Origin of the sequence: Bradyrhizobium barranii subsp. barranii, from assembly GCF_017565645.3 — a bacterium.
Classification (GTDB): domain Bacteria; phylum Pseudomonadota; class Alphaproteobacteria; order Rhizobiales; family Xanthobacteraceae; genus Bradyrhizobium; species Bradyrhizobium barranii.
The window spans coordinates 5,982,978-6,039,620 of sequence record NZ_CP086136.1; the positions used below are offsets into that span (position 1 = coordinate 5,982,978).

Below are 56,643 nucleotides of genomic sequence, written 5' to 3' on the forward strand. Positions count from 1 at the left end.
GGCTGACGGATTTCTCCGCCAATGCCATCGTCCGCTTCGATCCCACGACCGAGCGGTTCAACGTTTTCGCCAGCGACAAGGCCAATGCCAATGTGCGCCAGCTCGACGGCCGCCCGGGCGAGCTGTGGGGCTGCGAGTCCGGCAACGACCGGATCGTCATGATCCAGACGATCGCGGCCGGTTGACGGCGGCGACATTTGCGTCCATCCCGGCATCCTCTGGAGCGCGATCTTATCGCGCTCCGGTTTTTTAGTTGAGCATGACCTTTCGGAAAACCGGTGCCCACTTTTCCGGATCATGCTCGAACAGGATGTGACGACGATGGCGAAGAAATCCCTCCAGCTCGGCCGTGCGGTCGAATGGCCGCACACACCGGAAGAAGCCCAGCTCGACCGCGTACCCAATCCGCAAAAGGGCACGGACTATCTGGTGCGCTTCACCGTGCCGGAATTCACCTCGCTGTGCCCGGTCACGGGACAACCGGATTTCGCGCATCTGATGATCGACTACGCGCCCGGCCCGTGGCTGCTGGAGTCGAAGTCGCTCAAGCTCTACATCGCGAGCTTCCGCAATCACGGCGCATTCCACGAGGATTGCACCGTCATGATCGGCAAGCGCATCGCGAGCGAGATCAAGCCGAAGTTCTTGCGCATCGGCGGCTACTGGTATCCGCGCGGCGGCATCCCGATCGACGTGTTCTGGCAGACCGGCCGCGTGCCGAAGGGATTGTGGGTGCCGGAGCAAGGCGTCGCGCCGTATCGCGGACGGGGTTAGTTGGAGACGAATGACGATGACATCGATATCAGCAACATTCCGCAACATTGCCTTCGGCGTTCTAACCGTCCTGTGGCTGACCGGCGCGGCCGAAGCTGCCGAGGTCCATGTGATGATCTCGGGCGGATTGACGGCTGCCTACAAGGCGCTCGTGCCGGAATTCGAGAAGGCCACCGGCAACAAAGTGCTGACGGAATATGGGCCGTCGATGGGGACGACCACCAATGCGATCCCGGTCAGGCTGGAGCGCGGCGACCCCGCCGATGTCCTGATCATGGTGGGCTATGCCCTCACCGACCTCGCCGGCAAGGGCAAGGTCGTGGCCGGCAGCCAGGTCGACCTCACCAGATCGCCGATCGGCGTTGCCGTGAAATCGGGTGCGCCGAAGCCGGACATCGGCTCGGTGGAGGCGGTCAAGCTCGCGCTGCTGGCGGCGAAAACGATCGCCTATTCCGATAGCGCCAGCGGCGTCTACGTCTCGACCGAGATGTTCGACAAGCTCGGCATCGCCGGCGTCATGAAGGACAAGGCACGAAAGATTCCGGCAACGCCCGTCGGCGAGATCGTCGCGCACGGCGAGGCCGAGCTCGGCTTCCAGCAGATCAGCGAGCTGAAGCCCGTGAAGGGTATCGATATCGTGGGACCGCTGCCGAACGAATTGCAGAAGATCACGATCTTCTCGGCCGGGATCGCGGCCGGCTCGAAGGAGCCCGAAGCCGGCCGTGCCCTCATAAAATTCCTCGCCTCCCCCGCCGCGCGCGAAGCGATCATCGCAAGCGGGATGGAGCCGATCCCGGCGGGGGGCGCGAATTGAGGCAGGCCTACTCCACGCGCTGCTCCTGACACGCCCTCAACAGATTGGCTTCGCCACTCTTAGTCAATCGGAGGCTGCTGAGGTCTTCTTGACCGGACCGAGATCGCGCGCCGGATAGTTGGCGCCGGATTCGACGATGTGTCGTCGCACTGCTGCAACGAGCGCGGCGAGATCGCGAGACTCGATCGCATCGACGATCTCGACATGGTGTGCAGCACTTCTCTGCAGCTCGGCGTTCGAGGGCCACAAAGCAATCGGCCCTGGTCTGGCGCGATTTCTGATTTCCACGATGAGGCTGGCGAGCGATTGGTTCGCTGCATGGCGATAGATCTCGTCGTGAAAGGCTGCGTTGGTATTTGCCTGATCCGCCTTGCTGCCGCGCGCCACAGCATCTTCGAAGATTTGCTGAGCCTGCTTGATCTTCTTGAGTTCGTCGGGGCCGATATTCGGTAGCGCCTGCCTTGCCGCTTCAACTTCGAGCAGCGTGCGGATCGCCAATATCTCGCGAACGACGTTCAAGTCGGGTTGCGCAACCCGGTATCCGCGATTTTCGACATGCGTCACCATCCCGCTTGCGGCAAGCTGGGTCAGCGCACTCCGGACGTCAAACCGTTTGGCAGCGAAGGCTTCTTCCAGGTCGATCTGGCGCAACCATTCGCCTGGCCGGTAGTCGCCTTGCAGGATGGCGGCACCGATTTCAGCCGCCAACAGCCTCTTCTGCTCCTTCCGTACTTTCATGGCTGCTTCCCTTTTTGGAGCGCTTGACTCACCACAACTATTGCGCACAAATTGGCGCCAATAAATGTGCATAACAAATCGCGACGACGGGAGGAACAGTAGATGTCCGGCATCGATCGTAGAAGCTTAATGGTGATGTCGGTTCTCGGCGCCACGATGGGGCTCCGGGGCACGGCCCAGGCGGCGCCGAACGGGTATCCCGAGAATTATCAGAAGATCATCGACGACGCCCATAACGAGGGCAGCCTCCTCATTTACTCGATTATGTCTCCGGAAAACTGGCGTCCCGTGATCGAGGGCTTCAACAAGCTCTACCCGAAGATCAAGGTCGAGACCCTGGATCTCCCCGCCTCCCGCGAGAGCTTCGAGCGATATCTGGCCGAGCGGAGCACCAACAGCCGCACCTGCGACCTCATCGCGACAGCCGATCCGGGCGGATGGATCGATTTCCAGGAGCGCGGTGAAGTCCTCGACTACGTATCGCCTGAAGCGAAGGCCTGGCCGGATTGGTCAAAGCCCTTTCCCGGCGTCTACACCGTCTCCTCCGACCCCATGGCGTTGATCTGGAACAACACGCTGGTGGCCGACGGCAAGCGTCCCAAGACACTTGCCGAGTTCGTCGAGCTTGCGGTCGCAAACGAGAAGACCTGGCGCAACCGCATCACCAGCTACGGCGTGCATCAAACAACATTCGGCTACGGCATCAGCTACGCGTTCGTGAAGAAGCACGGCGAAAAGGCCTGGGACTGGTTCGCCCAAATTGCGAAGCTTTCGCCCCGATTCGAGCGCTCCGGCGGCCCAATGACCGAGAAGGTCACCTCCGGCGAATACACCATGGGCTTCTTCGTTTCGGCCATCACCTTCTGGCCGCGCCTGAACGATCCGGCGCGGGCAAAGATCCTCGGCTGGAGCTTCATCGGAGACGGTCAGCCGGTCGTGCTGCGTGGCATCGCGATTCCGAAGGGATCGAAGAACGTCAACGCAGCAAAATTGATGCTCGACTACGTCGTCTCGGAGGACGGTCAGCGCGCATTCGGACGGGGCGGCCTGACGCCGGCACGCCCCGGTGTGAAGCCGGGCGACGGAATCCGCCACACCTACTCGTCGATCGTGGAAGCCGTCGGCGAGCAGAACATCTGCTACATCGGCTACGATCGGGACGCGGTGCGGGACTACGACAGCTTCCTCGCGCGCTGGAAAAAGACCTTCAATGTCGCTTGACGCAAGCAGCGCGCTGGGGTCGTCGGCCGCGGACGCTTTGCCGAAGCCGCTGCCCGGCCGCGATACCGTCATCCAGTACGGCATGGCGCTGCTGACCATTGTCCTGATCGCAGCGCCTCTCCTGCCCGTTCTCTATCAATCTTTCCTGGATCGTGCGCTCTACGATTCCGGCCAGCAACTGACGCTGGGCAATTTCGGGCGCCTGCTTCGCACCGACGGCTTCGCGCTCGTCATCTGGAACACGTTCGTGTTCGCCACCCTCACCACCGTGATTTCGCAGGCGCTGGGCACGCTGGCGGCGGTGCTGTTCGGCCGCACCGACATGCCGTTTGCGCGGTTGTTTGGCGAGCTCTTCCTGTGGCCGATCTATCTCTCGGCGCTGGTACTGTCGTTCGGCTGGTACACGATCTACGGACCGGCCGGCTACCTCACGCTTCTGGTTCAGTCGATCTTCGACGGCGCGCCCTGGAATCTCTACTCGCTGCCGGGCATGGCGATGATCGCGGGCGTCTCGCAAGCACCGGTCGCCTACATCTACTGCATGTCGTCGGCCTCGATCACCGATCCGACTTTGGAGGAAGCCGCGCGCGTGACCGGCGCCGGCACCTTGAGGACCTTGTGGCGGATCACGCTGCCGCTCCTCATGCCGGCGATCGCCTATAGTGCCGTGCTGAACTTCACTGTGGGACTGGAGCTCCTCGCGATTCCGCTGGTGTTCGGAGATCCCGCCGGCATCACTGTGCTGACCACGTTCCTCTACAACAACGGCGTGGCGTCGGCCCGCCCCGATCACGGGCTGGTGGCAACGGCTGCCGTGCTGATGCTTGCCGTCGTCTGCATGTTGGTGTGGCTACAAGGACGCCTGCTCGGCAATACAAGGCGCTTCGTCACGCTCGGCGGCAAGGCCACGCGACCGCGCCCTTTCCGCCTGAACAACCTGCGCTGGCCGCTTTGCATCGTCTCGGCGATCTACATCACCGCAACTGTCGTGATGCCGATCGGCGCGCTGCTGCTGCGCGCCTTCACGAGCCTGCTGTCGCCGATGGTGCCGATCAGCGAGGTGCTGACGCTCGGCAACTTCGCCAACATGCTCGAATACCCGGTCTACCCGCGTTCGATCTGGAACTCGCTGATCGTCAGTTCGGTCGGTGGCGTCGTCGCCACTGCGATGGTCGCCCTGATCGCCATCATCGTGCTGCGGTCCGACTTCCGCTGGCGTGGCGCGCTACACTACGTCGCGCTGTTTCCCCGTGCCGTGCCCGGCGTCGTCGCCGGCATCGGTTTCTTCTACGCGTTTGCGCTCGTGCCCGGCCTGGGCGGCCTCCGAAACACGATCTGGATTCTGGTTGCCGCCTTCACGATGCACTTCATTCCTGTGGGGCTCGGTGCGGTTGCTCCGATGTTGTTGCAGATGAGCACGGATTTCGATCGCGCCGCCCGTACGCAGGGCGCGGACTGGTGGACAACGAGTCGGCGCATCGTTTTGCCTTTATTGCGGCCGGCACTCGTTGCCTGCTTCATCATCCTCTTCATCACGTTCTTCAAGGAATACACGACAGCGATCTTCCTGTTTGCACCCGGCAGCGAAGTGATCGGGACCACGCTGCTCCAGGCATGGACACAGGGCGAGGTCGGCCTGGTGTCCGCGCTGGCGACCGTCCAGATCCTGGTGATCGGCGTCTGTGTCACGGCGGCGCGCGCTTTTCTCGGAGTGAAGCTTTATGGCTGAGTTGCTGATCGAGAACCTGCACAAGCGGTACGGACCGGTCAAAGCGATCGACGACGTCAACATCCACGTTGCCGATGGCGAGTTCGTCACGCTGCTGGGGCCGTCAGGGTGCGGCAAGTCCACAACGCTCGGCGCCATTGCCGGACTGGATCAACCGACGAGCGGACGCATCCGCGTCGGCGACAAGACCTATTTCGACGGCGAAAAGGGAATCTTCCTGCCGCCGGAAGCGCGCCATTGCGGGCTCGTGTTCCAGAGCTACGCTTTGTGGCCGCACATGACGGTCTATGACAACGTCGTGTTTCCGCTCAAGCTGCGCAAGGTATCGACCGCCGACTGCAAGCGCCGCGTCGAGGAGAGTCTCGCTCTCGTCGAGATGGAGCGCTTTCAGGACCGCTATCGGCATCAGCTCTCGGGCGGCCAGCAGCAGCGTGTCGCGCTCGCGCGAACGTTGGTCTACCAGCCCGAAATCCTCCTGCTCGACGAGCCCCTGTCGAATCTCGATGCAAAGCTGCGCGATCGCGCCCGGACCTGGCTTGCCGAACTGCGCACGCGCCTCGGCCTGACGACGATCTACGTGACGCACGACCAGGTCGAAGCGCTGGCTCTGTCCGACCGCATCGTGGTCATGAATGGCGGCCGCATCAGCCAGATCGGCTCGCCCCAAGAGATCTACACGCGGCCGGCAGACAGTTTCGTCGCCGACTTCATCGGAACGACCAATTTCCTGAACGGCGACGTGGTCGGGGCGCCCGACGGCGATGGACAGACACTGGTCAGTCTCGCCGATGGTCAGCGCGTTCTGATCAAGTCCGACAAACGTCCATCCCTGGGCGACAAGGTCACGTTTGCCTATCGCCCCGAGCAGATGCGCCTGGCGGCGGCCAACGATCAGGCGATCGGAGGTTCGATCGTCGAAGCCGACGTGGTCAGCCATTCCTATGTTGGCGGCCGATGGCAAATCGGATTGAGCGTCGGCGGAAATCAGATCCGCATCGAAACCCAGGAGGCAACGACTGACCGCCAGTTGCGCCTGTGGCTGCCTGTCACCGGCGGCATCCTGTTTACAGAACGGAACCATGGCAAATCCCACTGACGCCACCTCTCCCGAAAGCGGACTGCATCAGGCCGACTACACCCCAGGTGTCCGCGGCCCGCTGACAGGGCTCCGCGTCATCGACCTCTCGAGGCTGGTCGCAGGCAATCTGCTCACCCAGCATCTCGCCGACTTCGGCGCCGACGTCATCAAGGTCGAGCCGCGCGAAGGCGATACGCTGCGCGGCTGGCGCACCAAGGGTGTCGAAACCAACTGGAAGATCCATTCGCGCAACAAGCGCAGCATCTGCCTGGAATTCCGTCACGACGAAGCGGTGCCGCTGATCCGCAAGTTGGTTCCCGGCGCCGCGATGCTGGTCGAGAGTTTCCGTCCCGGCACGCTCGAGCAGATGGGGCTCTCGCCGGAGGAACTGCTGCGGCTAGAGCCCAAGCTCGTGATCGTTCGCATATCGGGATGGGGGCAGACCGGCCCCTACCATCGCCGGCCCGGCTTTGGGACGCTGGTGGAGGGCTTCTCCGGCTTCGCCGAGATGAACGGCTTCCCCGATCGTGAGCCGGTATTGCCGCCGATGTATCTGGCCGATGCCCTGTCCGGTCTCACCGGAGCGTTCGCCGCGATGGCGGCCCTTCGGGAGGTCGAGATCAACGGCGGAAAGGGACAGGTGATCGACCTGCCGCTGCTCGACCCGATCGTGAACTCGCTCGGGCCTCAGGCGGCAAATTACCGTTTGACCGGCGTGGTCAAACCGCGCAGCGGGAGCCGCTCGAGCGGCTCGGTACCGCGCAATGTCTACCGCACGCTCGATGGCGGCTGGGTCTGTCTGTCGGCATCCACGCAAGGCATGGCGATGCGCGTGCTACGTTCGATCGGCCGCCCGGAGCTCTGCGAGGATCCAAAGTTCAAGACCAACGAGCAGAGGCTAGTCCATGTCGCCGAACTCGACAAGATTATCGGTGATTTCATCGCGACACGAACGGTGGACGACAACGTCGCCTTCTTCGAGGCGGCCGAGGTCACGATCGGTCCGGTCAACGACACCGTCCGCTTGATGAACGATCGCCACGTGCAGGCCCGGGGACTGCTGGCCGACTATCCCGACGAGGACATGGGAACGTTCCCGATGCACGCCGTCCCGGTACGCCTGTCCGAGACGCCCGGAAGCATCCGGACGCCTGCGCCACGCCTCGGTCAGCACAGCCGCACCATCCTGGCCGAAGCCGGCCTCAGCCCTGACGACATCGATGCCGCCCTCGCCTCGGGCGTTGTGAAGGAAACCAGCACATGACAGTTGAACGAAAATTCCCGGTCTGGCGCTCTGCGCTGTTCGTACCCGCGAACGTCGAGCGGTTCGTGGTCAAGGCCGTTGAGCGCGGCGCGGACGCGCTGATCATCGATCTCGAGGACAGCGTGCCGCTGGCTGAAAAGGCCAACGCTCGAAAGCTGATCCCGGGCATCGTGAAGCGCTTTCGCGACACCGGAAGTTCGGATGTCATGGTGCGGATCAACCAGCCGCTCGAATTGGCGGTGCCCGATCTGGAAGCGGCTGTCATCGCCGGCGTGGACGCGATCAAGATCACCAAGGTCGAAGGCGCCGAGCATCTGCGCCTGCTCGACGAGATGGTGACCAGACTGGAGATCGAGCGCGGATTGCCCATCGGCAAGATCTGGTTTGTCGGCCTGATCGAGGCGCCCGGTCCTCTCTCTAGGGCTCACGAGATCGCGCGATCGATCCCGCGGCTGGCCGGCATTTCACTGGGTGCGGAAGATTATGCCACCGCCATCGGCGCCAAGCCGACGGAGGAAACTTTGTTGATGCCGAAGCAACAGGTCGTGCAGGCAGCCCGCGCCGCCGGCATCATGCCGCTCGGCACCATCGGCTCAGTCGCCGATTTCTCCGATCTGGAAGGATACACAAGGATAGTCAGGCGCTCTGCGGACTTTGGCTTCGTGGGCTCTGCCTGCATCCATCCGTCGCTGGTGCCGATCCTCAACGAGGGTTTCAGCCCCTCCGCCAAGGAGGTGGCGGACGCCGAGCGCGTCGTTGCGCTCAACAAGCAAGCGGCAGCCGAGGGACGTGCATCCTTCGCCATCGACGGCAAGATGATTGATATTCCGATCGTGCAGCGAGCCGAAGCGCTGCTCGAGCGCGCGCAAGCAATCGCCGCCCGCGCGCATCGCCCTCGTTGATTGTGCTACCCCAGCGCGGCGCGAAGCGCCGTCTCTGGGGGCCAAGGACGATTCGATAGAGCGCGCGCCAGCCCTTACGCCACCGCCCTCACCTTGCTGATGAAGCCGTCGACCTCCGACGTCAGCGAGGTCGACTGGCTCGACAGGTTGGCGGCGGCCTTCAGCACGCCGGACGCGGCGCGGCCGGTCTCGTTCGCCGCTGACGATACGGTTGCGATGTTGCGGGTGACGGTCGAGGTCGCTTCCGCCCTGTGCTGCACGGTGTTTGCGATCTCGGCGGTGGCCTTGTTCTGCTCCTCGATGGCGGCGGCGATGACGCGGTTGATGCTCGAGACCTCCTCGATGGTCTTGACGATGCCGTCGATCGCCGAGACCGCCTTCTGCGTCGCCCCCTGTATCTCCGTGATCTGGGCGCTGATCTCTTCGGTCGCCTTCGCCGTCTGGGAGGCCAGGTTCTTCACCTCGCTCGCCACCACCGCAAAACCCCTGCCGGACTCGCCGGCACGCGCTGCCTCGATCGTCGCGTTCAGTGCCAGCAGGTTGGTCTGGCCGGCGATCGAGGTGATGAGGCCGATGACCTCGCCGATGCGATCGGCGCCGTCGGCAAGCGCGCGCATAGTGCTGTCGGTTTCCTTGACGGTGACGACCGCCTGCTCGGTGGCGCGTGTCGCCTGCTCGACCTGACGGTTGATCTCGCGGATCGAGGCGTTGAGCTCCTCCGCAGCAGCCGCCACGGTCTGCACGCCGCCGCCGACCTGGTCGGCCAAGGTCGAGGCCGAGCCGGCCTGGGTCTGGGCCTCGGCTGCCGTGCCCGACATCGAGCGCGCGGTCGTCTCCAGCTCGCCCGAGGCGCTCGACAACGTCTGTACCATCTGGCCGATGCGGCTCTCGAATTGCCGCACGAGGCCGGACAATTCGGATGCACGCTTCTCCTTGTCGGCGCGCTCGGCTGCCTGGTCGCCGGACAGGCGCTCGGCGTTGATCATGGCCTCCTTGAACACCTGGAGCGCCGCGGCCATGCGGCCGATCTCGTCGTTGCGGCCGAGACCCGGCACCTCGCCGGCGAAATCATGCGCCGCGAAACGGGTCATGACACCGGTGATCGCGGTCAGCGGCCGGGTGACGCGGTTGCGCATCAGCATCAGCCCGCCGATCGTCAGCGCCAGCGAGGCCGGCACCAGCAGGCCGAACAGGATCAGGCTGAAGCGGGCGCGCGAGGCGCCCTCCTCGGCCCGCGAGATCATGTTGGCGAGCGCGGTTTGGGTGACCATGACGACATTGTTGGCGCCGACGAGCTGACGATCGCGGTAGTCGATGCCTGCGACGCCGGCGGGCTCGCCGGCGAGCAGCTTAGTCGCAATGGCATTGCGTTCGTCGCTGAGCGCGCCGGAGATTTCCGGCTCGGCGTTACGGATCGCCTGCAACAGCTCGGGCGAGGCCACATTCGGGCTGAGATCGCGCACGACCACCCAGGACTGCTGGATGCGGCCGCGCAGATCGGCGAAGGTTACGCCATCGGCGGCGGTCCAGGTCTTGTTGGCGAGGATCGAGGAGAACTGGACGAGAATGGTCTGGCCGGCGTTGGCGCGGGCCTGCCAGGAGGCCTGCTTGGCGATCAGGAGGCGATCGACCACGGGATCGATCAGCGTCATCGCGTTGTCGACATGGGCGGTGACGTCGCCGATCGCGTCCATATAGGCGTCGCTGATCTTGGCCCAGCTCGGTTGCAGGTTCGCGTCACGCGCCGCCTTCTCCTGCTTCAGCGCAGTGACCGCGCGCGGCCGCAGCTCCTCGAGCTGCGCCCAGATGCCGCGGAGCTTGTCGAGCTTTTCGGCAAGACCGGGCGCTTCAGCGGAAGCGAGGCTCTGCAAGGCCTGCGCGTAATTCTTCTGCACCGTGGCTCGCTGCTCGGCGAGGCTGTTCATGACGGTGTCGGGCGCGGGGGCGGCCGACGCCAGATAGCTCAGCGTGTCACCGCGCTCCAGGCGAAAAATCACGAGCGTATTGGTCAGGTCGCGGCTGGCGACCGCGAGCGAGACGATGCGGTTGCTGTCCGAGTAGCGGGTGACCGCGAGCTTCAGCGCATAGGCACAGATGACGACGAGAACGAGACCAAGAGACCCAACCACCGCCCCGAGGATGCGGGCGACCGAACGCTGCTTTTGCATCGACTGATCCATATTGCCGCCAAGACGCGGTTCGCGGGCAATCTACGGAGCGAACGATGAGATTTGATTTAAGATTGAACGGCTTTGGCTACCAATCTCTTCCGGGAAAATACGGAAACCGGTAGTTCGATACTCCCCTCAGACCCGTGCGTCCGAGGGTGCCCGCTGCTTGAGCAGCCGGGCGCAGACGAGACCCAGCACCACCATGATCGCGGCGCTCGTGAGCAGGGTCGAGACCTTGCCACCGTGCTGGAGGCCAAGGCCATAGGCGATCGGGCCAACGGTCTGCCCCATGAAGAAGAAGAACGAATGCAGCGACATCGCCGTTGCCCGCGCCCCGATCGACAGCTCGCTGGCGAACACCTGCAGGCAGCCGTGGATCATGTAGAACCCCCAGCCCATCGCCAGCATGCTGGCGAATTGCAGCTTCCATCCGGGACCGAAGGCGAGCACGCCGAGCTGCAGTCCGACGAGGCCTGCGCCCGCAATCATCATGCCCCTGACGCCGAGCCACGGCAGGAAGCGTGAGACCGTGAAGGTGTAGAACAGTCCGCCGATCGCAAAGCCCGCGATCACGATGCCCGCGATCGACGGCGACTTCTCGCCGAGATCGAACAGCAGCGCGGCGATGAACGGAAACAGGCCGAATACGCAGCAGCCCTCGACGAAGACCGCCGAGTAGCAGTAGCGCGTGTTGGGGTTGGCGAAGATGGTCCGGTAGCCCTGCCGCAAGGCCTTCAGATCGGTCTTCGGCGGCGCTGTCAGCGCGGCGCCGCGAAAGCCCGCGGCCACCGCAACGGCCGCGATCAGGCCGAGCGCGCCGAGCATCATGAGCACACCGCGCCAGCCGATGAGTTCACCGATGATGCCGGAGGCGGTCGCACCGAGCAGATTGCCGGTCATCGAACCTGCAAGCGTGCGGCCGATCGCGACCTGCCGCTTGGCGGGCGCAACAAGGTCGGCGGTCAGGCCGAGAGCGACCGGAAACACGCCACCGGAGGCGATCCCGGCGAGGATGCGACTCGCGAACAGGCCCGAGAAGGTGGTCGCGACGGCGCCAAGAATGCAGGAAACGCCAAGCAGCGCCAGGCACAGCGTCATCAACCGCGCCTTGCCGAACAGATCGGCAGCCGCTCCGATCACCGGCTGAACCAGCGCGTAGATCAAGGCGTAGCCGGCCGCGATGCTGGCGGCCGTCGTGATACTGATCGAAAAATCTTCCGCGACATGCGGCAGGACGGGATCGAGCGCGCGCGTGGACAACGCCGCCGAGAAGCTCGCGAGCGCGATGATATTGATCGCGGGCGGAAACTTCTGGTCGGACGACGGCCCGGTCGCAGGCGGGGACATCAGCGCGTTGTGCTTTTCGTCACCGCGTCGAATGCCATCAGCGTGCGGATCAGCCCTTCGAACTCGCGCAGCGGCACCATGTTGGGCCCGTCCGAGGGCGCGCGGTCAGGGTCGGGATGGGTCTCGATGAAGACGCCGGCAACGCCGACCGCGACGGCTGCGCGCGCCAGCACCGGCACGAACTCACGCTCGCCGCCGGAGGACGTCCCCTTCCCGCCCGGCTGCTGCACCGAATGGGTGGCGTCGAAGATCACGGGCGCACCGGTGGTGCGCGCCAGGATCGGCAGCGCGCGCATGTCGGAGACCAGCGTGTTGTAGCCGAACGAGGCGCCGCGCTCGGTGACGAGCACGTTGGGATTGTTCGCGGTCGTGATCTTGGTCACGACATTGGCCATGTCCCAGGGCGCGAGGAATTGCCCCTTCTTGACGTTGACGACCTTGCCCGTCGAGGCGGCCGCCAGCAGCAGATCGGTCTGCCGGCACAGGAAGGCCGGGATCTGGAGGATGTCCACGGCTTGCGCCACCTCGGCGCACTGCGCGGCGTCATGCACGTCGGTCAGGACCGGCAAGCCGAGGGAGGCGCGGATCTCGGCGAAGATCGGCAGCGACTGTGCGAGCCCGAGACCGCGCGCTGCCGACGCGCTGGTGCGGTTGGCCTTGTCGAACGAGGTCTTGTAGACGAGACCGATCTTCAGCCGCGCGGCGATCTCCTTCAGCGCGGAGGCCACCTCCAGCGCATGCTGGCGGCTTTCGAGCTGGCACGGCCCGGCAATGATCGAGATCGGCAGATCATTGCCGAACCTGACCGTGCCAATGGTGACGACCGGCGCTGCTGAATTCGAAGAGCTCAAGGCAAATTCCCTCGTTTCGCCGCGACCATAGCGGCGATGAGGGGCGGATCAACCCCATTCAGACTGGGCTGTCAGAATATCAGGGTTGCGCCGGGGGTCCCGGCGCGCGCCGCGCGGGAGCCGCTACTTGACCGACGAGAAGGCGGTCGGCGTCAGGATCTGGCTGACGATGTTGCCGACGATCTGGCCGTCTTCCTCGGTTTTCGCCCGCGCGGAGATCCAGTCCGGATCGCTCTGAAACGCCGTCCACTTCTTTTCGCGGTCGGCGAGCGAGTCCCAGGCGAGGAAATAGGTCAGCTCCTGGTTAGAATCGCCGATCAGCGTGGTGAAGAAGCCGGCCTGCTTGATGCCGTGCTTCTCCCAGAGCTTCAGCGTGACCGTCTCGAAACGCTTCAGGAGCGCCGGCAGGCGGCCGGGCACGCAACGGTAGATGCGCATTTCATAGATCATTCTTGTTCCTCCCTGATGACGTCGGGGGTTATAACGGCTGGCCGTGACGGTGTCTTCGGCCCTGCCCGATACCGCCCGCGGCGTCTGGCGCATGGCTTGCCGGCCCCGATCGCCCCCGGTTCCCGTAATGCTGCCGCAATGATACTGCCGCTACAACGCCTCGGTTGAGGCTCAGGTGCGGATCATGCGGATTTTGCTCGTCGAGGATGAAGCGGAGATGGCCGGGGCGCTGGCCTCGGCGCTCAAGCGGTACGACATGATCGTCGATCACGTGCCAACGCTCGCCGAGGCCGAAGAGGCCATTTCCGCCGACGTGCACGCCGCCGTGCTGCTCGATCGCCAGCTGCCCGACGGCGACGGTCTTGCCCTGATTCCGAAACTGAGAGCGCGCGCCGACGGTGTGCCGATCATCGTGTTGACGGCACGCGGCGAGCTCGCCGATCGCGTCGCCGGGCTCGACAGCGGGGCGGATGACTATCTGGCAAAACCATTCGCGGTGGAGGAATTGCTGGCGCGCCTGCGCGCGGTGTTGCGCCGGCCCGCCGGGCTTCAGCCCGACATCATTCGCGCCGGCCGCCTTGCCTTCGACTTCGGCCATCGCGAGGCGAGCGTCGACGGGGCTCCGCTCGAACTGCCGCGGCGGGAGCTCCTTGTGCTCGAAGCCCTGGTCCGCCGCATGGGCCGGACCGTGCTGCGATCGGCGCTGGAGGAAGCGGTCTACAGTTTCGACGACGAGATCCAGTCGAACGCACTCGATACGCATGTCTCGCGGCTGCGCCGCAAGCTTGCCGAAGCCGACGCGCACGTGGAGATCCACGGCATCCGCGGCGTCGGCTATCTGCTGAAGAAACTGCCGTGAGCAGGCACGCCGACCCATATTGCCTGCGCTCTCGGCTGAGCTGGCGCCTGCTTTCGCTCCAGGCCGCGCTGTTCGTCGCTTTGGTCGTCGTCATCATCGGCGCGCTGTGCGCTACAGGATTCGTGCTGGTCCAACGGGACGAAGACCGCGTGATCGACGTCGTGCAGAGCGCGCTCGCGCGCGACGCAGCCGGCGGCCTGACGCTGCGGCCGACGGCTGAGCTGAAAGCGTTGCGCGAGGAGGCCCCCGACCTCTGGTTGCTGGTTCGCGACAGGCAGGGGCATTCGCTCAGTGAAGGCTCCGTACCGGCTGAATTCGCCGGGATCGGCGGCGCCCTCGACCAGATCAGCCAGGCGCGGCTCGGCTGGCAGCTCCTCGAGGACGATCCACGCAAGCCGGCGGCGCGGTTGAAACGCATCGACACGGCCGCCGGCAACGTGCAGGTCATCACGGCGACGCAGGGGAAGCTCAGCGGCGCCAAGGCGGTGTTCACGACGTCGCTCGTGTTGCTGGGCATCGCGCTCCCGGGCCTGCTGTTGATGGGGACCGCGACGTTCATCGCGACGCCGATGGTCGTGCAGCGCGCTTTCAGAGGATTGGACGCGACCGCAGACCAGGCCCGGCGGATCGATATCCATCAGCGCGGCGCGCGGCTGTCGGTGGAGCAGATTCCGCTTGAGGTCGTACCGCTCGTGGCCGCGGTCAATGACGCTCTCGCGCGGCTCGATCAGGGTTACGCCCGCCACAAGCGCTTCGTTGCCGACGCCGCGCACGAGCTGCGTACGCCGATCGCGATCCTGAACACGCGCCTGGAGTCATTGCCGTCGGGGCCGGACAAGACGCGCCTGATCGAGGATGCGGCGCGGCTCGCGACGCTTGCCGAACAATTGCTGGATATCCAGCGGCTCGACCGTTGCGGGCATCCATTCGTGCCGGTCGACCTGGTCTCCGTCGCGCAAGGCGTTGCCGCCGACCTCGCACCGCTGGCGATTGCGGCTGGCTATGAGCTGTCCTTCGACGCACCGGCGGCGCGGATCGACGTACTCGGCGACGCGGCCGCGCTCGAACGCGCGCTGACCAACCTCGTGCAGAATGCCATCCAGCACGGTCCTCGCCGCGGCACGATCGTCATTCGTGTCAGCCGTCCCGCCAGCATCGAGGTCACCGACGAGGGCGCGGGCATTCCGGCCGATCAGCGCGAGCTGATCTTCGAGCCGTTCTACCGGCTCACGCCGCTCGATCGCGGCGCCGGCCTCGGCCTCAACATGGTGCACGAGATCATGCTCCTGCATGGCGGTCACGTTTCGGTCCTCGACGGACCGCACGGCGGTGCGTGCTTCAGGATGACGCTGCCGCCCCTGCAACAGGGCTGATTCAATTCGTCTCTGCGTTCCAAGCGCAATGCTGTCGCAATGCGCTCAGGCGACTCTTCGACCGCCTCACCTCTGATTTGCGAGGCGCAATCGAAATGCCGGAGTGCGCATGCCCAACGATTTCCTCTCATTCTTCCTGTCCTGGATGTCGGCCCCGCGGCGGGTCGGCGCGATCGCGCCTTCGGGCGCTGCCCTTGCCGATCTCATCACCCGCGAGATCACCGCAACGACAGGCCCGATCCTCGAGCTCGGCCCCGGCACCGGCGCTTTCACATACAAGCTCCTGAAACGCGGCGTGCGCCAGCAGGACCTCACGCTGATCGAATACGGTTCGGACTTCACCAAGCTCCTGCAAATCCGTTTTCCCGGCGCGCGCGTGTTGTGGATGGATGCGGGACGGCTCACGACGGAGCGGCTCTATGACGGCGCGCCGGTCGGCGCCGTGGTCAGCGGCCTGCCGCTGCTCAATATGTCGACGCGCAAGGTCGTCTCCATCATCGGCGGTGCGTTCCGTTACGTCCGCCCGGGAGGCGCGTTCTATCAGTTCACCTACGGGATGAGCTGCCCCGTGCCGCGGCCGGTACTCGACCGGCTCGGCTTGCGGGCAAAGCTGGTGGATCGCGCCTTGCTGAACGTGCCGCCGGCCGCCGTCTACAAGCTGACGCGACGGCCGCAGATGAAGATCGTCACGGGAACAATTGCGCCTGATGCCTCAATGCCGGTCGCGCCAGCGCCGATGCACCTCGTGCGCGACTACACCGCCGCGCCCTGAGGCATCACACCAGCCGCGACTGCACCACCGCCGCCTGGATGAACGAGGCGAAGAGAGGATGAGGCTCAAAAGGCCGCGACTTCAGCTCGGGGTGGAACTGGACGCCGATGAACCAGGGATGATCCTCGTACTCGACGATCTCCGGCAGCACGCCATCGGGCGAAAGGCCGGAGAATTTCAGCCCATGCTGCTCGAGGCGGTCCTTGTAGGCGGTGTTGACCTCGTAGCGGTGGCGGTGGCGCTCGGAAATCTCGGTCGCGCCACCATAGACCTGCGAGACGCGGCTGCCGCGGTTGAGCGCCGCGGGATAGGCGCCCAGACGCATCGTGCCGCCGAGATCGCCGGCCTTGGAGCGCTTCTCGAGCTCGTTGCCGCGCAGCCATTCGGTCATCAGGCCGACCAGCGGCTCCTTGGTCGGGCCGAACTCGGTGGAGTTGGCGTCCTCGATGCCGACGAGGTTTCGTGCGGCTTCGATCACCGCCATCTGCATGCCGAAGCAGATGCCGAAATACGGCACGTCGCGCTCACGCGCGAACTGCGCCGCACGGATCTTGCCCTCGGCACCGCGCTGGCCGAAGCCGCCCGGCACCAGAATGCCGTTGACGTGTTCGAGGAACGGCGCGGGATCTTCCTTCTCGAAGATCTCGCTCTCGATCCAGTCGAGATTGACCTTCACCTTGTTGGCGATGCCGCCATGCGAGAGCGCCTCGATCAGCGACTTATACGCATCCTTCATGCCGGTATATTTGCCGACGATGGCGATGGTGACGTTGCCTTCGGGATTGCGAACGCGCTCGTTGATCTGCTGCCAGCTTCGCAGCTCCGGCGGAATCCGCGAGCCGATGCCGAAGGCGGCGAGCACTTCGTCGTCGAGGCCCGCGTTGTGATAGGCCTCGGGCACGGCGTAGATGTTGTCGACGTCGCGCGCCTCGATCACGGCGCTTTCGCGCACGTTGCAGAACAGCCCCAGCTTGCGCCGCTCTTCCTTCGGGATCTCGCGGTCGGTGCGGCAGAGCAGGATGTCCGGCTGGATGCCGATCGAGCGCAGCTCCTTCACCGAGTGCTGCGTCGGCTTGGTCTTCAGCTCGCCCGCGCTCGGGATGTAAGGCAGCAGCGTCAGATGGATATAGACGGCATGATCGCGCGGCAGCTCGTTCTTGAGCTGACGAATCGCCTCGAAGAAAGGCAGGCCCTCGATGTCGCCGACGGTGCCGCCGATCTCGACCAGCACGAAGTCGTAATCGTCATTGCCGGAGAGGACGAATTCCTTGATGGCGTTGGTGACATGCGGAACCACCTGGATGGTCGCGCCGAGATAATCGCCGCGGCGCTCCTTGGAGATGATGTCCTGGTAGATGCGCCCGGTGGTGATGTTGTCCTGCTTGGTCGCAGGCCGGCCGGTGAAGCGCTCGTAGTGACCGAGATCGAGATCGGTCTCCGCGCCGTCATCGGTCACGAACACTTCGCCGTGCTGATACGGCGACATCGTTCCGGGATCGAGGTTGAGATAGGGGTCGAGCTTGCGGAGGCGGACCTTGTAGCCCCGGGCTTGCAACAGGGCACCGAGTGCCGCTGAAGCCAGACCTTTGCCGAGCGAAGAGACCACGCCGCCGGTGATGAATATGTACCGCGCCATGGGACGTAACCTCTAATCCCTCGAATTCGATTCGCCAAAGCGATTCGTATTCCGCCCCAAATAATTTGCGGGCCTGTGGGTGAGCCAAAACTAAGAGTGGTGACAGAGCCTTGATGGGGATTTTTGATGCAGGACGGTAGAAGCCGCCCTGCATGGCCCCCCTGCTTTATTGCGAGCGCGGCACCTGCGGGCCGGCTGGCGCCTGGTTCTGCTGCTGTTCGTCGGCCTTCTTCAGCGAATCCAGGATGCCGCCCGAGGTCGGCGGCGCGATCGGGGCGCCTCCGGCCGGCTGGGTCTGGGACGCCGGCGTGCCGATGATCGACGAAGGCGCCCGGTTGTAGCCGGCATGCCAGGACAGGAACAGGCTGGTGAGGAAGAAGCCCCCAGCCAGGATCGCGGTGGTCCGCGTCAAAAGGTTCGCGGTGCCGCGGCTCGACATGAAGCCTGCGCCTCCGCCCATGCCGAGGCCGCCGCCTTCCGACTTCTGGAGCAGGACGGCGCCGATCATGACGGCGACGATCATGAGGTGAATGACGATGACAACAGTCTGCATAGTGTCCTTCCGTCACAAGCCGACAGCGCCGAGACGGCGGCCGATCGCGCTTCGCGGGTTTTCCTGAAGTTGCGCGGTGTTACACGATCGGAAGAGGCATTGCCACCCCCCGATCGGCCACGGCCGCGCATTGAGATTAGCTAGGGGCAGCCCTTCGCAATCGCAAGGAAATCGGCCGCCTTCAGGCTGGCGCCGCCGACCAGCGCGCCGTTGACGTTTTTCACGGACATCAGCTCGGCCGCGTTCGACGGCTTGACCGAGCCGCCATAGAGGATGCGCATCCTGGCCCCGTCCGCCCTGAACCGGGAGGTCAGGAGTTCCCGGATAAAGCCATGAATCTGCTCGACATCCTGGGCCGTCGGAGTCAGGCCGGTGCCGATCGCCCAGACCGGCTCATAGGCCACGACCAGGTTGGCGGCGGTCGAGCCGTCCGGCAGCGAGCCGTCGAGCTGGCCGCGCAGGATGTCCAGGGTCTGGCCGGCATCGCGCTGGCCCTGCGTCTCACCGATGCAGACGATCGCGGTGATGCCGGCGCGCCAGGCGGCCTCGGCCTTCTGCCGGATCAGGGCATCGCCCTCGCCGTGGTCGGCGCGACGCTCGGAATGGCCGACGATGATGGCGGTCGCACCGGCATCGGCCAGCATTTCGGCTGCGATATCGCCGGTATGGGCGCCGGAGGCCTTGGGGTGGCAATCCTGCGCCCCCATCGCGACCTTGCTGCCGCGCGCCTTGTCGGCGAAGGCCGCGATCAGGGTCGCGGGCGGGCAGACCAGCAGGTCGGCCTTGGCGGCCACCTCTGCCGCGCCTTTGAGCATGGCGTCGAATTCGGCAGCCGAGCCCTTGAGGCCGTTCATTTTCCAATTGCCGGCGATCAGCGGTCGGATGGCGTCGGTCATGTCAATTTCCAGCAAAATGAGGTTTGTGCATGCGCTAGCAGAGCTGTCGCGGCAGTTCCAGAGAGCTAAGGCTTTTAACCGCAGCGTCGAGGGACCGCGTGGCCTGAGGTTGCGGGGGGAAAGCCGCCACTTTATGATGATTGATCAATTTGGTGACGCGCTTTTGCGGAATCTGCATTAAGACGCGCTCCCGTTCCCCTCCTGCCAAACAAGTTGGACCAAATGCTTCGAGGAATGCGCAAGGCCTCATCAAACTGGCTCGGCAAGTCCATTATGGCCGTGGTGATGGGCGTGTTGATCATCAGTTTCGGCGTTTGGGGCATCGCCGACATCTTCAAGGGCTTCGGGCAGTCCACGGTGGCCAAGGTCGGCAGCACCGAGATTTCGTTGAACGAGTTCCGGCAGACCTATACCGACCGCTTGCAACAGATCAGCCGCCAGTTCGGCCGGCCGCTGACGCCTGACCAGGCGCGTGCCTTCGGCCTCGACCGCCAGGTGCTCCAGCAGACGATCGCGGAAGCCGCCCTCGACGAAGAAGCCCGCCGGCTCGGGCTCGGCCAGTCCGACGAGCAGATCCGCCAGGTCATCATGAACGACCCCAACTTCAAGGGCGTCGGCGGCAGCTTCGATCCGAACCGCTTCCAGGCCGTGATCCGCAATTTCGGCTATACCGAGCAGCGCTACGTCTCCGAGCAGCGCAAGGTGTCGCTGCGCCGGCAGATCACCGGCACGATCGGCGCCGGCCTCGAACCGCCGAAGGCCATGATCGACGTGCTGACGCGCTTCCAGAACGAGCAGCGCGCGATCGAATTCGTCAGGCTCGACGCCGCGCAGGCCGGCACCATCGACGCTCCCTCGCCCGAAGCCCTCGCCGCCTATTTCGAGGATCACAAGGTCCAGTTCCGCGCGCCCGAATATCGCAAGATTTCCTTCGTCGTGGTCTCTCCGGAAGAGATCGGCAAATGGAGTGAGGTCTCCGACGAGGACGCCAAGAAAGTGTTCGACCAGCGCAAGGACCGGCTCGGCACGCCGGAGAAGCGCCAGATCCATCAGATCGTATTCCCCAACGCCGCCGAGGCGCAGGCCGCACGCGAGCGCCTCGCCGGTGGGATGTCGTTCGAGGACCTCGGCAAGGAGCGCGGGCTGAGCACCTCCGATGTCGACCTCGGGCTCGTGACCAAATCGTCGCTCGACCCCGCGGTCGGCGATGCCGCCTTCGCGCTTCCCGCAGGCGAGATCAGCCAGCCGATCCAGGGTCGTCTCGGCACGTCCATCGTCAAGGTCGACAAGATCGAGCCGGGCAATGAGGCGAACTACGCCAGCCTTGCCGGCGACATCAAGCGCGAGATCGCCACCGAGCGCGCCCGCGTCAAAGTCAACGATCTCCGCGACAAGATGGAAGACGAGCGCGGCGGCGGCGCCAGCGTGATCGACGCGGCGCAGAAGCTCGGCCTCACGGCCGTGACCATCGACGCCGTCGATCGCTCCGGCCGTGCCCCGAACGGCCAGCCAGTCACCAGCATCCCGCAGGGCCTCGACGTGGTGTCGCAGGCCTTCAACACCGATGTCGGCGTCGACAACGACGCGATCTCGTTCAAGGGCGGCTATGTCTGGTACGACGTGCTCGCCATCACGCCCTCGCGCGACCGCAATCTCGACGAGGTGCGCGACCAGGTCGAGGCGCGCTGGCGCCAGGACCAGATCGCCGCCAAGCTGAAGACCAAGGCGACCGAGATGGTGCAGAAGCTCGAACAGGGCGGCAAGCTCGCTGACGAGGCCGCCGCGATCAACGCCAAGGTCGAGACCGCCTCCGGCTTCAAGCGCGACGACTCGCCCGCCGGCGTGCCCGCCAACGTTGTTGCAGCCGCCTTCCGCACCGCCAAGGACGGGGTCGGACAGACCGCCGTGAGCGGCGGCGGCGAGGTGATCGTCTTCCGCGTCACCGACATCGTCGAACCCGCGGTCGACGCCGCGTCCGACGCGGTGAAGAAGCTGAAGGACAGCCTCGACCGCGCGTTGACCGACGAGCAGGTCGCCTCCTACGTCAACAAGCTTGAAACCGACATCGGGACCACCATTAATCAGGCCGCCTTCGCGCAGGTGACCGGCGCGAACCAGTGAATTGAAAGCACGCGATGGACGACCTGAAATCGATCATTGGAAAAGTGGCGACCGGCGCCAGCCTGTCGCGTGACGAAGCGGCTTCCGCCTTCGACGCCATGATGTCCGGCGAGGCCACGCCCTCGCAGATGGGTGGCCTCCTGATGGCGCTGCGGGTGCGCGGCGAGACCGTGGACGAAATCACCGGCGCGGTCTCGGCGATGCGCTCCAAGATGCTCACAGTCGACGCGCCCGCGGACGCCGTCGACATCGTCGGCACTGGCGGTGACGGCTCCGGCTCGGTCAACGTCTCGACCTGCGCGTCCTTCATCGTCTCGGGCACCGGCCTGCCGGTGGCCAAGCACGGCAACCGTGCACTGTCGTCGCGCTCCGGCGCCGCCGACGTGCTGGCGTCGCTCGGCGTGAAGATCGACCTCAGGCCCGAGCAGGTCGGCCGCTGTGTGCGCGAATGCGGCATCGGCTTCATGTTCGCCCCTGCCCACCATCCGGCTATGAAGAACGTCGGCCCGACCCGGGTCGAGCTTGCGACACGCACGATCTTCAATCTGCTCGGCCCCTTGTCGAACCCGGCCGGCGTTAAGCGCCAGATGGTCGGCGTGTTCTCGCGGCAATGGGTGCAGCCGCTGGCACAGGTTCTGAAAAACCTCGGCTCGGAATCCGCCTGGGTGGTGCATGGCTCCGATGGGCTGGACGAGATCACCCTCACCGGCCCGACCTTCGTCTCCGCGCTCCATAATGGCGAGATCCGGAATTTCGAGGTGACGCCGGAAGAAGCCGGCCTCTCGCGCTGCGATCCCGGTGCGCTCAGGGGCGGTGACGCCGACGCCAATGCGATCGCCTTGCAGAGCGTGCTCGACGGCAAGCCGAGCCCCTATCGTGACGTCGCGCTGATCAACGCTGCCGCTGCGCTGCTCGTGGCCGGCCGCGCCAAGGACCTCAAGGAGGGCGTTGCGATCGGTGCGAAGTCGCTCGACAGCGGCGCCGCGAGCGCGCGGCTGAAGCATCTGATCGCGGTCTCGAACGGCTGAACCTGACATGTCTGACATCCTGACCAAGATCGAAGCCTACAAGCGCGAAGAGATCGCAGCCGCCAAGCGCGCGCAGCCGCTCTCGGAAGTCGAGGCCAAAGCCAAGGCGCAGGGAGCCCCACGCGGCTTCGTGCGCGCGATCAAGGCCAAGCACGCCAATGGCGACTACGCGCTGATTGCCGAGGTCAAGAAAGCCTCGCCGTCGAAGGGGCTGATCCGCGCCGATTTCGATCCGCCGCTGCTCGCCAAGGCCTACGAGGCCGGCGGTGCGGCCTGTCTGTCGGTCCTGACCGACACGCCCTCGTTCCAGGGCCATCTCGATTTCATGGTGGCGGCGCGCGCGGCAACGTCGCTCCCGGTGCTGCGCAAGGATTTCATGTTCGACAGCTATCAGGTGATTGAGGCGCGCGCGCATGGCGCCGACTGCATCCTGATCATCATGGCCGCGCTCGACGACGCCACCGCCAAGGACCTCGAGGACGCCGCCCTCGCCTACGGCATGGACGTGCTGATCGAAATCCATGATCGCGCCGAGCTCGACCGTGCGCTGAAGCTGCGTTCGCCGATGATCGGCGTCAACAACCGCAATTTGCGCACCTTTGAGACCACGCTCGCGACCAGCGAGACGCTGGCGCCGCTGATCCCAGCGGAACGGCTGATGGTGGGCGAGAGCGGCATCTTCACGCCCGCCGATCTCGCCCGGCTTGAGCGCGTCGGCATGTCGACCTTCCTGGTCGGCGAGAGCCTGATGCGCCAGGCCGACGTGACCGCCGCCACGCGCACGCTGCTCGCGCGCGAGAACGCGCCGCGCGCGACGGGTACGCGCTGACATGGCGCGCAAGCCCGCCAAGGCCAGGCAATCCAAAGCGAAAGCCGGCCCTGCCCTCACCCATATCGGCGCCTCCGGCGAGGCGCGGATGGTGGACGTGTCGGACAAGCCCGCGACCGAGCGGCTCGCGGTCGCCGCAGGCCACGTCATCATGACCAAGGCGACGCTTGATCTCATCGTCTCGGGCAACGCCAAGAAAGGCGACGTGCTCGGCACCGCGCGCATCGCCGGCATCATGGCCGCCAAACGCACCTCGGAGCTGATCCCGCTCTGTCATCCCCTCGCGCTGTCGAAAGTCACGGTCGACATCGAGCCCGACCCGAAGCTGCCAGGCTGCCTCGTCCGCGCCAGCGTGAAGGTGACGGGCCCGACCGGCGTCGAGATGGAGGCGCTCACGGCGGTGTCGGTCGCCTGCCTCACCATCTACGACATGATCAAGGCGGTCGAACGCGGCGTGCGCATCGAGGGAATCCACCTGGTCGAGAAGCTCGGCGGCAAGTCGGGCCACTACCGCGCCTGAGCGCCGCGTGATCTATTTCGCCTCGCGCTGCCGCTCGCGATAGGCGCGCGTCTTCATCCGGTTGCCGCACAGCGTCGACATGCACCACCGCCGCGTCGATGGTTTCGAGCGGTCGAAGAACACCCGGCGGCATTCCTCCGACGCACACATCTTCAGCCGGTCCAGCGTTCCCACAAGCGTTGCGTCATGGAGCTCGATCGCGATGGCCGAGAGGCCTGCGAGCGCATCCTCGCGCGCTGCCGACAGCATCGCGCCACGGCCTGCGCGCGCCTCCACCCGCAACGGAAACGGCGCGAGCGCCTCATTGAGAGTGCCGAGAACGCTCCTATTCCGGGGCCGCTCGGCGGGCTCACATTGCAGATAGGCGCGCAAGGCGCCGCGCAGTCTTAGCGCAGTCTCAAACATCGCGGGCGTGACACGCCCGCCCACGGCGCCAAGGCCGCGTTCCCGCATCCAGTCCGCAAGTTCCTTCGGCCCGCCAAGCTCATCGCTCTCCGGATGCTCCACTCCGAAATGCTTGAAGTGACGAACATCGAGCGTGTTGGCGAAATCGTAGACGTTCGCCAGCGTGTCGGGAACCTGGAATTTGCGCGACTCTTTCGACATCGGAACACCAAAGATTAGAACACCACTAAAACAGATTTACTGGTTGACAGCAAGCGACACCTGTATCCTAATTATACCGGTGTCGAATCCTTCGGGATCGAGCGCCCATTGCGATCACCAGAACGGAGACCCCGAGCCGATGGCCGATGCCCTGCACTATCTCGAACTCACCGCGCTCGCAGCACGCCTCAAGGCGCGCCACATCTCCGCGCTGGACGTGACGCGCGCGCAACTCGACCGTATCGACGCCATGGACCGGGATCTCGGCAGCTACGTTCACGTGATGGCGGAAACGGCCATCGCCGAGGCAAAAGCCGCGGACGCCGAAATCGCACAGGGCCGGTATCGGGGCCCGCTGCATGGCGTGCCGATTGCGCTCAAGGACCTGTTCTGGACCAAGGGCATTCCGACTGCGGCCGGCACCACGCTTCATCGCGACTTTCGTCCCAGCGAAGACGCAACCGTCGTGCGCCGGCTCAAGGACGCAGGCGCCGTGATACTCGGCAAGCTACAACTCACCGAGGGCGCCTATTCCGATCACCATCCATTGGTGACGCCGCCGAAGAATCCGTGGAATGCGAGTTACTGGCCGGGCATTTCGTCCAGTGGCTCGGCGGTCGCAACCGCTGCCGGGCTTTGCTTCGGCTCGCTCGGCTCCGACACCGGCGGCTCGGTCCGCTGGCCTTCCGCCGCCAACGGCCTGACCGGATTGAAGCCAAGCTGGGGTCGCGTCAGCCGCCACGGCGCGTTCGAGCTGGCCGCGACGCTCGACCATGTCGGACCGATCGGCCGCAGCGCGGCCGATGCGGGCGCGCTGCTCGGCGTCATTGCCGGACACGACCCCAACGACCCCACCTCGGTGTTCAATCCGGTGCCCGACTATCTGGCCGCGGCCGCACAGGACGTGCGAAGCTTGCGGATCGGCGTCGATGCCGCCTGGAACAGCGACGACGTGGACGTTAAGACACAACACGTGCTGGCGGACGCTATCGATGCGTTCCGTGCGCTCGGCGCCGGCATCGTCGATGTCAGATTTCCCGACGTCATGCAGGCGATTGCCGACTGGACACCGAATTGTGCGGTGGAGGCTGCGGTCGCGCACGAGGCGACCTATCCTGCCCGCAAGAACGAGTACGGCCCGATGCTCGCCTCGCTGATCGAGGCCGGTCGCGCGCTCTCCGCTCTCGATTATCAGAAGATCCTGCTGCGGCGGCTGGCGCTGCGCGGCCGCGTCACCGCGCTGTTCGAGACCATTGATCTACTGCTGATCCCGGTACACCCGTTCCCGCCGGTGACACTCGCTATGATCCAAACGCTCGGCGAGCAGCCGGATCTGATCGCGAAGCTGCAGCGCTACACCTGCCCGTTCGACATGACCGGTCATCCCACGATCACGCTACCGGGTGGTGCATCGGCAGACGGACTGCCGATCGCGTTCCAGCTCGTCGCCGCTCATCTCGGCGAGGCCATGCTCGTGCGCGCCGGCGCGGCGTTCCAGCGTGCCACGTCCTGGCACCGTCGCCATCCTTCCCTCACCTCGCGGAGGCAGCATTGACCATTCAATCCACGCTCACTCAGCGAGGCATTTTCCATGGCTGGTTCGTCGTCGCGGCGGCATTTGCCGTCATGTTTGTCGGCTTCGGCTCCGCCTACACGTTCAGCGCATTTCTGGAGCCACTCCAGCGCGATTTCGGCGCCTCGCGCGGTTCAATCTCGCTCGTGTTTTCGATTGCGGGCTTTCTGTACTTCGCGCTCGGACTCGTCAGCGGTCCGCTCGCCGACCGGCTCGGCTCGCGTCCGCTGGCCATAGCCGGCATGATCCTGATCGCGGTCGGACTTGCGGCGGCGAGCGCCGCACGTTCCCTTGTCGAGGTCTATCTCGCCTACGGGCTGGGCGTCGGCCTCGGCCTTGGCTGCGCCTATGTTCCCGCGATCGGCGCGGTGCAACGCTGGTTCATCAAGCGCCGCGGCCTTGCCTCCGGGCTCGCGGTGAGCGGCATCGGGCTCGGTACGCTGGCGATGCCGCCGCTCGCCTCATTGCTGATCGCATCGGTGGGCTGGCGCGGCGCCTATCTAGTGCTGGGCGCGATCGCGCTGGTGCTGGGCGGCGGAGCGTCGCTGCTGATCGAGAACGATCCGAAGCACCGCGGCCTCGGACCCGACGGCGATCCGCCTCGCGAGGCCGCGGGCGCAAGCAATGCCGGCGGCGCTTCGGTGCGCGAGGCCGTCCGGTCGACGCGGTTCGTCGCCCTCTACGTATCGTGTCTGGTCTGCTCGTTCGGCGCCTTCGTCCCGTTCGTCCATCTCGTGCCTTACGCGCGCGACCACGGGGTCGCAGCATCCTCCGCGGTGCTGCTGCTCGGCGTGATCGGGGCCGGCAGCACCGCAGGCCGATTCTTTCTCGGCGCGCTCGCCGACCGGATGGGCCGCGACCGCTCGCTCATCATGGTCCTGGTCGGAATGGCGTTCGCGATGGCGATCTGGGCCATCGCCGCCGATGTCTGGACCCTCGCCGCTTTCGCCTTCGTCTACGGCGTGTTCTACGGTGGCTGGGTCGCGGTGCTGCCCGCTGTGGTCATGGACTATTTTGGCGGACGCAACGTCAGCGGAATCATCGGTATTCTCTACACCAGCGTGGCGTTCGGCACGCTGGTTGGTCCGAGTGCGGCCGGCTTCGCCTATGACGTCAACCACAGCTATATGTTGCCGATCCTGATCAGCGCCGCCGCGAACCTCGTCGCGGCGCTGATCGTGGCGGCGATACTGGCGCGCAGCGGAGCCGACGCGATCAGCGCAGCGAGGAGCTGATCGCCCCGAATTTGGCGTTGAGCTTGGAGCCCATGCCGTTCACGACGGAAATGATGGCCAGCGCGATGCCGGCGGCAATCAGACCGTATTCGATCGCGGTCGCACCACGCTCGTCGGCGAGGAAGTTCTTCAAGGTGTTTGTCATCGTCGTGTCCTCTCTGTGTCGTTGGCAGGCATGTTCGCAAGTCACGTGCCAATGCCGACTCGAGGATCGCCAACATCTTAGATGGTTAAGCCTTGGTTGGCCGTGGCACGACCGGCAGGAATTGACCGGCATCGCGAGAGCGTCCGGCAATTCCTGCACGTCTTGCGTCGCGCGCATCGGTTGCTTTTGTACGCGCCCGTTCATGTCGCATTAACCGCGCTTCCTAACTTCGCCTCCATATCGTTTCCGTAAACCAATGGATGTTCTCGGGATCAAGAAGCGATCCTGACGTGTGCGCGGCAACGATCGACATGATGACGAAATATGGCAGTCGCCTCTTTGACCAGGTCTTCGTGCGCAGCGGACCGATCCGCTGGCTGGTGGTGGGCGGCACGTTGCTGATCGCGGCCATCGCCATTGGCTCGGTCCTGATGGCGCAGAATTTCCGAGAGCGCGCGCTGCGCAACAGCGGGCGCGAGCTGGAAAACACCGTCCTTCTGCTCGCTCATCATTTCGATCAGCAGTTGCAGGATTTCGCGGTCATCCAGAAGGATTTCGTCGACCACGTCCGCGCAACCGGCATCGCAAGCGCCGAGGACTATCGCAAACGCCTCTCCGGCCAGGACGTCCACCGGATGCTGCGCTCGAAGATCGAGGCGCTGCCCTACATGGGCGGCGTCAACATCATCGATGCCGAAGGCAATCTCATCAACTCGTCGACGGCGTGGCCGGCCCCCAAAGTGAACGTCGCCGATCGCGCCTATTTTCGCACTTTCAAATACGATCCTTATTCGCCGAACGTGCTGATCGAGCCGGTGCACAGCCGCGTCTCCGGCGCCTGGACCATCCTGATCGTGCGCAAGATCGTGGGACCGAACGGCGAGTTCATGGGCGTGGTCGGACGCGGCATCGAACCGGCCAATTTCGAGAAGTTCTTCGCCTCCGTCGTGCTCGGCGAAGGCGCCACGATCTCGATGCTGCATCGCGACGGCACGCTGCTCGCTCGCTATCCCCATTCCAGCGAGCAGATGGGCAGGAATTTCAAGACCGGCCCGTTCGAGCAGCAGAGGATCTTCGGGCTCGATCACTTCGCCGGCCGCATCATGAGCCCCGTCGACGGCGAAGACCGTCTGATCTCCTCGCGTGCCCTGCCCCACTTCCCGATCCTGATGATGGCAACCACGACGCGCGCGGCGGCGCTAACGGACTGGCGCGAGCAGATCGGCATCCTGATCTCGGTTGCGGGCGCCTCCGCGCTCGCCATCGCGGGCGTGCTGATCGCGATTGTGCGCAAGCTGCTGGAGCAGCACCGCGCCTCTCGCGAGCGGCTGACGCTGGAGAAGCAGCGCCTCGACCGCGCCGTCAACAACATGACGCAGGGCCTGCTGCTGTTCGATGCCGAGCGGCGGCTGGTGATCTGCAACCAGCGCTACATCGAGATGTACGGCCTGTCAGCCGAGGTGGTGAAGCCCGGCTCCAGCTTCCACGACATCATCGCCCACCGCAAGGCGACCGGCTCGTTCACTGGCGACATCGGCGACTATGTCGTCCGTGTGCTGCGCGACATCCATGTGCGCAACTCCATGGTGGTCGACACCTCCGACGGGCGCTCGATCCACATCCTTAACGAGCCGCTCGCGGACGGCGGCTGGGTGGCGACCCACGAAGACGTCACCGAGCGCCGGCGGACCGAGGAGCGCATCACCCACCTCGCCCATTACGACGCGCTGACCGACCTGCCCAACCGCACCATGTTCCACGAGCACCTACGCGCGGAGCTCGCCGCCATCGCCGATGGCGAAGAGATCGCGGTGCATTACATCGACATCGACGAGTTCAAGGGCGTCAACGACGCGCTCGGCCATCTCGTCGGCGACGAGCTGTTGAAATCGATCGCGACGAGCCTCAGCCGCTGCGCGGGTCTGCAGGACTTCGTGGCGCGGCTAGGCGGCGACGAATTCGCCATCGTACAGAGCGCGGTGACGTCGCTGGAGCAGGTCAACGAACTCGTCGCGCGGGTCTTCCAGGCCATCCGCGCGCCGTTCGACTGCATGGGCCATCATCTCACCACGGACGCCAGTATCGGCATCGCGCTGGCGCCACGACACGGCACCGCGCTGGACCAGATCCTGAAGAACGCGGACATGGCGATGTATGCCGCCAAGGCCGCCGGACGCCGCACCTATCGCTTCTTCGAGCCGGAGATGGACGCCAAGGTCCGCGAGCGGCGGCAGCTCGAGATCGATCTGCGCCACGCCATCGCCCAAGGTGGGCTCGAAGGAGGGCTCGAGGTCTACTACCAGCCCTGCCTCGCCCTGAAGGACGACCGCATCACCGGCTGCGAGGCGCTGGTGCGCTGGCGCCATCCCGAGCGCGGCATGGTCTCGCCCGCCGAGTTCATCCCGATCGCCGAAGACACCGGCCTGATCAACGAGATCGGCGAATGGGTGCTGGCCACGGCCTGCCGCGATGCCGCCAACTGGCCCGACGACATCCGCCTCGCCGTCAACGTCTCGCCGGTGCAGTTCAAGAGCGGCACGCTGGCGCTGAAGATCATGGCGGCCCTTGCCGCCTCCAATTTGCCGGCGAGCCGGCTCGAGCTCGAGATCACCGAGGCCGTGCTGATCCGCGACGACGACACCGCGCTTGCGATCCTGCATCAGCTCCGCACCATCGGCGTGCGCATCGCGCTCGACGATTTCGGCACCGGCTACTCCTCGCTGAGCTATCTGCACCGCTTCCCGTTCGACAAGATCAAGATCGACCGCTGCTTCGTCAGCGACATCGCCGGTCCCGACGGCTCCGCGAGCATCGTGCAGGCTGTCGTCAACCTGGCTGCCGCCCGCCGCATGACCACCACAGCCGAGGGCGTCGAGACCGAGGAGCAGCAGCGCCTGCTCCGTGCGCTCGGCTGCTCCGAGATGCAGGGCTATCTGTTCAGTGCCGCAAAACCGGCCGACAAGGTGCTGGAGCTGTTCGCGCTGCACCGCAGCCGCCTCGCCCAGCGCGGCGGCGAGGAAAGCCGGCACCGCGAGGCCAGCTAGGGCGGTCTTCCCAACAATTGGAAGCGTCACCGCACGAATTCGCCCGGGAGCGGTCATCCGCTCCCGGGCGATATCTGGACGTCGTAAGGTTTTAGTTCGGTACCGCCGCCTTCGGCGCGGGCTTGGCGGCGACCGCATTCGCGGTCACGCCGTGCAGGAAGTCGTAGGCCGCATGCAGGGCCTTGTCGTCCTTCTCTTCCGGCGGGACGTAGGACTGCGATCCGGTCTGCTCGGTGCCGTCGGCGGCCTGCAGATGGCCGCGCATCTGCGACTCCGCCATCGTATCCATCCGGCCCTTCAGCTCGGGTGGCACGTCCTGCAGGATCTCGATGTCGGGCGCGATGCCCTGGGCCTGGATCGAGCGGCCCGACGGCGTGTAATAGCGCGCCGTGGTCAGCGCCAGCGCGCCATTGCCGGCGCCGAGCGGAATGATGGTCTGCACCGAGCCCTTGCCGAACGAGCGCGTGCCGATGATCGTGGCACGCTTGTGGTCATGCAGCGCGCCGGCGACGATCTCCGAGGCCGAAGCCGAGCCGCCATTGACCAGAATCACCAGCGGCTTGCCCTTGGTGAGGTCGCCGCCATGGGCGGTGAAGCGCTGGGTCTCTTCGGGATTGCGGCCGCGGGTCGAGACGACCTCGCCGCGCTGAAGGAAGGCGCTCGACACCGAGACGGCCTGGTCGAGCAAGCCGCCCGGATTGTTGCGCAGGTCCATCACGTAGCCGACCAGCTTCTCCGGCGGAACGTCCTTGGAGATCGACGCGATCGCCTTCTTCAGGCCGTCGGTGGTCTGCTCGTTGAACGAGGTGACGCGGATATAGCCGATGTCGCCGTTCTCGACGTGGAAGCGCACCGGACGCACATGGATGATCTCGCGCTTGATCGCGACGTCGAGCGGAGCGTCGGCGCCCTTGCGCACGATGGTGAGCTTGGTCTGGGTATCGACCGGCCCTTTCATCTTGTTGACGGCCTGCTCGAGCGTCATGCCCTGCACGGCATCGCCGTCGATCTTGCTGATGAGGTCGCCGGACATGATCCCGGCCTTGGACGCCGGCGTGTCGTCGATCGGCGAGACGACCTTGACCAGGCCGTCCTCCATCGTGACCTCGATGCCGAGCCCGCCGAACTCGCCGGAGGTGGTCTCCTGCATCTCGGTCCAGGCCTTGTCGTTCATGTAGCGTGAATGTGGGTCGAGCGAGGTCACCATGCCGGTGATCGCACCCTCAATCAGCTTGGAATTGTCGGGCTTCTCGACATAGCTCGCCTTCACCCGCTCGAACACTTCGCCGAACAAGTTGAGCCGGGAATAGGCATCATCCGCGCTCGCTGCCGCCCGTGCCGCCCATACTCCACCGTGCGGGCTGGCGACCAGAAGGGTTAGACACGCTCCCGTGAGTGCGCCCAGGGGGAACAGCAGGTTTTTCCGCATGGATAGACTGGCCTTCTTGCTTGGAGCTTTGCTTTGGGCTTGTGAGGCGCCATGCAAATGGCGATCCAGCCCGCTGTTCACAATACCATTCTGGTTTCTTCAAGGCCGGGACGCCACGCTGGCGGGTACATCGTAAAAATCTCTTCGCCCGGGCCTAAACTTTTGGCAACGTTCCGAAACCGTTTCGCGCAACGCGGGAATCGGCCGGCCGGCCCACGCCTCTCAGCTATGCGATTTTAGGATGGTTTTGGAGGGCCGGACACGATAGGCGATGACAATAACGCTTCAAATTCTCGGGAGGACAACAATGAATGACGCGCCCCGCATCCGGCCGGAAAGGAACGTCGAACTCGGCGCCAGCGCCGAGCCATTCCAAAACCTGCACGAATTCATCCGCAAGGCGCGCGCCAACCTCAACCAGAACGCCTGGGACTATATCGTCGGCGCCGCCGAGACCGAGACCACGATGCGCCGCAACCGCATGGCGCTGGACGAGATCGCCTTCCGGCCGCGCGTGCTGCGCGACGTCCGCGAGGTCGACGGCTCGGTCGAGCTGTTCGGGCGCCGGATGCGGCTGCCGGTGGTGCTGGCCCCTGTCGGCGCACTGGAGATCTTCGATCCGGATGGCGCGGCGAGCGTCGCCCGCGCCTGCGGCACCTTCGGCGCGGCGCACATGCTGAGCTCGGTGTCCGAGCCCGGCCTGGAGAAGACCGCCGAGGCCGCCCCTGATGCGCTGCGGCTCTATCAACTCTATGTGCGCGGCGACGACGATTTCGTCGCCGATGTCGTCAGCCGGAGCGAGAAGAACGCCTACGCCGCCTTCTGCCTGACCGTTGATACCGCCCATTACAGCCGTCGCGAACGTGACATTGCCAAGCGCTATGTTCGCGAGAGCCGCCTGCGCGCCACCGGCGGCGATTACCAGAAGGGCCTGGAGTGGCGGACCGTGAAGATGATCAAGGACAAGTTCAAGATCCCGCTCATCCTGAAGGGCATCGCCACCGCCGAGGACGCCCGGATCGCGGTCGACCACGGCGTCGAGTGGATCTACGTCTCCAACCATGGCGGCCGCCAGCTCGATCACGGCCGCGGCGCCATGCATGTGCTGCCCGAGATCGTCGACGCCGTGAAGGGACGCGCCAAGATCATGGTCGACGGCGGCTTCTGCCGCGGCACCGACATCGTCAAGGCGATCGCGGCGGGCGCGGACATGGTCGGCATCGGCCGGCTGCAATGCTGGGCATTGGCCGCAGCCGGCGAGGCCGGCGTGAGGCGAATGCTGGAGTTGCTCGAGGACGAGGTGCTGCGCTGCCTAGGCCTCTTGGGCGCCACCTCGTTCGCCGAGGTCGACAAGTCCTGCCTGCACCAGGCGACCGCAACGAATGCGCCGAGCGTGTTCAGCGCGTTCCCGCTGTTCGACCATGACCCCTATCGATATTGAGTGAAAGGATGCAATGAGCTCGCTCTCTCCCGGCAGCGCGGACGCGCTCCTGTTCGATCTCGGCCGCGTCGTGCTCGACATCGATTTCTCCAAGGCGATCGCCTGCTGGGCGGGACATGCCGGCTGCAAGCCGGAAGCCATCGTCGCGCGCTATGTACGGGACAGCGAAGCCTATCGGCTGCACGAGGTCGGCAAGATCAGCGACGAGGCCTATTTTGACTCGCTGCGCGTCTCGCTCGGGATCGGCATCTCGGACGCGCAGTTCCTGGAGGGCTGGAACGCGATCTTCGCCGGCGAGATGCCCGATATCGCCGAGCTGCTGCCGCGTGCGGCCAAGCAGTTGCCGCTCTACGCCTTCTCCAACACCAACCGGCCGCATGTGGACCACTTCTCGAAGGAATATGCCGCCCTGCTCGGCCATTTCCGCGAGCTGTATCTGTCGTCCAGCATCGGCCTGCGCAAACCCGATGTGGAGGCCTTCGACCATGTCGTGGCGGCGATCGGCGTGCCCGCGAACCGTATCGTGTTCTTCGACGATCTTGCCGAGAACATCGAAGGAGCGCGGTCGCGCGGCCTGACCACGGTCCACGTGACCTCGCCCCGCGACGTCGGGAACGCCCTCAAGGCGCTCGGAATCTGATCTCTGGCCGGCAAGCCGACGGGCCGCGAATGGAACTATTTTGCCTGGGGGCGAGGAACCAAAACCCTTTGTGCATTTTTATACGGAGTTCCCGGAACGATTGCCCCTCTCAGGACTCATGAGTCCGTTGGGAATTCTACATCGGGCTTATCGTCGTGTTGGGCAAAACCTACCTCACCAAGCAGGCCTCTCTGCTGATGAAATTCGCCAGGACCACATCGGATTCTGAGCTTTCCGCCAAGCTGATCAGCAAGGCCGCCGACCTGAAATCCCAGGCCGACCCGCTGCCTGACAGGGATCAGGGCCCCGCAGCGCCGGACGTCAGTCCGTACAAGCAGCCGGGGAGCTGACCGATGCTGGCCGTGGCTCTCGTCTTTCTCGTCCTCGCCATGGCCATCCTCGTACCGGTCTGTCTCGCCTTCTGGATCATGCCGCGGCGGACTTGATGCTCACCCTTCATCGCAGAGCGGATGACGCAGGATAAATCATCCTGCGCGGCCACTGTTTTGCCTCTGCGCCTGCACTCGGCTAGAACTCTCGCCGCCGATTTGCCCGAACGGGCCCAGCAGGAGTTTTCACCCGTGGCCCTGATGCCGGTTTCCGACGCGCTCGCTGCGGTGCTGGCGGGCGCAGAGCCGCTGCCTGAAGAGATGATCGCGCTCGACGCAGCCTTCCACCGCGTGCTCGCGCGCGACGTCGCCGCGCGGCGCACGCAGCCGCCGCAGGCGATGTCGGCAATGGACGGCTATGCGGTGCGCGCGGTCGATGCGGCGAAGATCGAATCCCAGCTCACCCTGATCGGCGAGGTCGCGGCGGGCCGCCCGTTTGCGGGATCGATCGGCGCCGGCGAGGCCGTGCGTATCTTCACCGGCGGTGTCGTTCCCGATGGCGCTGATGCGGTCGTGATCCAGGAGGACACGATCGCGGACGGCAAGCGCATCACCATCAAGGAAGCCGCCGTAACGGGGCGGCACATCCGCCCCGCCGGCGTCGACTTCTCGGAAGGCGACGTGCTGCTGCGCAAGGGAGCCCGGCTCACCGAGCGCGACCTCGCGCTCGCCGCCGGCATGAATTACCCGCAATTGCCAGTCCGGCGACGCCCGAAGGTCGCGATCCTCGCGACCGGCGACGAGCTGGTGATGCCGGGTACGACGCCGGGCCACGGCCAGATCGTCTATTCCAACGGCTACGCCCTGCACGCGCTCGCCCGTAGCGAGGGCGCCGATACCATCGACCTCGGCGTTGCCGCCGATACGCTGGAGGCCACCACGGCCGGCATCGGCCGCGCGCGGGAGAGCGGCGCCGACATCCTGATCACGACCGGCGGCGCGTCGGTCGGGGACCACGATCTGGTCCAGCAGGCGCTGAGCGACGAAGGTATCTCGATGGCGTTCTGGAAGATCGCGATGCGGCCGGGCAAGCCGATGATGAACGGGCGGCTCGGCGCGATGCGCGTGATCGGCCTGCCCGGCAATCCCGTGTCATCCTACGTTTGCGGCTTCCTGTTCATGGTGCCGTTGATTCGCGCGCTTTCGGGCCGTTCGATGATTCATCACCGCCGCGAACGCGCGGTGCTCGGCCGCGATGTCGGCGCCAACGACCAGCGCGAGGATTACCTGCGCGCACGCCTCGAGCTGCGCGATGACGGCACGCTCGTCGCCCTTCCGGTCAATCACCAGGATTCCTCGCTGCTTGCGAATCTCGCTGCGGCACAGGCACTTCTCGTGCGCGCGCCATTCGCGTCGAAGGCCGAAGCCGGCACGCCTTGCGAGGTCTTGCGGCTGCCCGTCTGAGCGCTTCGTTCGCGTGCGTTCCGCGAACTTTGTCGCGTTCACGGTAAATTAAGCAGTTGCGGAACATGTATCGAACATATAGTGTCCGTTCATGATTTGTTTCGAGAATGTAGCGGCTTACTGCTGAATTCAGCGTCTCGGAATCGAACGACATCAACCGGGGGATTTTGGTCGAGATGTTAACGCGCAAACAATACGAGCTCCTGCGGTTCATCAGCGAACGGCTGAAGGAAAGCGGCGTGCCGCCCTCCTTCGATGAGATGAAGGACGCGCTCGACCTGCGCTCGAAATCGGGCATCCATCGCCTGATCACTGCGCTCGAGGAGCGCGGCTTCATCCGGCGCCTGCCCAACCGGGCCCGCGCCATCGAGGTGATCAAGCTGCCCGAGCTTCAGGCCGCTGCCGGCAGCCGCCGCGGCTTCACGCCGAGCGTCATCGAAGGCAATCTCGGCAAGGTCCGCACGACTTCGAGCCCGCCGGCGGACGAGGGCGAGCGCCCCGTCGCGGTCCCCGTGATGGGCCGCATCGCGGCCGGTACGCCGATCGAGGCCTTGCAGACCCGCAGCCACACCATCAGCGTACCGCCTGACATGCTCGGCTCGGGCGAACATTACGCGCTCGAAGTGCGTGGCGATTCCATGGTCGAGGCCGGCATTCTCGACGGCGACATGGCGCTGATCCAGCGCAACGAGAGCGCCGATACCGGCGATATCGTGGTGGCGCTGATCGACGACGAGGAAGCGACGCTGAAGCGCTTCCGCCGCCGCGGCGCCTCGATCGCGCTCGAGCCCGCCAATGCGGCCTATGAGGTCCGCATTCTGCCGCCCAACCGGGTGAAGATCCAGGGCAAGCTGATCGGGCTGTACCGGAAGTATTGATACCGGACGTGCCGGTATCGGTTATTTGGCGCCCCGCGCGCTTTCGATCGGCATCGCCGATCCGAGATTGGAGCGGACGATTGTCCGCTTCCGCTGGATAGTCTTTCTGGTTTCGCGCAGATTATCCGGCCCCTCCTCCAGCGGTAAATCCTCGGCACGCCGCACGAAGCAGCCCTGCTTCGCGGCCTTCAGGTTCGAGGAGAAGTCATGCGCCGGATCGTTCTGAGCACAATTGCTGTGGCGCTGATCGCAGCATCAGCGTCGCAAGCCTTGGACGTACAAGCCTTGGCCACGCAAGCCTTGGCCGCGCAATCGCGGCCCCATGTCCGCAAGGACACCGCCGTAAGCGAGCAAGTCCGCAAGGCCCTCGACGCCGTCGACCAACCGTCGCGGCCGGGCTGGCAATATTCCGGCTGGTCGGCGCCTGCGGGGCGCTGACACGCGCCTGCAGAATGCAAAGGGGCGGGCTTTGTTCCTGGCAGATTCGGGAAAGTTAATGTGATTGCGGCCTGCGGCGGCGAGCCGTAGATTTGCCTACAACCCGGCAGAACGTTTGGTATTTCCACTCTGATAGAGGCCTGCGCCTCGATTAAGAGACGTGGGTCGCTATCCCTGCATGAGGAGCACCCGATGTGTGACTACAGCCTGCATGCCGTCGCGTCGCGTCCCGCCGAAGTCGGCGAGACGATCGTCACGACAACCTTCCGCGGCACCTCGACGCGCGGCTTTGCCTCCGCGGCCGATCCGACCGTCGCGGTCTGCCTGCTCCCGGGGACGGAGCTCGCCTTCGCCGACAACGTCCGCTACGACAATCGCTGGATCTGGACGCGCACCGTCAATTCGCGCGTCGGCAAGTTCGGCAAGATCGATCCGCACATTCCCGATCGTCATCATGATGCGATCGAATTCCCCGACGGCAAATCCGTGCTGGTGACGCAGCTGGTCGAAGGCCAGCGTGCGACCGTGCTGCAGCTACCGGTGACCCAGCCGCTCGGCGAGCGCGAGCACAAGCCGCAGACCATCACCGACAGCCGGACAACCATCACCCGCCTGCCGATCGGCTGATGCAGCCATTCCCGGCCGGCAGGTCGGGCCAGGATTGAAATCGCCATCGCCGGCCGAGGCCGGCGAGATGGTGTCGTTTGTGTCCCGCGAAACTCCATCGGGCGGACCAAGCCGTGGCGTCTCCCACCGCACGAAGTTTGCGCTGTCCTGCCTGAATTTTGAACGTCCGTTCCGCAGCCAAATGGCCGATGCTTGGTGCGGCTTGAGACGGCGGGCACGTTCGATGAAGACCTTCATTCGCGTCGTTGAACTCTGGGTGCCTGACCGCACGCGCATGCGGCTGGAATTCGGCGGCGGCCTCTACGGCGAAGGGTTGTCCGCGTTTAGGGACGTGAGCGAGGATCTGCACTTCGGATATGACGAGGGGCTTCCCGGCAAGGCCTGGGCCAGCGGCCACCCCGTGATCCTCACCAGATTCACCGATTCCTATTTCAAGCGGACCGATCAGGCCATCGCCGCCGGGCTGACCTGCGGCGTGGCGGTGCCGGTGTTTTCAGGCGAATTCCTGCAAGCCGTCATGGTGCTGTTCTGCGGCGACGACGAGGCCCATGTCGGCGCGATCGAGCTCTGGCACAACGATGCCGAAACCTCCCACGAGATGGGGCTCGTCGACGGCTATTACGGCACCGCCGACATGTTCGAATTCAACTCCCGCCACACCAGATTTCCGCGTGGCTTCGGCCTGCCCGGCCGCATCTGGAAAGCCGGCCTGCCGCTGATCATCAAGGACCTGCACGATGCCAGGAGTTTTTTGCGCTGGGAGGACGCCGCCAAGGTCGGAATCAATCTCGGCGTCGGCGTTCCCTACCGGGCCGGCACCGATCAGACCTGGGTGCTGACATTTCTCTCCGCGCAGGCGACCCCGATTGCGCGACGCTTCGAGATCTGGGTCCCGGACGAGGCCCGTTCGGCGCTGGTCTTCCGCGCCGGCGATTGCAGCGCGCAGACCGACCTCGCCGCGCTCTATGCGACGAAATCCATCGCCAAAGGCGAAGGCAGCATCGGCGGGGCCTGGGCCACCGGCATGCCCGCGCTCAACGACGATCTCGCGCGTGACGGCTCGGTCGCGGCCTCGCAGGCCAGCGCCTCTGGACTGAGCCAGATGGTCGTCCTGCCGGTGATCGGCAATGCCAGGCTCGACGCCGTGCTGGCCTGGTATCTGTAACCCGTCCGCTCAATCCTCAGCCTGCAGGTCGGCTTCCGATGGCGTCGCGTCGCGGTTGCGGGGAGCCGCCGCCTGCGGCGCAAGGCTCGCGCTGAAATCCGCCTCGCCGGCAGCCGCCGGCGACCACGGACGGTCTGCCCCCCTTGCCTTCGCCGCCTGAACCGCAAAGCCGTCGCCGCTTCGCGTCAGCGCCAGCGCGCCCTGCCTTGCGAGACGCTGACGGTCGACAACCATGGCCGCGCAATCCGGCGGCGCCGGCCGCGCCGTCACCACCAGCGCGGCCCGGCTGCAATCGTCAGCCAATGAATCGATGCGCAAGGCCAGCGCGACCAGGCGCCCGTCGGCGAGCGGCGTCACGCAGCCGGCTTCGTCGCACGACACGCCGGCGGCCAGTGAGGCACTGCCGGCATCGCGCGGATCGGCGTCGGCGGCGAGCCATTCCTTCAGAAGAAAACTGTCCTTGCTCGACCTGATGAGATGCAGGTGCCCATCCCTGCCCCGCACCGCGACGCTCTGGCCGTCACCGGCGATCAGGACATCGGGCTGGCGCGCGCACAGTCCCCAGAGGATCGCGGCCAACAACACCACCGCGCCGGCCCAGCGCAACGGCGTGCGCAACAAGCCCATCACGATGATTCCCAAGCTTGCGGCGATCAGCGGTGCGATGCCGAAAGCCGAGATGCGGCCGACCGCGCCCGGCAAAGCGGCCACCCAGCGCGACACCGCAACCATCCAGTCGATGCCGATCCCCATCAGCCACCAGAACGGACCATCAAGTCCGAACGGCGCTGCAATCAAGCCCAACAGGCCCGCGGGCATCACCAGGGCCGAGACCACCGGCATCGCCCCGAGGTTGGCGAGCACGCCGAACGGGGTGACACGGTGAAAGTGGAAGGCGGCATAGGGCGTGGTCGCGAGCCCCGCGATCAGCGAGGCCAGGAAAAGCATCGCGATCTCGCGCCCGCCCCACATTGCAATCCGCGCGGTCGCGGAATGATCTGGCGACGCAAACAGGTTCGGCATGCCGATCTGCACCAGTGCCACCAGTCCGAGCGTCGCGGCGAAGGACATTTGAAAACTCGGATGCACAAGTGCCTCCGGTGCGACCGCGAGCACGATCAGCGCGGCCACCGCCAGCGTGCGGAAGGTGATGGCACGGCGATCGACCATGACCGCGATCAGCACCACCGCCGTCATGAAGAACGAGCGTTGCGTCGCGACCTCCGCGCCCGACAGCAGCAGATAGAACGCGGCTGCGACCAGCGCCGCGGCCGCCGACCATTTCTTGATGGCAAAGCCGGCCGCCATTCCAGGGATCAACGCCAGCAGCGCGCGCACCGCGAAGAAGACCACGCCGGCGACGACCGCCATGTGATAGCCGGAAATCGAGAGCACATGTCCGAGCCCCGAGATGAACATGGCGTCGTTGACGGGCGTGGTAATCGCATCGCGCCGGCCCGTGAGCAGCGCGGTCGCAATCGCCCGGTTGTCGCCCTCGAGCGTGGCGCGGATGCGCGCGTCGATCGCATCGCGCAGACCCTGCATGAAGGCGGCATAACGCAGCCGCAAGCCACCGGCGTCCGGCGGCACCGATGCCGCAATCGTGCCCATCACGAAGCCGGAGGCGCCGATGCCCTGGAAGAACATGTCGCGCGAAAAGTCATAGCTGCCGGGGCGCACCGGCGACAACGGCGGCAACAGCCGCGCCTTCAACTGCACGAAGCTGCCGACCTCGGGCGCAGTCCCCTTGCGCACGGAGAGGCGCACGCGCTCGAGCTTGACGTCGCTGCGCTGCGCCTCCATCGCGGTGACACGCAGCACGAAGCGGTCGGTGCGCTCGCGGATGTCGCGGGTCTCGACGAAGCCCGACAGCGAGACGGAATAGAGCGGCTTTGCCAGCACCGTGTGCGCGATCCGCGCCGTCTTCCAGGTCGCCGTGGCAAAGCCGGCCGCGACCGCCGCGATCATGATCGCCGGTGCAAACAACCGGCTCCGCCGCAACAGCACGGCGCCAAGCATGAGTGCGATGGCCGTCGCGGCAACGACCCACAGCACCGGTTCATGATCGGCGGCAAAATAGAGCGCGATGCCGCCACCGAACGCGACCGGCACCCACGGCAACAATCGCCCGGCGCCGGCCTCGGCGCGCGCCCATTCGCGCAGGGTCTCGGCCAGCGACGTCCAGAGGTCGAACCCTGCCGGCGCGAGGCCGCCCGCGGAGGCAGCTCGGCCGATGGGCCAAGTCCCCGCGATCCAAGTCCCCGCAATCCCCTGGGACCGAACTGGCCGGCCCGGCTCCGCCATTCCCTGCACCTTACGATACGCGATAGGCCAGGAGGCTACCGGAACGTGCAGCTGCGCGAATAGTGGTACGGATCAGGAACGGAGCGAAGGTCCCCCTACTTTTCCTCTTCCATCGTCACGGCGACGTCCGCCTTGGCCGAGAGCCGGACCTTGTTGCCCTCGACACCGGCGACGAGGCCCTTGTCGATGAAGTGATGGTGACCCTTGTGGCTGCCCTCGCCGCTATCCTTCTTGGTCAGCTTGATGCGATGGCCCTCGACCTTGTCGACCGTGCCGATGTGGACGCCATCGGCGCCGATGACTTCCATATGCTCTGCGATGTTCTGCATGGTGGGTTCCTTGTTAGACCCACCCCAACGCGCGGGGGCAGCGTTCGTTGCTATTGTCATTCCTGGGCGCGCCACTTGGCGCGAGCCCGGAATCCATAACCACAAGCCGGGGTTATGGATTCCGGGCCTGGCCCTTCGGGCCATCCCGGAATGACGAGAGAGGCGGAGTAGCGCGACGGCTAGATCAACGGCGCGCGCGACGAGGCATGGTGATTGACGATCTTCCAGTCGCCGTCCTCGCGGAGGATGACCCAGCTCATCTTGACCGAGAACTCCGCCCTCTCGCCGGCGAGGTCAAACGACACGATCGCGGCCATGTTGATCAGGTCCGGGCTGGCTTGCGCGGCGCGCACCTCGGAAAACACGGCGCTCGGCTGGCGCCAGCGCGGCAGGCCGTTGAAGTAGTCGGCGACGCCGTCCCTGCCCCGATAGAGTCTTGGATTCGAGCCGAAGAAGAACGCGTTCTTCGCATAGAGCGACGACAGCGCAGCCGCATCGAGTGTCGCGAAGCCGGCGCACCATTTCGCGATGATGGCGGAAACGATCGCGTCGGCTTCACTGCTCATAGGCGCAATCCCCTCAGCCCTTGGCGACTTCCTTCGCGAACGTATCGCGCAGGCCAATGGTGCGCGAAAACACCGGCTTGCCCGGCCTCGAGTCCTTGTCGCGCACGAAATAGCCCTGACGCTCGAACTGCATCGGCTCGGTCGAATTGCTCTCCGCAACCGATGCCTCGATCCGCGCATTGGAGAGAATCTCCAGCGACTGCGGATTGAGATCGGCCGCGAAGTTCGAGGCGTCCGGGCTCGGGTTGGAGAACAACTGGTTGTAGATGCGGATCTCCGCCGGCACCGACGTCGCCGCCGGCAGCCAGTGCATGGTCGCCTTGACCTTGCGGCCGTCGGGCGCGTTGCCGCCCTTGGTCGCGGGATCGTAGGTGCAGCGCAGCTCCACCACTTCGCCCGCGTCGTTCTTGATCACGCCGGTGCACTTGACGAAATAGGCGTAGCGCAGCCGCACCTCGTTGCCAGGCGACAGGCGGAAGAACTTCTTCGGCGGGTTCTCCATGAAGTCGTCCTGCTCGATATAGAGCTCGCGGCCGAACGTGATCTTGCGCGTGCCGGCCGAGGGATCGTCGGGATGGTTGATCGCCTCGAGCTCTTCGTTCTGCCCTTCCGGATAGTTCTCGATGACCACCTTGAGCGGCCGCAGCACGCCCATGCGCCGCTGCGACGTGCGGTTCAGCTCCTCGCGGATGCAGAATTCCAGCATGCCGACATCGACGACGCTGTTGGCCTTGGCGACGCCGATGCGCTTGACGAATTCGCGCAAGGCCGCCGGCGGCACGCCGCGGCGGCGCATCCCCGCTACAGTCGGCATGCGCGGATCGTCCCATCCGGCGACATGACCGTCGCGGACGAGCTGGGTCAGCACGCGCTTGGACAGCAGCGTGTAGGTCAGGTTGAGCCGCGCCATTTCGTACTGGTGCGGCTTGGACGGCACCGGCAGCTTTTCGATGAACCAGTCGTAGAGCGGCCGATGGTCCTCGAACTCCAGCGTGCAGATCGAGTGCGTGATGCCCTCGATCGCGTCCGACTGGCCGTGCGCATAATCGTAGCTCGGATAGATGCTCCACTTGGTGCCGGTGCGCGGATGATGCGCATTCAGGATGCGGTACAGCACGGGGTCGCGCAGGTTGATGTTGCCCGCGGACATGTCGATCTTGGCCCGCAGCACGCGCGCGCCGTTCGGGAATTCACCCGCCTTCATGCGGCGGAACAGGTCGAGATTCTCGTCCACGCTGCGGTCGCGGAACGGCGAGTTCTTGCCGGGCTCGGTCAGCGTGCCGCGCGCGAGGCGAATCTGCTCCTGGGTCTGGTCGTCGACATAGGCGAGCCCGTCGCGGATCAGCTTCTCCGCCCATTCGTACAGGCGGTCGAAATAGTCCGAGGCGAAGAACAGGTTCTTGCCCCAGTCGAAGCCGAGCCAGTGCACGTCGGCCTGGATGGAATCGATGTATTCCTGCTCTTCCTTGACCGGGTTGGTGTCGTCGAAACGCAGATGGCAGCGGCCCGGAAACTCCTGGGCGATGCCGAAATTGAGTGCGATCGACTTGGCGTGGCCGATATGCAGGTAGCCGTTCGGCTCCGGCGGGAACCGGGTCACGATCTCCTGGTATTTGCCCTGATCGAGGTCGGCCTGGATGATGTCACGAATGAAATCGCGCCCAACCTCAGTCGCCACCGGTTCTGTCATTACGAAAATCCTGTAGGGAAATCAGCGGCCCTTCTGCCAAATTCGCTTGGCTGAGCCAAGAGCTTAGCGGTCCGCTGCCGGGCTTTAGTTATGCTCCGGTCCTGTTATATACCACCGCCTCCAATGCATAGGCCCTGCCAAGAATGACCGATTCCGTCGTCACCCGCTTTGCTCCCTCCCCGACCGGCTTCCTCCATATCGGGGGCGCCCGCACGGCGCTGTTCAACTGGCTCTATGCGAAGAAGCACGGCGGCAAGATGCTGCTCCGGATCGAGGACACCGACCGGGAGCGCTCCACCGAGGCTGCGATCGGCGCCATCCTCGACGGCCTCAAATGGCTGGAGCTCGGCTGGGATGGCGACGTCATCTACCAGTTCAGCCGCGCCGCGCGTCACCGCGAGGTCGCCGAGCAGCTGCTCGCCGACGGCAAGGCCTATCGCTGCTACGCGACCGCAGAGGAGCTCACCGCCATGCGCGAGAAGGCGCGCAGCGAGGGCCGCACCCGCCTCTATGACGGCCTATGGCGCGACCGTGACCCGGCAACGGCGCCCTCCGACGTCAAGCCCACCATCCGGCTGCGCGCGCCGCAGACCGGCGAGACCGTGATCGAGGACCAGGTCCAGGGCCGTGTGGTCTGGCAGAACGAGAACCTCGACGACCTCGTCCTGCTGCGCGGCGATGGCAATCCGACCTACATGCTCGCAGTGGTCGTGGATGACCACGACATGGGCGTCACCCATGTCATCCGCGGCGACGACCATCTGATCAACGCCGCCCGCCAGAAGCAGATCTACGACGCGATGGGCTGGGCGCTGCCGAGCATGTCCCACATCCCCCTGATCCACGGCCCGGACGGCTCGAAACTGTCGAAGCGCCACGGCGCGCTCGGCGTCGATGCCTACCGCGCCATGGGGTACCTCCCGGCCGCGCTCCGCAATTACCTCGTCCGTCTCGGCTGGAGCCATGGCGATCAGGAGATTTTTTCGACCGAGGAGATGATCGCCGCGTTCGACCTCGCCAGCGTCGGCCGCGCCGCCGCCCGCTTCGATTTCGCCAAGCTCGAAAACCTCAACGGCCACTACATCCGCCACGCCGACGATCAATCACTCGTGAAGATGTTCGAGGACGTGCTCGACCACGTCGTGCCCAGCCGCAACGAGCTTAAGGCCAAGTTAAACGACACCACGCGGGCGCAACTTCTCAAGGCGATGCCGGCCCTGAAGGAGCGCGCCAAGACGCTGATCGAGCTGATCGACAGCGCCTATTTCATCTTCGCCGACCGGCCGCTGGAGCTCGATCCCAAGGCGGCAGCGCTGCTGACGCCCGAGAACCGCAAGCTGATCGGCCAGCTTCATTCCGCGCTGGAGAAAGTCGAGACGTGGAGTGCGGCGAATGCGGAGGCCGCGCTGCGCGCCTTTGCCGAGGAAAATAGTCTCAAGCTCGGCGCCGTCGCCCAGCCGCTGCGGGCGGCGCTGACGGGACGGTCGACATCGCCTGGTATATTTGAGGTTTTGGACGTGCTGGGACGCCAGGAAAGCCTGGGCCGGCTTAAGGACCAGGCCAAGGACTAGGCCAAGGACCAGGCTACGACGTAAGTCGACCATGCGTGCGGCGATCTTGCAGCGCACACAGCAATAATATACCCATCTCACCCGTACCTTCTGGAATATCCGGCCTGCCCCACCAAGTCATTGGGGCCTTCCGGGTCCGGCCCGTTTCACCACACATCGGGGACCTCTGATGGACGCAAAAGCAAGCAATAAGACCGCGACGCTGACGGTCGGAAACAAGAACTACGATCTCCCGATCCACAGCGGCAGCGTCGGGCCTGATGTCGTCGATATCGGCAAGCTCTACGCCCAGTCCGGGCTGTTCACCTACGATCCCGGCTTCACCTCGACCGCAAGCTGCGAGTCCAAGATCACCTATATCGACGGTGACGCCGGCGTGCTGGAATACCGCGGCTACCCGATCGAGCAGCTCGCCGAGAACGGCGACTTCCTCGAGACCTGCTATCTCCTGCTCTACGGGAACTTGCCGACCGCCGCGCAGAAGAAGGATTTCGACGACCGCGTGATCCATCACACGATGGTGCACGAGCAGATGGCCCGCTTCTTCCAGGGCTTCCGCCGCGACGCCCATCCGATGGCGGTGATGGTGGCCTCCGTCGGCGCGCTCGCCGCGTTCTACCACGACTCCACCGACATCAACGATCCGAAGCAGCGCATGATCGCGTCGATGCGCATGATCGCGAAGATCCCGACGCTGGCGGCCATGGCCTACAAATACACGATCGGCCAGCCCTTCGTGTATCCGAAGAACTCGCTGAAGTTCGCCGAGAACTTCCTGCACATGTGCTTCGCCGTGCCGTGCGAGGAGTACAAGATCAATCCGGTGCTCGCTGACGCGCTGGACAAGATCTTCATCCTGCACGCCGACCACGAGCAGAACGCCTCGACCTCGACGGTGCGCATCGCCGGCTCCTCCGGCGCCAACCCCTTCGCCTGCATCGCCGCCGGCATCGCCTGCCTCTGGGGCCCGGCGCATGGCGGCGCCAACGAAGCCGCGCTCGCGATGCTCGCCGAGATCGGCTCGGTCGACAAGATTCCGGAATTCATCGCCAAGGTGAAGGACAAGAACAGCGAAGTCCGCCTGATGGGCTTCGGCCACCGCGTCTACAAGAACTACGATCCGCGCGCCAAGATCATGCAGAAGATGTGTCATGCCGTTCTCAAGGAGACCGGCCATGGCGACGATCCGATGCTGAAGGTGGCGCTCGAGCTCGAGAAGATCGCGCTCAGCGACCAGTACTTCATCGACCGCAAGCTCTACCCGAACGTCGACTTCTATTCGGGCATCACGCTGAAGGCGATGGGCTTCCCGGTCTCGATGTTCACCGTGCTGTTCGCGGTCGCCCGCACCGTCGGCTGGATCAGCCAGTGGAGCGAGATGATCGAGGACCCGCAGCAGAAGATCGGCCGTCCGCGCCAGCTCTACACCGGCGTCACCCGCCGCGACTACGTCGCGATCAAGGATCGCAAGTAAGATCGGCCACTACGGCTTTTGGAAACGGCGCCATCCTGCGATGGCGCCGTTTTTGTTTGCGGGCGACATTTGTAGGGTGGGCAAAGCGCAGCGTGCCCACCACCTCTCCGAGACCCAGCCAGAAACGGTGGGCACGCTGCGCTTTGCCCACCCTACGGATACGGAGAACCTGATGCTGAGCGTAAGCTGCCTCTGCGGACGCGTTGCCTACGAGGTCGATGCGACCCCGGGCTCCATCATGCACTGCCATTGCCAGACCTGCCGGAAGACGCACGGATCGGCCTTCTCCACCGTCACGAACGTGCCGCGCGACCGCTTCCGCTGGACCAAGGGCGAAGACTTGCTGCGCGGCTTCGAATCCTCGCCCGGCAAAACCCGCTATTTCTGCTCGCAATGCGGATCACACATCGTCGCCTCGCGCGAGGGCAGGAACACGGTCCTGCTGCGGATGGGCTGCCTCGATACACCGATCACAGAACGGCCCGAGATGCACATCTGGCGATCGGATTCCGCCAACTGGTACGACCCGAAGGCCGAATTACCGGAGTGGGCCGAAGGCACCGCACCGAAAGCTTGATCGGTTCTTCGCCTCATCTTGCTGCCACGCACAACAACTAGTCGACTCATCGCGTCCGCAATCGCTTGACAGTCGAAACGCTCCGCGCGCAAATTCTTACACTAAGTAAGAATGACGACAGGGATGGAAATGCCGGAGCAGCCGAGAAGTCGGCGGCAGACGCGCGCTGCCATTTTGACTCACTTGCTCCAGTCCGGCGGCTCGTTCCGGCCGCCGCTGGCCAAGGCCGTGCGGCTGTCCGAGGCGAGCCTGTCGCGCATCCTGTTTGACCTGAAAGCCGAAGGCCTGATCGAGGAAGTCCGGCGCCCTGCCCCTTATGTCGGCGGTCCGACAGGCCTCGTGTCGCTCGATGGTTCCGTGGCGCTCGCGGCCCTCGAGCTGACCGGCCAGTGGCTGAGCGTGGGCGTTGGCGGCATGTCGGGCGAAATGCACTACACCGAGCGTGTTCCGTTGCTGAAGAAGCCGACCGTCGAGACCGTCGGCCGGGTGTTCCGCGAAGCCCTCACCTTGCTGCGCGACTGGACGCGCCGCCGCCGCATCAGTCTTGCGCAGATCGGCATCACCATTCCCGGCCTCGGCCGCCTGAGCGCCGCGGGCAATCCGATCATTCCGTGCGACGTCGAACGCATCGGCGACATGCTCGGCGGAATGTTTGCCGGCGTGCCGGTCGAGTTCACCAACTCGGTGGTCGCACACGCCACGTTTCACCGCTGCCGTACGCAGGACTATCCCTTCAGCGGCGCACATCTCTTCGTCTTCGTCGGCCAGGGCGTTGCCGGCGCCTGGATGGACGATCCGCTTGAGGCCGATGCCCCGCAGCCGGTTGAGCTCGGCCATATGGTGTTCAACGCCGACGGGCCGCGCTGCCGCTGCGGTCACCATGGCTGCGTCGAGGCCTACACGTCGCTTCCGGCCCTCGCCGAGCTCCTCGGCGCAACTGAGGCCGAACTGCTCCAGCTCGGCAGCGAGTGGGTGAGCACGATCCCGCGCTCGTCGCGAATGCGCCAGGAGTTGCGCCAGCGCCTGTTCCGGCTGGGCCTTTCGATCGGCAACACGCTCAACGTAAAGCCATGCAACGGCGTCGCGATCAGCGGCTGGCCGTCGCTTCTCTCTGAAGAGGATCGGAAAGCGGTGGTCGATGGGATCGACGCCTGCCTTCTCGGCGGGCGGAAACTGGCGCAGGTGTCGCTCGCCTTCGTGCCACCCTCGAACGGCAACGATCCGCAAGCAGCTCTCGCCTTCGCCGCCTTTTGTCTCGCCAGCCGCGGCGGGATGCCCGCGGCTTCGACGGAGGCCGCCTGACATGCCTGAGCCGCGTGGCTCAACGCGCCAAGAAAGTTCACACCGGGAGGAACTGCCATGCCGATCACGACAACAAGACGCCGTCTGCTCGCTGGATCCGCGGCCGCACTCGCACTACCGGCATTCGCCCGCGCGCAAGGCGCGGCCAAGCCGCGCCTGACCGCGATCTCGCAATGGTCCGCAGGCAGCGATGGGGCGGCGATCACCGCGCTCGGCAGGAAATTCGAGGAGAAAGGCGGCGTCTGGCAGCACTCGCCGGTCCCCGGCTTCACCACCGAGATGATGAACAAGTTGCGCGCCCAGATCATCGCCGGCGATCCGCCGGCCTGTTCGCAGCTCAAGGGCCCGGAGATTGCGGCCTGGTCGAAGATCGCTCCGACCGTCGACCTCGACGCCGTGGTCGCCGCCGCCGGCTACGAAAAGGTCGTCGCGCCGGACCTCGCAAAATTGCACAAGCCCGGCGGCAAGTGGATCGCGCTGCCGCTGCAGATCTACAGCACCAACATGCTGTTCCTCTCCAAGCGTGCGCTGGACAAGGCAAAGGCCGACAAGCCGCCTGTTACGTGGGCGGATTTCAATGCGCTCGCCGAGAAGATGAAGGCGGCCGGCGTGACCTATCCCTTCGCTAACGGCGGCACCCGGGCCGACGATGGTCAAAAATTCGAGGCGTCCCTCGCCGGCATCAGCCCGACGGCATACCGCGCCGCCTGCATGAATCTCGACAAGAAGGCCCTAGAGGGTCCCGAGATGAAAGCCGCCTTCGCACAGATGCGCAAGCTCACCGAGTGGATGGACCCCAATGTCGGCGCCCAACCTTATGCCGTCAATTTGAAACGCTTCATCGACGGCGACATGGGCATGCTCATCATGGGCGGATGGGCACAGGGCGTGTTGAAGAACGCCGGCTTCAAGCTCGACGACTTCATCATCGCGCCAGGCCCCAGCGATAATGGCAAGCCGGTGTTCCTGTTGAATGCCGATGCCTTCATCTTCTGGCAGCGCAAGGAGGCCGATCTGCAGGCCGGCCAGATGTTGATGGCCCAGCTCGTCATGGATCCGGCGATCCAGACCATGTACTCGCAGATCACGGGATCGATCCCCGTGCGCACCGACGTCGATCTGACCGGTGAAGGCTGGTCGGATGGTCAACGGACGACCGCGGCCGCATTGAAGAATGCCGTCGCCAACAATCAGGCCGTGCTGAGCCTCGCGCACAACATGGCGCAGGAAAACGGCCTGACGGCTGCGATGATCGACGTGTTCACGGAATACGCGAAGAACAAGACGATCAAGCCGGAGGAGGCCGTTACCCGCCTCGCCGAGGCCGTCGAGGGCGCGCGTTGACCGACGCCGTCTCGACAGCAACGCGACCGGGCCGGTCGGCGACAGCTGAAACGGTGCGCCGGCTGCCTGAATATCTGATGATCTGGGTGCCGCTGCTTCTATCCGCAGCGCATCTCATTACGTTTTCGATCTGGACGATCTGGATTTCGTTCACGCCATCCACCCTTATTCCGGTGTCGGGGTGGGTCGGCTTGCGCAACTACAATTCCGTCCTGGCGTCCCGGAACTGGCAGATCGCTTTCGACAATCTGCTGCTGTTCGGCAGTGCTTTCGTGCTGCTGAGCTTGATCACCGGCCTTATGCTTGCGATCCTGCTCGATCAGCGCATTCGCGGCGAGAATGTGCTGCGATCGATCTTCCTGTATCCGCTTGCGGTGTCGTTCGTCGTCACCGGCACGGTCTGGAGCTGGCTACTCAATCCCGGCATCGGGATCCAAAAGCTCGTCCATGACCTCGGCTGGACCTCCTTCCGGTTCGACTGGCTGATCGACCGCGACATGGCGATCTGGACGATCGTGATTGCCGCGATCTGGCAATCCTCCGGCTTCGCCATGGCGCTCTTCCTCGCCGGCCTTCGATCCGTCGATTCCGACATCATCAAGGCCGCCCAGATCGACGGCGCCGGACCGGTCCGAACCTATTGGCGGGTGATTCTGCCGACGCTCTGGCCGATCACCATCACCGTCGTCGTCGTCCAGTTGCAGTTCGCGATTTCAGCCTTCGACCTCGTCCGTGCGCTCACCAATGGCGGGCCCGGAATCGCGACCCAGCTGCCGGCCCTTGTCGTCTACGACCTCATGTTCCAGCGCAGCCAGCTCGGCCGGGGTGCCGCGGCGGCGGTGCTCATGCTGCTCATTCTACTCGCGGTGCTGCTACCCTATGCGGCGTGGCGTTATGTCCAGCGAAGGCAGGCCACCCATGCGTGACCGCAGCTTCGCACCGAGCCGAATTCTGATCTATCTCGTCGTGACATTGTTCGCTGCGGCCTATCTCGCGCCACTCGTTGTTGTCGTCCTGAACTCTCTCCGCACCAACGAGGAGATCGCGCAGGGTTCGATGATCGGCTGGCCGCAACATTTGGCCTGGAGCAACTACGCCAAGGCCTGGAGCGGTTTCTGCGTCGCCGAGACCTGCGCCGGCATCCGGCCGTACATGCTGAACTCCGCACTCGTCACCATCCCGGCGACGATTTTCTCGACCTTGCTCGGTGCTGTCGCCGGTTACGCCGTGTCGCTCTGGCGCTTTCGCGGCGATAGCTGGATCTACGGCATCGTGACCCTCGGCCTCTTCCTTCCCCAGCAGATGCGCCTGCTTCCCTGGACCATCGTGCTGCGGGACACCGGTCTCATCAACACGCTGACGGGCCTCGTGCTGATTCACACGATCCAGGGGCTCTCCTTCACCACGCTGTTCTGCCGAAACTACTATGTCGCCATCCCCCATGAATTGATCAGGGCCGCACGCATCGATGGCGCCGGGTTCTTTCGTATTTTCTGGCGCATCATCCTGCCGCTCTCGGCTCCCATTCTGATCGTCACCGTGATCTGGCAGTTCACGCATATCTGGAACGAGTTCCTCTATGGCGTGACATTCACCACCGGCCAGCAGCAGCCCGTCACGGCCGCGCTCATCGCGCTCTCTGCCGCAATTGCGGACATTCCGCAGCATGGCGTGCAGAGCGCCGCGGTGATCATAGCAGCGCTGCCCACTTTGCTGATCTATCTCCTCGGCGGACGGTACTTCGTGCGCGGCCTGACCGCCGGCGCAGTGAAATGATGGGGTCGTCATGGCAGCACTGAGCATTCGCACCCTGTCCAAGCGCTACGCCAATCTGGAGGTGCTGAAGGGCATCAACCTCGACATCGAGAGCGGCGAGTTCACCGTGCTGGTCGGGCCATCCGGCTGTGGCAAGTCCACCCTGCTCAACATCGTCGCCGGGCTCGATCGTCCGAGTGACGGAACGATCGAGATCGGCGGACGCGTCGTCAACGACGTCCCGCCCAAGGATCGCGACATCGCCATGGTGTTCCAATCCTACGCGCTCTATCCGTCGATGACGGTGCGCCAGAACATCACCTTCGGCATGGAATGCCGTCACGTTCCGAAGGCCGAGCAGGAGAAGGCCCTGGCGAATGTAGCTCGCCTCCTTCAGATCGAGCCCCTGCTCGGCCGCAAGCCGTCGCAATTGTCCGGCGGGCAACGCCAGCGCGTGGCGATGGGCCGGGCGCTGGTGCGCGATCCCCTGCTCTTCCTGTTCGACGAGCCGCTCTCCAATCTCGATGCGAAGCTGCGCGTCGAGATGCGGATGGAGATCAAGCGGCTGCACCAGCGCATCGGCGCCACCATCATCTATGTCACCCACGACCAGATCGAGGCGATGACGATGGCAACACGCATCGCCGTGATGCATCGGGGCGTGGTGCAGCAGTTCGCTGACCCGGACACCGTGTACCGCTATCCGGCCAATCTGTTCGTCGCCCGCTTCATGGGTTCGCCGCCGATGAACACCATGCCGGGGCGGCTCGAGGCCGATAGTAGCGGACTGATAGCCGTGATCGGCGCGGGGCGACCGGACGAGGTTCGTCTGCGCCTGCATGGACACGACGCGGCAGCATCTTATCTCGGCCGCGACGTGGTCGTCGGGATCAGGCCGGAATGCATCGCCGAGGCCAGCCGCGTCTTTTCCCGCGAGGCGCCCGTCCTCGTCGACGCGCCGGTCGAGATGATCGAGCCGACCGGCGCCGAGACAATCGTGCTGCTGCGTCTCGGCGGCGAGACTGCGCTGGCGCGCATCACGCCGGATATCCGTCCCGCGCCCGGCGCGACCGCCACCTTCGCGCTCGACACGCGGCGCATTTGCCTGTTCGACCCCGAGACGGAGCGGCTGATCGCATGACCCGGACCATCTATCCCAGCCTTGCCGGCCGCGTGGTGCTGATCACCGGTGGCGCCAGCGGCATCGGTGCCACCTTCGTGCGCGCCTTCGCGACCCAGGGCGCCCGCGTCGCCTTCCTCGACATCGATGCGAGCGCCGGCGAGGCGCTGGTGCGGGACGTCGCGGCCACATCCGGCTCCGCGCCCCTGTTTGTGCCCTGCGACCTTCTCGACATCGACGCCTTGCGCGCTGCCATGGCGCGGGTGCACGGATCGCTCGGCGATGCCGCAGTCCTCGTCAACAATGCCGCCAACGACCAGCGTCAGGTGCTGGCCGAGGTGACGCCGGCCGAATTCGACTGGACGATCGGCGTCAATCTCAAGCATGTCTTCTTTGCGGTCCAGGCGGTGGTGCCGCAGATGCAGGCGCGCGGCGGCGGCTCGATCATCAACATGTCGTCGGTGGCGTGGATCCGCGGTGCGCCGGCGCTGCCGGTCTATGCCGCCGCGAAGGCGGCGATCGTCGGCTTCACCAATTCGCTGGCCAGGTCAGTCGGCCCCGACCGTATTCGCGTCAACGCGATCGCGCCCGGCATGGTGATCACCGAGCGCCAGCGCCGGCTCTGGTTTCCGGACGAGCAGAAGATCTCCGAGCTGCGCACCCGCCAGGCGGTGCCCGATGCGGTGACGCCCGAGGACATCGCCAGCATGGCGCTGTTTCTCGCATCCGACGAGAGCCAGCGTATCACCAGCCAGTGTTTTCGGGTCGATGGCGGCCTCGCCTAGCTCCGCCGCCCTTGCGCATCGTCGCGAGCACGATGTCGGCGGCGAGCACGCTCGGCGACTTGTTGCCGGTGGACATGATGGTGTCGAGCCGTGCGAAGGCGTCGACCTGTCGTTTGCGCAGCGGCGTGTCCGTGAGCAGCTCCGACAGTGCCGGCGCCAGCTTCTCCGGTACGCAGTCCTCCTGCAAGAACTCCGGAATGACATCCTCGCCGATCACGAGATTGGCGAGGATCACCGACGAGACGCGGATCGCGCGGCGCAGGATGAAGGCTTCGATCGCGCCGACGCGATAGGCCGTCACCATTGGAATGCCGGACAGCGCAAGTTCCAGCGTCACGGTGCCGGATTTGGCCAGCGCCGCGCGCGCGGTTCGGAACGCGGCGCGCTTCTCGGTCTCGCCGACCACGATTTGCGGCTTGACCGGCCAGCTCGCGATGCCTTCGCGGATGGTGGCTTCGAGATGCGGCATGGTCGGCAGCTTCAGTTCGAAGGCGCGGCCTTCGGCCTGGAGCCGTCCGAGCGTCGCGCCAAACACGTCGAGATGGTGCCTGATCTCGCTGCGGCGGCTGCCGGGCAGCACCAGCAAAACCGGCGGCTCGGCATCACGGCGCCGCTGCTCCTCCGCGTTCGGGCGCAGCGACGGCAATTGCTCGATCAGGGGATGGCCGACATAGCTGCATGGCGGCCCGCCGAGCTTGCGGTATTCCTCCGGCTCGAACGGCAACAGGCCAAGCACATGATCGACGTAGCCGAGCATGGTCCGCGCCCGCCCGGGCCGCCAGGCCCAGAGCTGCGGCGAGACATAGTCGACGACCGGGATCCCGGGATTCTTCGCGCGCACGCGGCGGGCAACGCGATGGGTGAAATCGGGGCTGTCGATGATGACGAGCGCGTCGGGCGCGGCCTCCAGCACGGCGTCCACGGTCTGGCGGATCAGCCGCAATATCTTCGGCAATTGCTGCGCCACTGCGGCGAAGCCGACGATCGACAGCTCCTCGATCGGAAACAGCGTCTCGAGCCCCTCGCGCGCCATGGTCCGGCCGCCGACGCCCACGAATTGCACGCCGTCGCCGAGCCGCTGGCGCAACACCTTCATCAAGGCGCTGCCGAGCCGGTCGCCGGATTCCTCCGTCGCGATCAGGAAGATCTTTCGCTTGGGATCGCGGCTCTGCATCACGCCGTCAGGCCGATGACGAAGAGATATTTGGCGTCGGCGAGCGAGATCATCGCCTGCGGCTCGGCGGCGATGGTGTTGCCGGCGACGACGGCGATGCCGGCCAGTCCGGCGCGAGCGACGCCCTCCAGGGTACGCGGGCCGATCGTCGGCAGGTCGAAGCGCAAATCCTGCCCGCTCTTCGGTACCTTCACCAGCACCCCGCGTCCTGTCGCAGCGCGGATGCGACCTTCCTCGCGCAGGCGTGCCACGCGCGCGAGCAGCGCGTCGGTGCCCTCGATATCCTCGATCGCCACTACATGGCCGTCGATCACGACCGCGGCCTGGCCGATGTCGAACGGGCCGAGCGCGGTCAACACCGCGCGGCCGCGCTCGATGTCGGCCTTGCTGTTGTCGTTCGGCCAGGCGCGGCTGATGCAGCCCTCGGGCATCAGCAGATCCGGCGCAACATCCTTGATGCCGACCATGCGAAAGCCGCCCTGCTCGAGAATGCGCCCGACGCCGGACAACAGATGATCGTCGCCGCCGCGGAAGGCGCGGATGACGTTGCCGAGCAGGCGCAGTGTCGTGACGTCGAACCTTATTTCGGACAGCGCGGGCCGCACCAACGTGCCGATGAAGATCAGATCGCGGCAGCCCTCCTCGCGGAACAGCCGCATGGCGCGGCCGAGCTGGCCGACCGAGATCCAGCGATGGCGGAATTGCTCCACCCGCGTCGGATCGCAGGCGCCACGCAGCGGGAACAGCACCGGCGTGATGCCGCGCGCGGCAAGCGAGTCGGCGACCGCGAACGGCATGGCGCCGCCGCCGGCGACAACGCCGACCGGCGACGAAATCTCCGAAGCCGCCGATGTCATGCCCGCGGCCATCCCGAAATCACTTCTCGATGGCGGGAAGACAGATCGGGCGATGCTTGCGCTTGCCGATGAAGTCGAGGATCTCGGCAATCGCGGGGTCTTCGCTCGCGAGCGGCTGGGCCGCCGCGAGCCGCTCGGCGAACGTTCCGGGGCCGTGGAAGAGTTTTTGGTAGAACGATTGCACAGTCGCGCGCCGCTGCTTGGTGAACTGCCGCCGCTTCATGCCGATGAGATTGAGGCCTTCCAGCGCCGCATACTGGCCGTTGGCGAGGCCGAACGGAATGATGTCGTCGCGCACGCCCGAGAGGCCGCCGACCATCACCTGCGGGCCGATGCGCGTGAGCTGATGCACCGCCGACAGGCCGCCGATATAGACGAAATCGCCGATCTCGCAGTGGCCGCCGAGCGTCGCCGAGGTCGCGAAGATCACGTTGTTGCCGACCATGCAGTCATGGCCGACATGGCTGTTGTTCATGAAGTAGCCGCCGTTGCCGACGCGCGTCAGCCCGCCGCCCTTGATGGTGCCGACATTCATCGTCGCGCCTTCGCGGATGGTGCAGCCGGAACCGACCTCCAGCCTAGTCGGCTCGCCCTTGTAGCTGAGATCCTGGGGCGCGCCGCCTAGCACCGCGAATGGCGAGATCACGCAGCCGTCGCCGATCGAGGTGTGGCCGATGACCGTGACTTGTCCGATCAGCTTGCAGTTCGCGCCGATCACGGCATTCGGACCGATGATGCAGAAGGGTCCGATCTCGGTACCCTCGCCGATCACGGCGCCGTCCTCGACCCGTGCGGTGGGATCAATCTTACTCATCAAGCAATCTGACTCATCAAGAAGGTCTGATTATGTGTTGA

The 56,643-nt window shown here is 65.2% G+C and carries 52 protein-coding genes and 1 pseudogene (1 of these 53 cut by a window edge); 35 read left to right on the plus strand and 18 right to left on the minus strand.

Translation table 11 applies throughout. From position 1 onward, the window contains the following. The 3 genes and pseudogenes from J4G43_RS28915 to J4G43_RS28925 form a co-directional block, all read left to right on the plus strand. A pseudogene (locus J4G43_RS28915) lies at positions 1-185 on the plus strand (Vgb family protein); it begins 791 nt to the left of the window's first position. A gap of 112 nt (positions 186-297) precedes the next feature. Next, entirely contained in the window at positions 298-774 is a 477-nt protein-coding gene (gene queF, locus J4G43_RS28920) for a preQ(1) synthase (RefSeq protein WP_041960296.1), read from the plus strand. A 16-nt stretch (positions 775-790) separates the two neighbouring features. Then, entirely contained in the window at positions 791-1,588 is a 798-nt protein-coding gene (locus tag J4G43_RS28925; RefSeq protein WP_208087054.1) for a substrate-binding domain-containing protein, read from the plus strand. Positions 1,589-1,651: 63 nt separating this feature from the next. Here J4G43_RS28925 and J4G43_RS28930 read toward each other — a convergent pair whose 3' ends face one another. Then, complete coding sequence (locus J4G43_RS28930; RefSeq protein ID WP_208087055.1) at positions 1,652-2,296, minus strand: GntR family transcriptional regulator; 645 nt, start codon at positions 2,294-2,296, stop codon at positions 1,652-1,654. A gap of 132 nt (positions 2,297-2,428) precedes the next feature. On the opposite strand from J4G43_RS28930, the gene J4G43_RS28935 reads away from it, so the two are divergent. From J4G43_RS28935 to J4G43_RS28955, 5 genes are read left to right on the plus strand one after another with little or no spacing between them, the layout of a single operon-like run. Next, positions 2,429-3,547, plus strand: coding sequence for an ABC transporter substrate-binding protein (locus J4G43_RS28935; RefSeq protein WP_225005177.1), 1,119 nt, complete (start codon positions 2,429-2,431; stop codon positions 3,545-3,547). Then, complete coding sequence (locus J4G43_RS28940) at positions 3,537-5,276, plus strand: ABC transporter permease (RefSeq protein ID WP_208087056.1); 1,740 nt, start codon at positions 3,537-3,539, stop codon at positions 5,274-5,276. The genes J4G43_RS28935 and J4G43_RS28940 overlap by 11 nt, the downstream gene beginning before the upstream one ends. Continuing rightward, positions 5,269-6,372: an ABC transporter ATP-binding protein gene (locus J4G43_RS28945; protein ID WP_208087057.1), complete on the plus strand. Its 1,104-nt coding sequence runs from the start codon at positions 5,269-5,271 to the stop codon at positions 6,370-6,372. The genes J4G43_RS28940 and J4G43_RS28945 overlap by 8 nt, the downstream gene beginning before the upstream one ends. Then, positions 6,356-7,618, plus strand: coding sequence for a CaiB/BaiF CoA transferase family protein (locus tag J4G43_RS28950; protein ID WP_208087058.1), 1,263 nt, complete (start codon positions 6,356-6,358; stop codon positions 7,616-7,618). Before J4G43_RS28945 ends, J4G43_RS28950 begins: the two co-directional genes overlap by 17 nt. Then, positions 7,615-8,520, plus strand: coding sequence for an HpcH/HpaI aldolase/citrate lyase family protein (locus J4G43_RS28955; RefSeq protein WP_014494995.1), 906 nt, complete (start codon positions 7,615-7,617; stop codon positions 8,518-8,520). The genes J4G43_RS28950 and J4G43_RS28955 overlap by 4 nt, the downstream gene beginning before the upstream one ends. A 74-nt stretch (positions 8,521-8,594) precedes the next feature. Here the strand turns inward: J4G43_RS28955 and J4G43_RS28960 are convergent, their stop codons facing one another. The 4 genes from J4G43_RS28960 to J4G43_RS28975 form a co-directional block, all read right to left on the minus strand. Further along, on the minus strand, positions 8,595-10,688 hold the full coding sequence (locus J4G43_RS28960; protein WP_208087059.1) for a methyl-accepting chemotaxis protein: 2,094 nt from the start codon (positions 10,686-10,688) through the stop codon (positions 8,595-8,597). 138 nt (positions 10,689-10,826) lie between these two features. Further along, positions 10,827-12,038, minus strand: a complete 1,212-nt coding sequence (locus J4G43_RS28965; protein WP_208087060.1) for an MFS transporter — start codon at positions 12,036-12,038, stop codon at positions 10,827-10,829. After that, positions 12,038-12,889 (minus strand): 3-deoxy-8-phosphooctulonate synthase, encoded by an 852-nt coding sequence (gene kdsA / locus J4G43_RS28970; RefSeq protein WP_208087061.1) that lies wholly within the window; start codon positions 12,887-12,889, stop codon positions 12,038-12,040. Before kdsA ends, J4G43_RS28965 begins: the two co-directional genes overlap by 1 nt. Before the next feature lie 123 nt (positions 12,890-13,012). Beyond that, entirely contained in the window at positions 13,013-13,339 is a 327-nt protein-coding gene (locus tag J4G43_RS28975) for an NIPSNAP family protein (protein ID WP_208087062.1), read from the minus strand. Positions 13,340-13,523: 184 nt separating this feature from the next. Between J4G43_RS28975 and J4G43_RS28980 the strand changes: the two genes are divergently transcribed. The 3 genes from J4G43_RS28980 (at position 13,524) to J4G43_RS28990 (ending at position 16,343) form a co-directional block, all read left to right on the plus strand. After that, the gene (locus tag J4G43_RS28980) at positions 13,524-14,198 is read left to right on the plus strand and encodes a response regulator transcription factor (protein ID WP_028156062.1); all 675 of its coding nucleotides are present in this window, start codon (positions 13,524-13,526) and stop codon (positions 14,196-14,198) included. After that, a complete protein-coding gene (locus J4G43_RS28985; protein WP_208087063.1) occupies positions 14,195-15,571 on the plus strand; it encodes a sensor histidine kinase in 1,377 nt (458 codons plus the stop codon). Before J4G43_RS28980 ends, J4G43_RS28985 begins: the two co-directional genes overlap by 4 nt. Positions 15,572-15,680: 109 nt before the next feature. Continuing rightward, positions 15,681-16,343, plus strand: a complete 663-nt coding sequence (locus J4G43_RS28990; protein WP_085404599.1) for a class I SAM-dependent methyltransferase — start codon at positions 15,681-15,683, stop codon at positions 16,341-16,343. 4 nt (positions 16,344-16,347) lie between these two features. Here the strand turns inward: J4G43_RS28990 and J4G43_RS28995 are convergent, their stop codons facing one another. The 3 genes from J4G43_RS28995 to tpiA all read right to left on the minus strand — a co-directional run bounded on the left by J4G43_RS28995 (position 16,348) and on the right by tpiA (position 19,428). After that, entirely contained in the window at positions 16,348-17,979 is a 1,632-nt protein-coding gene (locus J4G43_RS28995) for a CTP synthase (RefSeq protein WP_208087064.1), read from the minus strand. A 166-nt stretch (positions 17,980-18,145) separates the two neighbouring features. Continuing rightward, positions 18,146-18,532 (minus strand): preprotein translocase subunit SecG, encoded by a 387-nt coding sequence (gene secG / locus J4G43_RS29000; protein ID WP_208087065.1) that lies wholly within the window; start codon positions 18,530-18,532, stop codon positions 18,146-18,148. 140 nt (positions 18,533-18,672) lie between these two features. Next, positions 18,673-19,428: a triose-phosphate isomerase gene (tpiA, locus tag J4G43_RS29005; RefSeq protein WP_208087066.1), complete on the minus strand. Its 756-nt coding sequence runs from the start codon at positions 19,426-19,428 to the stop codon at positions 18,673-18,675. A gap of 222 nt (positions 19,429-19,650) precedes the next feature. Here tpiA and J4G43_RS29010 point away from each other — a divergent pair, with 222 nt between their 5' ends. The 4 genes from J4G43_RS29010 to moaC are packed head-to-tail and all read left to right on the plus strand — an operon-like array spanning position 19,651 to position 23,926. Beyond that, entirely contained in the window at positions 19,651-21,549 is a 1,899-nt protein-coding gene (locus J4G43_RS29010; protein ID WP_208087067.1) for a peptidylprolyl isomerase, read from the plus strand. A 14-nt stretch (positions 21,550-21,563) separates the two neighbouring features. Next, positions 21,564-22,577, plus strand: a complete 1,014-nt coding sequence (trpD, locus tag J4G43_RS29015) for an anthranilate phosphoribosyltransferase (protein WP_208087068.1) — start codon at positions 21,564-21,566, stop codon at positions 22,575-22,577. Between the two features lie 7 nt (positions 22,578-22,584). After that, positions 22,585-23,406 carry an indole-3-glycerol phosphate synthase TrpC gene (trpC, locus tag J4G43_RS29020; protein WP_208087069.1) on the plus strand — a complete coding sequence of 274 codons (822 nt, stop codon included), beginning with the start codon at positions 22,585-22,587 and terminating at the stop codon, positions 23,404-23,406. 1 nt (position 23,407) lies between these two features. Further along, on the plus strand, positions 23,408-23,926 hold the full coding sequence (moaC, locus tag J4G43_RS29025) for a cyclic pyranopterin monophosphate synthase MoaC (RefSeq protein ID WP_208087070.1): 519 nt from the start codon (positions 23,408-23,410) through the stop codon (positions 23,924-23,926). 12 nt (positions 23,927-23,938) lie between these two features. Here moaC and J4G43_RS29030 read toward each other — a convergent pair whose 3' ends face one another. Continuing rightward, positions 23,939-24,532: a CGNR zinc finger domain-containing protein gene (locus tag J4G43_RS29030; RefSeq protein ID WP_208087071.1), complete on the minus strand. Its 594-nt coding sequence runs from the start codon at positions 24,530-24,532 to the stop codon at positions 23,939-23,941. A 139-nt stretch (positions 24,533-24,671) separates the two neighbouring features. Here J4G43_RS29030 and J4G43_RS29035 point away from each other — a divergent pair, with 139 nt between their 5' ends. Beyond that, positions 24,672-26,087: an amidase gene (locus tag J4G43_RS29035; RefSeq protein WP_208087072.1), complete on the plus strand. Its 1,416-nt coding sequence runs from the start codon at positions 24,672-24,674 to the stop codon at positions 26,085-26,087. Next, positions 26,084-27,340: an MFS transporter gene (locus J4G43_RS29040; RefSeq protein ID WP_208087073.1), complete on the plus strand. Its 1,257-nt coding sequence runs from the start codon at positions 26,084-26,086 to the stop codon at positions 27,338-27,340. Before J4G43_RS29035 ends, J4G43_RS29040 begins: the two co-directional genes overlap by 4 nt. Here the strand turns inward: J4G43_RS29040 and J4G43_RS29045 are convergent. Further along, positions 27,321-27,485, minus strand: coding sequence for a Flp family type IVb pilin (locus J4G43_RS29045; RefSeq protein ID WP_208087074.1), 165 nt, complete (start codon positions 27,483-27,485; stop codon positions 27,321-27,323). The two genes, J4G43_RS29040 and J4G43_RS29045, sit on opposite strands and share 20 nt — an antisense overlap. Positions 27,486-27,796: 311 nt before the next feature. Here J4G43_RS29045 and J4G43_RS29050 point away from each other — a divergent pair, with 311 nt between their 5' ends. Next, on the plus strand, positions 27,797-30,529 hold the full coding sequence (locus J4G43_RS29050) for a bifunctional diguanylate cyclase/phosphodiesterase (RefSeq protein WP_208089445.1): 2,733 nt from the start codon (positions 27,797-27,799) through the stop codon (positions 30,527-30,529). Positions 30,530-30,620: 91 nt separating this feature from the next. Here the strand turns inward: J4G43_RS29050 and J4G43_RS29055 are convergent, their stop codons facing one another. Then, a complete protein-coding gene (locus J4G43_RS29055; protein ID WP_085404589.1) occupies positions 30,621-31,958 on the minus strand; it encodes a S41 family peptidase in 1,338 nt (445 codons plus the stop codon). Between the two features lie 307 nt (positions 31,959-32,265). Between J4G43_RS29055 and J4G43_RS29060 the strand changes: the two genes are divergently transcribed. From J4G43_RS29060 to J4G43_RS29095, 8 genes are all read left to right on the plus strand, one after another. Further along, complete coding sequence (locus tag J4G43_RS29060) at positions 32,266-33,399, plus strand: alpha-hydroxy acid oxidase (protein ID WP_135213795.1); 1,134 nt, start codon at positions 32,266-32,268, stop codon at positions 33,397-33,399. A 13-nt stretch (positions 33,400-33,412) separates the two neighbouring features. After that, positions 33,413-34,039 (plus strand): HAD family hydrolase, encoded by a 627-nt coding sequence (locus J4G43_RS29065; RefSeq protein WP_208087075.1) that lies wholly within the window; start codon positions 33,413-33,415, stop codon positions 34,037-34,039. A gap of 155 nt (positions 34,040-34,194) precedes the next feature. Then, on the plus strand, positions 34,195-34,389 hold the full coding sequence (locus J4G43_RS29070; RefSeq protein ID WP_208087076.1) for a hypothetical protein: 195 nt from the start codon (positions 34,195-34,197) through the stop codon (positions 34,387-34,389). A gap of 231 nt (positions 34,390-34,620) precedes the next feature. Further along, positions 34,621-35,832, plus strand: a complete 1,212-nt coding sequence (locus J4G43_RS29075; RefSeq protein ID WP_208087077.1) for a molybdopterin molybdotransferase MoeA — start codon at positions 34,621-34,623, stop codon at positions 35,830-35,832. A 176-nt stretch (positions 35,833-36,008) separates the two neighbouring features. Then, the gene (lexA, locus tag J4G43_RS29080; protein WP_014494969.1) at positions 36,009-36,710 is read left to right on the plus strand and encodes a transcriptional repressor LexA; all 702 of its coding nucleotides are present in this window, start codon (positions 36,009-36,011) and stop codon (positions 36,708-36,710) included. Positions 36,711-36,917: 207 nt separating this feature from the next. Further along, positions 36,918-37,148 (plus strand): hypothetical protein, encoded by a 231-nt coding sequence (locus J4G43_RS29085; RefSeq protein WP_208087078.1) that lies wholly within the window; start codon positions 36,918-36,920, stop codon positions 37,146-37,148. A 192-nt stretch (positions 37,149-37,340) separates the two neighbouring features. After that, positions 37,341-37,775 (plus strand): hypothetical protein, encoded by a 435-nt coding sequence (locus tag J4G43_RS29090; RefSeq protein WP_063983046.1) that lies wholly within the window; start codon positions 37,341-37,343, stop codon positions 37,773-37,775. A 223-nt stretch (positions 37,776-37,998) separates the two neighbouring features. Beyond that, a complete protein-coding gene (locus J4G43_RS29095; protein ID WP_208087079.1) occupies positions 37,999-38,940 on the plus strand; it encodes a GAF domain-containing protein in 942 nt (313 codons plus the stop codon). Positions 38,941-38,949: 9 nt separating this feature from the next. On the opposite strand, the gene J4G43_RS29100 is transcribed toward J4G43_RS29095, so the two are convergent. From J4G43_RS29100 to J4G43_RS29115, 4 genes are all read right to left on the minus strand, one after another. After that, complete coding sequence (locus J4G43_RS29100; RefSeq protein ID WP_208087080.1) at positions 38,950-41,244, minus strand: ComEC/Rec2 family competence protein; 2,295 nt, start codon at positions 41,242-41,244, stop codon at positions 38,950-38,952. Between the two features lie 95 nt (positions 41,245-41,339). Further along, a complete protein-coding gene (locus J4G43_RS29105; protein ID WP_028149639.1) occupies positions 41,340-41,573 on the minus strand; it encodes a DUF2171 domain-containing protein in 234 nt (77 codons plus the stop codon). Between the two features lie 179 nt (positions 41,574-41,752). Further along, on the minus strand, positions 41,753-42,139 hold the full coding sequence (locus tag J4G43_RS29110; protein WP_208087081.1) for a nuclear transport factor 2 family protein: 387 nt from the start codon (positions 42,137-42,139) through the stop codon (positions 41,753-41,755). 13 nt (positions 42,140-42,152) lie between these two features. After that, positions 42,153-43,829: a glutamine--tRNA ligase/YqeY domain fusion protein gene (locus J4G43_RS29115; protein WP_208087082.1), complete on the minus strand. Its 1,677-nt coding sequence runs from the start codon at positions 43,827-43,829 to the stop codon at positions 42,153-42,155. Between the two features lie 143 nt (positions 43,830-43,972). Here J4G43_RS29115 and gltX point away from each other — a divergent pair, with 143 nt between their 5' ends. The 9 genes from gltX (at position 43,973) to J4G43_RS29160 (ending at position 53,757) form a co-directional block, all read left to right on the plus strand. Further along, on the plus strand, positions 43,973-45,400 hold the full coding sequence (gene gltX, locus J4G43_RS29120; RefSeq protein WP_208087083.1) for a glutamate--tRNA ligase: 1,428 nt from the start codon (positions 43,973-43,975) through the stop codon (positions 45,398-45,400). A 169-nt stretch (positions 45,401-45,569) separates the two neighbouring features. Then, the gene (gene gltA / locus J4G43_RS29125; protein WP_071913479.1) at positions 45,570-46,874 is read left to right on the plus strand and encodes a citrate synthase; all 1,305 of its coding nucleotides are present in this window, start codon (positions 45,570-45,572) and stop codon (positions 46,872-46,874) included. A 40-nt stretch (positions 46,875-46,914) separates the two neighbouring features. After that, entirely contained in the window at positions 46,915-47,451 is a 537-nt protein-coding gene (locus J4G43_RS29130; RefSeq protein WP_225005179.1) for a GFA family protein, read from the plus strand. A gap of 123 nt (positions 47,452-47,574) precedes the next feature. After that, positions 47,575-48,753 carry an ROK family transcriptional regulator gene (locus J4G43_RS29135; protein WP_208089447.1) on the plus strand — a complete coding sequence of 393 codons (1,179 nt, stop codon included), beginning with the start codon at positions 47,575-47,577 and terminating at the stop codon, positions 48,751-48,753. A gap of 57 nt (positions 48,754-48,810) precedes the next feature. After that, positions 48,811-50,097, plus strand: coding sequence for an ABC transporter substrate-binding protein (locus J4G43_RS29140; protein WP_208087084.1), 1,287 nt, complete (start codon positions 48,811-48,813; stop codon positions 50,095-50,097). Further along, positions 50,094-51,023: a carbohydrate ABC transporter permease gene (locus tag J4G43_RS29145; protein WP_208087085.1), complete on the plus strand. Its 930-nt coding sequence runs from the start codon at positions 50,094-50,096 to the stop codon at positions 51,021-51,023. The genes J4G43_RS29140 and J4G43_RS29145 overlap by 4 nt, the downstream gene beginning before the upstream one ends. Next, the gene (locus J4G43_RS29150; RefSeq protein WP_014494951.1) at positions 51,016-51,873 is read left to right on the plus strand and encodes a carbohydrate ABC transporter permease; all 858 of its coding nucleotides are present in this window, start codon (positions 51,016-51,018) and stop codon (positions 51,871-51,873) included. The genes J4G43_RS29145 and J4G43_RS29150 overlap by 8 nt, the downstream gene beginning before the upstream one ends. Positions 51,874-51,883: 10 nt before the next feature. Continuing rightward, on the plus strand, positions 51,884-52,993 hold the full coding sequence (locus tag J4G43_RS29155) for an ABC transporter ATP-binding protein (protein ID WP_208087086.1): 1,110 nt from the start codon (positions 51,884-51,886) through the stop codon (positions 52,991-52,993). Continuing rightward, a complete protein-coding gene (locus J4G43_RS29160) occupies positions 52,990-53,757 on the plus strand; it encodes an SDR family NAD(P)-dependent oxidoreductase (RefSeq protein WP_208087087.1) in 768 nt (255 codons plus the stop codon). The genes J4G43_RS29155 and J4G43_RS29160 overlap by 4 nt, the downstream gene beginning before the upstream one ends. On the opposite strand, the gene lpxB is transcribed toward J4G43_RS29160, so the two are convergent. From lpxB to lpxA, 3 genes are read right to left on the minus strand one after another with little or no spacing between them, the layout of a single operon-like run. Beyond that, complete coding sequence (gene lpxB / locus J4G43_RS29165) at positions 53,717-54,934, minus strand: lipid-A-disaccharide synthase (RefSeq protein WP_208087088.1); 1,218 nt, start codon at positions 54,932-54,934, stop codon at positions 53,717-53,719. The genes J4G43_RS29160 and lpxB overlap by 41 nt on opposite strands. Then, entirely contained in the window at positions 54,931-55,788 is an 858-nt protein-coding gene (locus tag J4G43_RS29170; protein ID WP_049807903.1) for an LpxI family protein, read from the minus strand. The genes lpxB and J4G43_RS29170 overlap by 4 nt, the downstream gene beginning before the upstream one ends. A 19-nt stretch (positions 55,789-55,807) precedes the next feature. Further along, positions 55,808-56,602: an acyl-ACP--UDP-N-acetylglucosamine O-acyltransferase gene (lpxA, locus tag J4G43_RS29175; protein ID WP_085404574.1), complete on the minus strand. Its 795-nt coding sequence runs from the start codon at positions 56,600-56,602 to the stop codon at positions 55,808-55,810. Positions 56,603-56,643 lie beyond the last annotated feature (41 nt).

Excerpts from the sequence above, each read along its gene's own strand:
- lexA (WP_014494969.1), top strand. The coding sequence starts at position 36,009 with ATGTTAACGCGCAAACAATACGAGCTCCTGCGGTTCATCAGCGAACGG.
- secG (WP_208087065.1), bottom strand. The coding sequence starts at position 18,532 with ATGCAGACTGTTGTCATCGTCATTCACCTCATGATCGTCGCCGTCATG.
- J4G43_RS29135 (WP_208089447.1), top strand. The coding sequence starts at position 47,575 with ATGGAAATGCCGGAGCAGCCGAGAAGTCGGCGGCAGACGCGCGCTGCC.
- J4G43_RS29160 (WP_208087087.1), top strand. The coding sequence starts at position 52,990 with ATGACCCGGACCATCTATCCCAGCCTTGCCGGCCGCGTGGTGCTGATC.
- J4G43_RS29130 (WP_225005179.1), top strand. The coding sequence starts at position 46,915 with ATGGCGCCGTTTTTGTTTGCGGGCGACATTTGTAGGGTGGGCAAAGCG.
- J4G43_RS28950 (WP_208087058.1), top strand. The coding sequence starts at position 6,356 with ATGGCAAATCCCACTGACGCCACCTCTCCCGAAAGCGGACTGCATCAG.
- J4G43_RS29055 (WP_085404589.1), bottom strand. The coding sequence starts at position 31,958 with ATGCGGAAAAACCTGCTGTTCCCCCTGGGCGCACTCACGGGAGCGTGT.
- J4G43_RS29085 (WP_208087078.1), top strand. The coding sequence starts at position 36,918 with ATGCGCCGGATCGTTCTGAGCACAATTGCTGTGGCGCTGATCGCAGCA.
- J4G43_RS28945 (WP_208087057.1), top strand. The coding sequence starts at position 5,269 with ATGGCTGAGTTGCTGATCGAGAACCTGCACAAGCGGTACGGACCGGTC.
- J4G43_RS29030 (WP_208087071.1), bottom strand. The coding sequence starts at position 24,532 with ATGTCGAAAGAGTCGCGCAAATTCCAGGTTCCCGACACGCTGGCGAAC.
- J4G43_RS28935 (WP_225005177.1), top strand. The coding sequence starts at position 2,429 with ATGTCCGGCATCGATCGTAGAAGCTTAATGGTGATGTCGGTTCTCGGC.
- moaC (WP_208087070.1), top strand. The coding sequence starts at position 23,408 with ATGGCGCGCAAGCCCGCCAAGGCCAGGCAATCCAAAGCGAAAGCCGGC.
- J4G43_RS29010 (WP_208087067.1), top strand. The coding sequence starts at position 19,651 with ATGCTTCGAGGAATGCGCAAGGCCTCATCAAACTGGCTCGGCAAGTCC.
- J4G43_RS28980 (WP_028156062.1), top strand. The coding sequence starts at position 13,524 with ATGCGGATTTTGCTCGTCGAGGATGAAGCGGAGATGGCCGGGGCGCTG.
- J4G43_RS28995 (WP_208087064.1), bottom strand. The coding sequence starts at position 17,979 with ATGGCGCGGTACATATTCATCACCGGCGGCGTGGTCTCTTCGCTCGGC.
- J4G43_RS29065 (WP_208087075.1), top strand. The coding sequence starts at position 33,413 with ATGAGCTCGCTCTCTCCCGGCAGCGCGGACGCGCTCCTGTTCGATCTC.
- tpiA (WP_208087066.1), bottom strand. The coding sequence starts at position 19,428 with ATGACCGACGCCATCCGACCGCTGATCGCCGGCAATTGGAAAATGAAC.
- J4G43_RS29100 (WP_208087080.1), bottom strand. The coding sequence starts at position 41,244 with ATGGCGGAGCCGGGCCGGCCAGTTCGGTCCCAGGGGATTGCGGGGACT.
- J4G43_RS29170 (WP_049807903.1), bottom strand. The coding sequence starts at position 55,788 with ATGACATCGGCGGCTTCGGAGATTTCGTCGCCGGTCGGCGTTGTCGCC.
- gltX (WP_208087083.1), top strand. The coding sequence starts at position 43,973 with ATGACCGATTCCGTCGTCACCCGCTTTGCTCCCTCCCCGACCGGCTTC.
- J4G43_RS28990 (WP_085404599.1), top strand. The coding sequence starts at position 15,681 with ATGCCCAACGATTTCCTCTCATTCTTCCTGTCCTGGATGTCGGCCCCG.
- J4G43_RS29155 (WP_208087086.1), top strand. The coding sequence starts at position 51,884 with ATGGCAGCACTGAGCATTCGCACCCTGTCCAAGCGCTACGCCAATCTG.
- trpD (WP_208087068.1), top strand. The coding sequence starts at position 21,564 with ATGGACGACCTGAAATCGATCATTGGAAAAGTGGCGACCGGCGCCAGC.
- trpC (WP_208087069.1), top strand. The coding sequence starts at position 22,585 with ATGTCTGACATCCTGACCAAGATCGAAGCCTACAAGCGCGAAGAGATC.
- J4G43_RS29110 (WP_208087081.1), bottom strand. The coding sequence starts at position 42,139 with ATGAGCAGTGAAGCCGACGCGATCGTTTCCGCCATCATCGCGAAATGG.
- queF (WP_041960296.1), top strand. The coding sequence starts at position 298 with ATGCTCGAACAGGATGTGACGACGATGGCGAAGAAATCCCTCCAGCTC.
- J4G43_RS29140 (WP_208087084.1), top strand. The coding sequence starts at position 48,811 with ATGCCGATCACGACAACAAGACGCCGTCTGCTCGCTGGATCCGCGGCC.
- J4G43_RS28965 (WP_208087060.1), bottom strand. The coding sequence starts at position 12,038 with ATGTCCCCGCCTGCGACCGGGCCGTCGTCCGACCAGAAGTTTCCGCCC.
- J4G43_RS28975 (WP_208087062.1), bottom strand. The coding sequence starts at position 13,339 with ATGATCTATGAAATGCGCATCTACCGTTGCGTGCCCGGCCGCCTGCCG.
- J4G43_RS29060 (WP_135213795.1), top strand. The coding sequence starts at position 32,266 with ATGAATGACGCGCCCCGCATCCGGCCGGAAAGGAACGTCGAACTCGGC.
- J4G43_RS29090 (WP_063983046.1), top strand. The coding sequence starts at position 37,341 with ATGTGTGACTACAGCCTGCATGCCGTCGCGTCGCGTCCCGCCGAAGTC.
- J4G43_RS29050 (WP_208089445.1), top strand. The coding sequence starts at position 27,797 with ATGATGACGAAATATGGCAGTCGCCTCTTTGACCAGGTCTTCGTGCGC.
- gltA (WP_071913479.1), top strand. The coding sequence starts at position 45,570 with ATGGACGCAAAAGCAAGCAATAAGACCGCGACGCTGACGGTCGGAAAC.
- J4G43_RS29115 (WP_208087082.1), bottom strand. The coding sequence starts at position 43,829 with ATGACAGAACCGGTGGCGACTGAGGTTGGGCGCGATTTCATTCGTGAC.
- J4G43_RS28955 (WP_014494995.1), top strand. The coding sequence starts at position 7,615 with ATGACAGTTGAACGAAAATTCCCGGTCTGGCGCTCTGCGCTGTTCGTA.
- J4G43_RS29105 (WP_028149639.1), bottom strand. The coding sequence starts at position 41,573 with ATGCAGAACATCGCAGAGCATATGGAAGTCATCGGCGCCGATGGCGTC.
- lpxA (WP_085404574.1), bottom strand. The coding sequence starts at position 56,602 with ATGAGTAAGATTGATCCCACCGCACGGGTCGAGGACGGCGCCGTGATC.
- J4G43_RS29045 (WP_208087074.1), bottom strand. The coding sequence starts at position 27,485 with ATGACAAACACCTTGAAGAACTTCCTCGCCGACGAGCGTGGTGCGACC.
- J4G43_RS29150 (WP_014494951.1), top strand. The coding sequence starts at position 51,016 with ATGCGTGACCGCAGCTTCGCACCGAGCCGAATTCTGATCTATCTCGTC.
- J4G43_RS28925 (WP_208087054.1), top strand. The coding sequence starts at position 791 with ATGACATCGATATCAGCAACATTCCGCAACATTGCCTTCGGCGTTCTA.
- J4G43_RS28960 (WP_208087059.1), bottom strand. The coding sequence starts at position 10,688 with ATGCAAAAGCAGCGTTCGGTCGCCCGCATCCTCGGGGCGGTGGTTGGG.
- J4G43_RS28940 (WP_208087056.1), top strand. The coding sequence starts at position 3,537 with ATGTCGCTTGACGCAAGCAGCGCGCTGGGGTCGTCGGCCGCGGACGCT.
- J4G43_RS29035 (WP_208087072.1), top strand. The coding sequence starts at position 24,672 with ATGGCCGATGCCCTGCACTATCTCGAACTCACCGCGCTCGCAGCACGC.
- J4G43_RS29095 (WP_208087079.1), top strand. The coding sequence starts at position 37,999 with ATGAAGACCTTCATTCGCGTCGTTGAACTCTGGGTGCCTGACCGCACG.